This window comes from Synechococcus lacustris str. Tous (assembly GCF_003011125.1).
Classification (GTDB): Bacteria; Cyanobacteriota; Cyanobacteriia; order PCC-6307; family Cyanobiaceae; genus Synechococcus_D; species Synechococcus_D lacustris.
In genome coordinates this window covers 1-48,364 of sequence record NZ_PXVC01000009.1, presented here as the reverse complement: position 1 = coordinate 48,364, position 48,364 = coordinate 1, and the positions used below count along the sequence as shown (strand labels likewise).

Below are 48,364 nucleotides of genomic sequence, written 5' to 3'. Positions count from 1 at the left end.
AACATCGTAAGGGTGCAAATTTATTTTGCACGGTTGTTTTACCAGTTTTTGTTACTCGTCATCGCTGGGAAGCATTACTGCATAATCAATCCACCTATTTCCTGCGCAGCGCGCTTAGAGCAAAAGGAACCCGAATCATCACCACAGTTGGCTTCTATCTTTAATTAACCTGTTAACTCATTGTTATAAGCCTCTTCTCCATGGGAGCTCACATCTAAACCTTGGCGTTCCTGYTGATCWSCMACCCTTAGGGGAACGAATTGACGAATCAGGATTAACACCACATAGGTGCCAATCGCYACCCAAAGGATAGTGAACCCAGCTGCTTTTAACTGAATCMAAAGCTGGATTGGATTTCCAGCAAGTAATCCATTAGCCCCGSCAGGATTTAGTGTTTTCATCGCAAATATGCCTGTTAGCAAAATACCTAGCAAACCAGCTAATCCATGAACCGGTAAAACATCAAGGCTGTCGTCTAATTTTAAACGCGCTTTTAGCTGAAGCGCACTGTTGCATAGCCATGCGGCAAGGCCGCCAATAACCATTGCGGCAAGTGGGCTAACAAATCCAGCCGCTGGAGTGATTGCAACTAAGCCAGCCACTGCTCCGGTGGCGGCCCCCACGGCGGTGGGCTTGCCCCGCTGGACTGTGTCTATCAACATCCACACCAAAGCAGCTGTGGCACCAGCGGTGTTGGTTGTTATGCAGGCCAGGGCCGCCAGGTTTCCAGCAACAAGCCCGCTACCACCGTTGAAACCAAACCAACCAAACCAGAGCAAACCAGCACCAAGCAATATAAAAGTCACATTGTGGGGAGGTGCCACCTGCTGGGGGTAGGCCCGCCTGGCACCAACCACAACAGCTGCCACCAATGCCGCMACTCCCGAGGCCATTTCCACCACATAACCACCGGCAAAATCAAGGGCTCCCATGCCACCGCTAACGCCAAGAAAGCCCCCAGGCCCCCACACCATGTGGGCTAGCGGGATGTAAACAAAAGTGCTCCAAAGCAGCAGGAAAAGCAGCCAAGCCCTGAAATTCATCCGTTCCACCACCGCCCCAGACACCAGAGCGGGAGTGATGATTGCGAAAGTGAGCTGAAATAAGGCCACGGCCCCATGGCTTGGGCCCCCTTCAGTGATTGGCACCGACCAATTGGATAGCCCCGCCCAGGCAAAACCACCAATGAAAGGCGCTAATGGGCCCGATCCAGGCGAAAAAGCAAGGCTGTAGCCATAGAGCATCCARATAACGCTCACCACTGCCATGGCGCCGAAACTCATCATCAAGGTGTTGAGCACGTTGCGGCCGCGCACAAACCCCGCATAAAAAAGCCCCARGGCTGGGGTCATCARYAAMACAAGTGCYGCACAKATCAAGATGAARSCGTTRTTRGCYAGAGCKGMAGCAGACAAATTGTTTCCAGCGATCAATGTTCACGATGAACTTTTTCTCRGTTGGCTYATGTATCAATTAATACAAAAAGCATTTTTGGCGCACAACCTTGARCAGGAGGCGTATCCTTAAAGTTTCCATAACCAATGGTCTTTTTGTCCAGYCGCCGCAAATCTCCGCCCTGGGCAGCGATTTGCATCAGCCTGGCCACTGGCTGTGGCCTTACGGCCGGTTGGCTGGGGATAGTTGGCCAAGAGGAACACGATCTTTTCCGGCAAATCGTGAAGGTGGAGAGGCTTCAGCCCTATGAAGGGGTACCAACGAAAGCTCCTAAGCGCATTTCTAAACAAGCCTTCCTGRCAGAGCCCGAACCGGTGAGATTAATGAATGTGACCCACGAGCTCCTTAAAGATCGGGGGGTTGTTTTCAGCGGCATGAGCATCAGCCTCAAACACCGGCTATTACCTAGCGGATTAGATGCCCTAATGAGTGGTCAAGGTGCCTGCGGAGACTTCTCCTGGGTGCTAGCTGAGCTGTTGCAAKCCGCTGGTTACCGCACCCGAATCCTGCAATTTGCCTGCGGCCCCGACCGTTCYTGCCACACAGTGGTGGAAGTGCAGTTCAGAGGGAAATGGATYTTGCTCGACCCCGTTAACAACACAGTGTTCCATTCAAGAGATGGAACGCCAGCTTCATTAGCTGAAATCCGGAGCGATCTGCCCTTCTACAGAGCCCAAACAACACTGCTCTTTTACCGCAACAATGATCTGCAGCAGTTGATGTACACCAACTGGCGCAAGGATCCCCTGTTGATGCCTTCAATTCGCAACCTGCTCAACTTGTTGGGACTAGATCGCGACCAAAGCTTCTCCCTGCGGTCCCATTTCTTAAATAACAATCTCTGGGCTAGCAAGATGCTCGGCACCCTGGCGGGCATGCTTGCGCTAGCAGGAAGCTGGCGACTGGTGCGACAAATTCAGTGGGGTTTGCGGCCCATTGAAAACCATAAAAAAGGGAGGGTGCATGCCCTCCCTTATTAGATTCTTAAAAACGAACTCAAACCAATGATCTCTGATTGAGATTAGTAGTCGAAGTCGCCGCCCATGCCGCCCATRCCGCCGCCACCGCCACCGGCGGGTGCTGCGTCTTTCTTCTCAGGAAGATCAACCACGATGCACTCGGTGGTTAGCACCATGCCAGCGATAGACGCAGCATTTTGCAAACCGGAACGGGTCACCTTGGCGGGGTCGATGATGCCAGCAGCCAGCATGTCTACGTATTCGCCGGTTGCAGCGTTGTAACCCTCATTGAAGGGTTTGTGGCGGATGTTTTCAGCCACCACAGAACCATTGGCGCCTGCATTTTCTGCAATCCGCTTGAGCGGAGCATTAAGGGCAGAGGCAACGATTCGGGCACCGAGCAGTTCCTCACCGGAGAGGTTCTGTTGGGCCCATTCCTCRAGCACAGGGGCCAGGTGRGCCAATGTGGTGCCACCGCCGGGAACGATGCCTTCTTCAACGGCCGCTTTAGTGGCGTTGATGGCATCTTCTAGGCGCAGCTTTTTRTCCTTCATTTCGGTTTCGGTGGCGGCGCCAACCTTCACCACAGCCACACCGCCGGCCAGCTTGGCCAAACGCTCTTGCAGTTTTTCCTTGTCGTAGGTGGAATCGGTTTCATCCATCTGCTTACGGATCTGCTCGCAACGAGCTTTAACTGCCACCTCATTGCCCTCGGCAACGATGGTGGTGGTGTCTTTATTAATGGTGACGCGACGGGCGGTGCCGAGCATCTCGATTTTGGCGTTCTCAAGCTTGAGACCAGCGTCTTCAGTGATCAGTTGACCATTGGTGAGCACTGCCATGTCTTCAAGCATGGCCTTACGACGGTCGCCAAAACCAGGTGCCTTAACAGCAGCCACGTTCAGCACACCACGGAGGCGGTTTACAACGAGGGTKGCAAGGGCTTCCTTCTCGATGTCTTCAGCAATGATCAATAAAGGTTTGCCAGTGCGGGCGATTTGCTCGAGCACGGGCACCAGATCTTGCACCAAACCGATTTTTTTATCGGTAAGCAGGATGTAAGGCTCATCGAGCACAGCTTCCATKCGCTCGGTGTCGGTGGCGAAGTAAGGGGAGATGTAACCCTTATCAAAACGCATACCTTCGGTAACCTCCAATTCGGTGGTCATCGACTTGCCTTCCTCGAGGGAGATAACACCCTCCTTGCCAACTTTATCCATGGCATCGGCAATCATCTGACCCACTTCTTCGTCGTTGCCGGCGGAGATGGAACCAACTTGAGCGATGGCTTTGCTGTCGGTGATCGGTTTTGCCTGCTCYTCGATCTTCTTAACTAGAAAATCAGAAGCCTTTTCGATRCCACGCTTCAAGGTGATGGCATTKGAGCCAGCAGCCACGTTGCGCAAACCGGCTTTAACCATGGCATGGGCCAACACCGTGGCGGTGGTGGTGCCATCGCCTGCGGCATCATTGGTTTTGGATGCAGCCTGACGAATCARAGCTACGCCGGTGTTCTCGATGTGATCTTCGAGTTCGATCTCTTTGGCGATTGTTACACCGTCATTGATGATCTGGGGGGCGCCGAATTTCTTCTCGAGCACCACATTGCGGCCCTTGGGGCCGAGGGTTACAGCAACTGCCTCAGCAAGGATGTCGATGCCGCGTTCGAGGGCCCTACGGGCTTGCTCGTTATAAATAATGCGCTTGGCCATGGGTTAAGTACCTACGGATTGGAGTTAGTGGGAAAAAGCAAATAACTGAGGGCTGTTGCCTCAGGAAACAACTGCGAGAATGTCCTTTTCGCTRAGCAACACAAATTCGTCTCCACCGAGCTTGATGTCRGTGCCGGCGTATTTGGAATAGAGCACCTTGTCGCCAATGCTCACCTCAGGGGTTTGGCGGGTGCCGTCATCGTTGTGCTTACCGGGGCCCACCTGCACCACTTCACCCACTTGGGGCTTTTCTTGGGCGGTGTCTGGCAACAGGATGCCACCTGCGGTTTTTTCGTCGGAGGCGGAAACTTTGATAAAAATGCGGTCACCGAGGGGTTTCACGGTGGACACGCTGAGGGATACAGCAGCCATGACGTCTGGTTTTTTGTCTCAGGGCGTGGGGTTTGAGCAGAGGCGAAGGGCAATTAGCACTCGCACCGCTTGACTGCCAACTTAGTRGCGATAGCTGGTGGGACGCAATTGGGACAGCGGGACGGATCACCGAACCACTAACCGAACCACTGATCTGCGAGCCAAGCCGAGCTTGCGCCGCCCCGGTGGTAATGTTGCCCCGCCCGAAAGGCCTAGCCTTTCCGCCCTAACGCTTCAAACCATGGCCGCTGCAGCAACCGCCACAACCGGCGCCAAAGGAATCGTCCGCCAGGTAATTGGACCTGTGCTCGATGTTGAATTCCCCGCCGGCAAGTTGCCGCGCATYTTTAACGCCTTAGAAATCAAAGGCACCAATAGTGCTGGGCAAGCCATTGCCCTCACTGCAGAAGTTCAGCAATTGCTCGGCGACCATCGCGTAAGGGCAGTTGCCATGAGCACCACCGATGGCCTTGTGCGCGGCATGGAAGCCCTCGATACGGGCGCTTCGATTTCAGTGCCCGTTGGCGAAGCAACCCTGGGCAGGATTTTCAATGTTCTTGGCGAACCCGTWGACGAGCAAGGTCCTGTTGCCACAGACCTGAGATCTCCCATCCACAGGCAGGCYCCAAAACTCACCGATCTTGAAACCAAGCCCAAGGTTTTTGAAACCGGCATCAAAGTTATCGATCTGTTAGCCCCCTACCGCCAAGGCGGCAAGGTTGGCCTCTTCGGCGGTGCTGGGGTTGGTAAAACMGTGTTGATTCAGGAACTGATCAACAACATCGCKAAAGAGCACGGYGGCGTATCCGTATTTGGTGGTGTTGGCGAACGCACCCGCGAAGGMAACGACCTGTATCAAGAATTCAAAGATTCAGGCGTYATCAACGAAGAAGATCTGAGCAAATCGAAAGTAGCCCTCTGCTACGGCCAAATGAACGAGCCCCCAGGCGCTCGCATGCGGGTGGGCCTYTCAGCTCTCACCATGGCTGAACACTTCCGCGATGTGAACAARCAAGACGTGCTGCTGTTCATCGAYAATATTTTCCGTTTTGTRCAGGCCGGTTCAGAAGTGAGCGCCCTCTTGGGCCGCATGCCATCGGCCGTGGGTTACCAGCCCACCCTGGGCACCGACGTGGGCGAACTGCAGGAGCGCATTACCTCCACCCTCGAGGGTTCAATCACCTCGATTCAGGCGGTTTATGTACCAGCAGACGACCTCACCGATCCAGCCCCTGCCACCACCTTTGCCCACCTTGATGCCACCACGGTATTGAGCCGCGGCCTCGCTTCAAAGGGCATCTATCCAGCCGTGGATCCCCTGGATTCCACCAGCACCATGCTTCAACCAGCCGTGGTTGGAGATGAGCACTACCGCACGGCAAGGGCAGTGCAGTCCACCCTGCAGCGCTACAAAGAACTGCAAGACATCATYGCCATTCTTGGCCTTGATGAGCTTTCCGAGGAGGACCGTCGCACCGTTGATCGGGCCCGCAAGATTGAAAAATTCCTTTCCCAACCCTTCTTTGTGGCTGAGGTATTCACTGGTCAATCCGGTGAATACGTAAAACTTGCCGACACCATCAAGGGTTTCCAGATGATCTTGGCTGGTGAGCTAGATGATCTTCCCGAGCAAGCCTTCTACCTCGTTGGCAACATCGAGCAAGTGCGCGCTAAGGCCGAAAAGCTTCGTGCCCAATCCAAGGGTTGATCCCCGCTCCCATCCCTGAGGCTTAATTTCAATGCCCTTAACCCTGCGTGTGCTCTGCCCCGACCAGAGCGTGTTCGACGGCTCTGCCGATGAGGTAATCCTGCCCAGCACCACTGGTCAACTGGGGGTGCTGCCGGGCCATATTTCCCTGCTAACGGCCCTCGAGGTGGGAGTGCTTAGGCTACGGGAAGGTAGCCGCTGGACCTCCATTGCCTTGATGGGAGGTTTTGCCGAAGTGGAGGCAGATGAAGTAAATGTGCTGGTTAATGGAGCCGAACCAGCCAGTTCTATAAATGCAAGCACAGTTCAACAGGAACTGGAAGCWGCTCAACAGGCAGCAGCCAGCTTTGAAGGAAAAGCCAATAGCCCTGAAAAATTCAAAGCCAATCAGGCTTTCCAGATTGCAAAGGCAAGRCTACAAGCAACAAAGTAAAAAACAATAAATAGTAAACAAYAAAAAAYCCGGGCAGTTAATTTACTAACTGCCCGGGTTTTTTATCAGGCGGTACCGCAGAAAGTAACTTCAGGGAATTTCAGTTTCGCTTCATCCAAGCCCTTGCCTTTACCCTCTTCCTGCCAGTAGTTAATAACTTCAGTGGCCTTATTCAGGATTTCAACCCTTTCGTTTTCTGTTATCCAACTCTTAGATTCAATTACCCCCTTTAGGGTTTCCCATGCATCCTCCCGGGGCCAAAAGAAGTAAGCGGTGAGAGGGCTTGGGCCGCCACCAACTATTTGATCAACCGCCAAAGCAACGTTATCGGGCAACCAAAGGATTTTGAGCAAGAACCTCCCTTCATCGGCCTTTGGCGTATATCCAGAGGGCACCCCATCCGCATCAATTGTTGCCTTRGCCAGCACCGCATTGGCGCTCTTCATGCCGCTGGGCTTTTCAATAACCTCTTCAGCTRCAGCTTCAGGTGATGCCTCAGTTGTTGAAAGCTCAGTTGTTGGAAGAACGGCTGCCGGATTGGCTTCAGTGGTGTCGGGATCTGTCACGGTGATGGTTTCTAGGCTCAAAAGTTGAGGGGCAACAAACCTGACGCTGCAGGTAATCAACTATTTTACCAGCCACTCTCCTTGCTCCCATCGCCACCACCGCCCTACTGCTCTTCGACATAGATGGGGTAATCCGCGATGTTGGCGGCAGCTACCGCARGGCCTTAGCTGAAACCGTTCACCACTACAGCGGTTGGCGCCCTGAGCCCGATTGCATWGATGCCTTAAAAAGCGAAGGGGCCTGGAATAACGATTGGGATGCCAGCTTGGAATTGCTGCGTCGCAGCAACAGCCCGCTACCAACGCGACAAGAATTAATAGGCGTCTTTAGTGATTTTTACTTCGGCGGTGATCCCGATGGCCCAGCTCAACAGTGGCATGGCTTCATCGGCAGTGAGCCATTGCTGTTGGATGCTGATTTTTTTAAAGCCCTCAGCGCCGCAGGCCTGGTTTGGGGATTTGTTAGCGGAGCTGAACCCCCATCGGCCCGTTATGTGCTCGAACAACGCCTTGGCCTAATAAATCCACCACTGGTAGCCATGGGGGATGCCCCAGATAAACCCAATCCCCAGGGCTTAATCCAGCTAGCCAGCCAGCTTTTGRCTAGGCATGGCTGTAGCCCCCTAGGGCATGGGGCACCTCCGGTGGCCTACCTGGGCGACACCGTTGCCGATGTACGCACGCTGCTCAATGCCAAAAAGCTAGTTCCAAACCAGCGCTGGCTAAGTTTGGCCGTRGCACCACCCCATCTGCATTCAGCTGAAAACCAACTAGCCCGCAACAGCTATGGGCAARCACTTATGGMKGCAGGRGCTGATCGCCTACTGCTCCATCCCAGGGAAAGCCTCGAGGTGATGCTCGAGCTGAGCTAAACCATTTGARCTGAAAATYAGCCCTGTTTTTCCATATCGGCTGGTGCTTTGAGGGCAGCGGCTGTTAACACTTCACAACCGGTTGCCGTTACGGCAACGTCATCTTCTATRCGGATGCCAATACCTTTCCAGCGGCTTTCAATCTGGGGTTGTCCATCAGGCACCGGCAATCGATCGCTCACATACAAACCCGGCTCAACAGTTAGCACCATCGACTCCTCCAGCTCYACCGGATGTTCCCCCAAKCGATAGGCGCCCACATCGTGCACATCAAGGCCAAGCCAATGGCCAGTGCGGTGCATATAAAGATGGCGATAGGCACCCTGCTCGATCAAGCCATCCACATCACCTTTCAGCAAGCCAAGGCTGCGCAACCCAGYAACAAGGRCGCGCACTGCGGTTTCATGCACATGTTCAGCGCTGTTGCCAGGTTTCACCTGATCCACCGCAGCCWGTTGGGCTGATAAAACAACYTCGTAAAGGGCCCTTTGTTCAGGGCTAAAACGGCCATTGATCGGAAAGGTGCGGGTGATATCACCGTTGTAATGGTCTTGAAGGCTGCAACCGGCATCGATCAAAAGCAAATCACCAGCCTTCAAAACCGCAYTGTTGGCGGTGTAATGAAGGATGCAGGCGTTATCGCCGCCGGCCACGATCGAGGGATAGGCGCAGCCGCGACAGCCATTGGCAACAAAATGCTGCTCTATTAGGGCCCGCACCTGGGTTTCATTCATGCCAGGTTGCACCGCCAAACGTGCCAATTCATGGGCCTCGGCGCTGATGCGMGCAGCTTCCCGCAGCTGAACCAATTCCTCCGCTTCCTTACGCAGGCGCATGGAGTGCAAGATCGGGCAGGGGGCCACCAAGCGATCCGCTCCCTGSCCYCGCCTGGGGGCCCGATCAAGCTGCTGGGCCCAAGATTTCARCACCAAYGMTTCGATGGCCGCATGGCGCCCCACTCGAAAACAAAGRCCCTCTGCCCCCTCCAAATACTGGGGCAATAATTCAGCTAATTGCTCCAATGGATGGGCAAGATCAGCGCCAAAACGCCCTACCGCCCCATCAACGCCCCAACGGAAACCATCCCACACCTCAGCCAAGGGATCCTTAGCTGGCACAAACAAAACAAAAGGATTTTCAGGCCGGTGGGGCAAGAAAAGAGCCACTGCACCGGGCTCGTCAAATCCAGTGAGGTACCAAAAATCGCTGTCTTGTCGAAATGGAAATTCCACATCGGCATGGTGCCGYTGGGCCTCAGCCCCAGGGATTACCGCGGCCAGGCCGCCTAGGGCAGAAATGAACTTTTCACGCCGCTTGGCGTAGTTAATCGGCACAGTGAATCTGTCGCCCCTTGGGGCAGGCGGTTAAATGAGTGTGTCAGGTTGGCTCGCCCTTTGGGTTTCTGTGAGCGATTTCCTAGTTCTGGCTGGTTTGGTAGTGCTGGTGGTGGGTGGTTCTGCCCTTTSTTCYGSYGTGGARGCRGCACTGCTAACGGTGAACCCCCTGAGGGTTCACGACATGGTGGCCAAAGGGGTGCCTGGGGCATTGCTGCTGCAAAAGCTMAAAGGCCGACTGCCAAGAGTGCTGGCAACGGTGGTAATCGCCAATAACCTTTTCAATATTTTTGGCAGCCTCATGCTCGGYGGCTTTGCCGCTGTGGTTTTCAAAAACCAAAAGATGGGTGGAGAAGCCCTCACAATTTTTTCCTTTGCCCTCACCTTGGTGGTGATCCTGCTGGGCGAAATCCTGCCTAAGGCCCTGGGCACACGCATGGCTGTTTCCATCTCCCTAATCAGTGCCCCAGCCCTCGCCCTAATGGTGCGTCTAGGCACGCCATTAATACTTTTGYTGGAAACTTTGATGCCAGCCCTCACCGCCGAAAGTGAACTCACAACCGACGAAGAGGAAATTCGCCTACTGGCCAGGCTCGGTTCCCAAAAGGGTTTGATCGAAGCGGATGAGGCCGCGATGATCGCCAAGGTATTTCAATTAAACGACCTCACAGCAAGGGATTTAATGCTGCCAAGGGTGTCGGCCCCGAGTCTTAACGGCAATTGCCGCATCGAAGAGCTAAGGGACACCCTGTTAAGCCAGGAAGCGCCTTGGTGGGTGGTTTTAGGCGAAGAGGTGGATGAGGTTTTAGGKGTTGCAAGCCGCAATGAACTGCTTACCGCCTTGCTTCAAGGCCGCGGTAATGCCASTGCTGCAAGCCTGTCGCAACCTGTGGAATTTGTGCCKGAAATGATCCGAGCTGATCGACTGCTMACCAGTTTTCGGCGCCGCAGCGATTCTGTTCGCGTRGTGGTGGATGAATTCGGYGCCTTTGTGGGTTTGATTGGTGCCGATGCAGTGCTGGCTGTTTTAGCCGGCTGGTGGCGCCCCCGCCATGAAGCCAGCGGCAGCAGATGACGCACAAAAGATGACTCCCGAAAACCTTGCTGCCATCGCATCACCCCTCCAGCGTTGGCGTGCCCAACTGCAACTGAGTGGCCGTGAACAGGCCGTGCTTGGGCCCGAGCTGAGGAGCTTGGATAAACAATTGCAGCGSTTCAAGCAAGGCACCCTGCGGCTATCGGTGTTTGGCCGGGTTGGAGTGGGAAAAAGCAGCCTGCTCAATGCCCTACKAGGAGAAGCAAAATTTGCCACCGATGTGGCCCACGGCTGCACCCGGGAACAAAAAACAGCCCCCTGGCCCCAGCAAATCCCTGGATTGGGTTCCCTGTTACTTGTAGACACCCCAGGCATTGATGAAATTGCTGGCCCCGCCCGCCAACGGCTCGCCACCAAGGTGGCCAATGGCAGCGATTTGATTTTATTTGTGCTTGATGCCCATCTCACCAGCCCTGAATTAGAAGCGCTCCAGCTATTGCGGCGCAGTGGCAAACCGCTGTTTCTTGTGGCGAACGGGGCCGACCGTTGGAGCCCAGAGCAGCGCCACAGCCTCCAGCTTGCAATCAAACAGCGGGCGGGCAGGGAATTAGAGCTGGTTTGGGTTGCTGCTGCCCCCCGCCAGGCTGAATTGCTTGCCGATGGCAGGGTGCGCAGCAGGGAGCTTGCACCCCAGGTGGAAGCCTTRAAAATTCAGTTGCTTGATTTTCTGCAAAGTTATGGGCCATTGCTGTTAACGGTTAACAGCCTGCATCGGGCCGAGGGCTTTAGCCGTCATCTCYTRGAGCAGCGCCTTAAGCAAAGACAAAAAGCYGCCCAGAATCTGATCGGTCGTTTTGCCACCCTAAAAGCGGCTGGATTAGCGATTAATCCAATGGCAATGCTTGATCTTGCTGGCAGTGCAGCTGCTGATGGGGCCCTAGTGCTGCAGCTTTGCCAGCTCTATGAATTACCGCTCCACAGCCCTCAAACCAAAAAGCTGTTGCAACACATCGGCCAGAACAGTGCCCTAGTGGGGGGGGTGCAGTGGGGTTTACAGGGTTTATTGGGTTTGCTCAAACAGCTGCTTTTGCTGGCCGCCCCAGCCAGTGGTGGGCTCAGCCTTGCCCCTGCGGCACCTGTTGCCCTAGCCCAAGTGGCCCTAGCGGTTCATGGCACCCGTAGAACAGGGCGCGAAACCACTAAACAGTTGCTGCTGGCAGCCCACCGCGGCCGCAGTAGACCAGCMGCCCTGTTGCGGCGCCTTACGCAACTGGAACCAAAGGCAAATAGCTGGCTTATGCAGCATCCCCCCTGGTCCCCCAGTCCGCTGCCATGAGCAAAACGATTGCCCTGTTTGGCACCAGCGCCGATCCACCAACCGTTGGGCATCGAGCCGTGCTCGAAGGCCTAATCGAGCTATACCCGCTTGTTTGCACCTGGGCGAGCGAGAACCCCTTCAAGCAACACGGCGCTCCATTGGAGGTGCGCGCTGCCCTATTGGGGGCTGTAGTGCAGGAATTGTCTGCAAAACATCCGCCCAACAGTTTGCAATTGCGCCAGGATTTCAGCAGTAGCAGGGCYATTAACAGCTTGGAGATAGCCCGCGCCCAATTTCCAAGCCATGAAGCGGTAATGGTGGTGGGCAGCGATCTATTGGCTCAAATCCCCAGTTGGTATGCAGTTGAAAAATGGTTGCCCCAGTGCCAACTGGCGGTGGTTCCACGYTGCGGCTGGCCAGTGTTAGCAAGCCAATTGGCGCCACTTGAAAAACTAGGMGCGAAGCTCAGCCATCTGCCATTGCAGATTCCAGARTCCGCCAGCTCCAGTGTGCGGCGCCATCCCAACCCAGAACTGGTACCCGCCGCCCTCCTACCCCAACTGGTAGAGCAGAATCTGTATGGATTCACCGCTGCCGACCTTCCCTCCCCGTGCGGATCGCCCTGATCCAATGCAATCCCTTGATTGGGGATCTGGCCGGTAACCGCGCTGCATTGGCAACCCATTGCCTTGAGGCGATTGCYKCAGGGGCCAGCCTTGGCCTAGCGCCTGAATTAGTGCTTTGGGGGTATCCCCCCCGCGACYTGTTGCTGCGCTCGGCTTTGGTGGAGGAGCAGCAAAACCAACTCAATATTCTTGCCAGCAGMTTGCCCGCTGGGTTCAGCCTGTTAGCTGGGGTAGTTGAACCCGTTGCTGAGCATCTYTACAACGGAATGGCCCTGATTCAAAAAGATAAATGGCAGGTGGTAGCCCGCAAACAACTACTKCCCAACTACGACGTTTTTGATGAGCAGCGTTACTTTYTATGCGGTAATCAACCCTGCTGGATCAACATAAATGAACCAGAAACAAGTACTTCACTGCGTTTAGGGCTCACCCTCTGCGAAGACCTTTGGGTAGATGAAAAYCAAACCAACTGCAAACCAAATCCAATTACTGCATTAAAAAGTTTTAAGCCTCAGTTACTAATAAACCTTTCCGCTTCCCCCTACGGCCGCGGTAAACAACARCAGCGCCTAAAGCTGGCAGCAGCAGCAGCAGAGCAGCTGCAATGCCCGGTGATTTATGTGAATCAGGTGGGGGGCAACGACGAATTGATCTTTGATGGCAACAGTTTTGTGATGGCAACCTCTGGCGCCCTGGAACTGCAGCTTCCCTGCGCTCAAAGCTCAGTTCAATGCTGGGATAGCAACGCAAGTGCCACAGGTAGTTATTTAGAGATAACGCCAGCGCCAAGCACCAGTTCAGAACTTGAGGAGCTTTGGCAGGTTTTGGTGTTGGGTTTGCGCGACTACGCCCATAAATGTGGCTTTCGCRCTGCTCTTTTGGGCCTTAGCGGCGGGATTGATTCCGCCCTGGTGGCATGTTTAGCGGTGGCCGCCCTGGGGKCTGCCCAGGTGCGCAGCCTGCTGATGCCCTCCCCCTACAGCTCCGAAGGTTCAGTGAGTGATGCTGAGGCYTTRGCAAATCGCCTTGGCATAGCTCACAGCTTGGTGCCCATTGAAACCCTTATGGATGCCTACAACCAGGGCCTAACCCCTGCCCTTGGTGGCGCCCCCCAGGGCATCAGCGCTGAAAATTTGCAATCGCGCATCCGCGGCACGCTTTTGATGGCAATAGCAAATCAAGAGGGTCAATTACTGCTGGCAACAGGCAACAAATCTGAGTTGGCGGTGGGTTATTGCACCCTTTATGGCGACATGAATGGGGGCTTGGCCGTAATTGGTGATCTATTTAAAACGGATGTTTTTGCCTTGGCCGCTTGGTTAGATAGCCCCGCCAGCGCTGGGCAAAGAAAATTATCTGGCTTAACAAGTGAAGGCCCCCTGATCGGTGCAGCAATCCTGGAAAAAGCGCCAAGCGCCGAATTGCGCCCTGATCAAAAAGACAGCGATTCCTTGCCCGATTACCCCTTGCTCGACCCCTTGCTACGGGAGCTGGTGGAACACCATGCAAGCCCTGAACAGCTGATAAATTCAGGCCAAAACAAAGCTCTCGTAAACCATGTGTGGCAACTGTTGCGGCGGGCTGAGTTCAAACGCCGCCAAGCAGCACCGGTTTTAAAAGTGAGTAGCCGCTCCTTTGGCAGTGGTTGGCGCATGCCAATTGCCTCAGGTGGCTGAAATCTTTACTGGCGCATAGGCCAATAAGTAGCCAGGCTAAGGAGAGCAAAACCTCACCATGGCATCCATCAGCAGCATCGGCATTCCGCGGGAAATTAAGCGGGATGAGAAACGGGTTGCCCTTACCCCAGATGGAGTGAGGGAGTTGGTTTCTGTTGGTTTAGAAGTGCGGGTAGAACATGGCGCCGGTGCCGGCGCCGGCATCCACGACGAAGCCTTTACCCAAGCTGGTGCCCAACTGGTGGATTGTGAAACCGCCTGGGCTGCCCATCTGGTTGTGAAGGTAAAGGAACCCCAGGAACAGGAATTTCAATATTTGCGCTCTGATCTAGTGCTGTTTACCTACCTGCACCTAGCTGCCTACCCAGCGGTGGGGAAAGCCCTGCTAAACGCTGGATGCACCTCAATTGCCTATGAAACGGTGCAACTTGAAGATGGCAGCTTGCCCCTKTTAGCGCCAATGAGCGAAATTGCTGGGCGGCTAGCCACCCAGGCCGGGGCCTACCTATTGGAGAAACCCCATGGCGGCAGGGGGGTGCTTTTGGGTGGTTGCACCGGAGTAAAACCAGCGCGGGTGGTGGTTTTAGGGGCAGGCACSGTGGGTTGGAATGCGGCCCGCATAGCCGCGGCCATGGATGCAGAGGTGTTGCTTTTAGATCGCTCCCCCCAACGGCTGCGCAGCCTTGAGGCCCAGCGGCGCGGCAGGCTTGTGAGCTTGGTTAGCAGCCGCGGCCTGATTGAGCGGGTGGTACCCACCGCCGACCTCCTGATCGGCGCTGTTTTAACCCCAGGAGGCAGGGCGCCCACCTTGGTGGATGAACAGTTGGTGAAGCAAATGCGTGCGGGTTCAGTGATCGTGGATGTGGCAATYGATCAAGGCGGCTGCATTGCCACCAGCGAAGAAACCACCCACACCGAACCTGTACTTGAAAAATTTGGCGTTCAGCACTACGCCGTTGGCAATATGCCAGGGGCTGTGCCATTCACYTCAACSGAAGCATTAGTAAGCGTTACCCTCCCTTAYATTGTTACAATTGCAGGMAGAGGATTGAGCGAAGCAGTTACCGAAAGGCCTGAACTTTTGTCTGGGCTTAACACTATTGAAGGTTCTGTTTGCCATCCAGGTGTAGCTAAAGCACTTGGYTTAACTCCCAGGCACCCTATGGCTTGCTTGCGATAGGCAATGGTCTGTATAAACTTCCAGGGTTGAGGCCTTCCCTTAGTGCTACCACTAAACCKGCTGCCTCGCAATAGGTTTCCACTTGCCATAKGGGTGCTTCAAGGGCATCAAAACCCAAGGCTGCCGCAGACACATTCATCAAACTGCTGTTACTTTGCACCGCAATAACGGGAATACAACGTTTAGTTGCCTCTARAAGCGCTTCACCACCCATGGCAGCAGCAGGCACCACCACAGCGCCCACCTGATCGATCGAAAGTTCACCGCTTTGCCATGGATTAATGGCTGGTTGCAAATTGGGGGCGCGGCTCAAACCCACGAGCACACAAGGTAGAAACGTATGGCCTAATTCTTCAGCGGCGGCACGGGGATCTAATTCATTTAGTAGTGGTAGGGCGGCCAAGGCAGGGGCATGGGCGCAGGGAATACCTAGCTGGCGCACTAAAAGATGGCTAATAATTGCCTCTGCCCCTGCYAGGGCGTCTACACCAGCGCCACAGCGATAGGCCTGYAATTCGCTGCTATCGGGTTCATCGGGGAAACGGGCCACCACTGCAATGGCAGTGGCACCRGCCRCTTTTAACTTTTCTCCCGCCTGCAACAAGCGATCTGGATGCTTCAGGCTGCCCCAACTGCTGCCACTTGAACCCTGGGAAAGGCTCACCCCAAGCGGGCCATCRCTGATCAAAACCGGGCCAATATCCAAGCCAAGGGTGGCGCGGGCCGCGTCGAGCACCTGTTGATGGCGCAACAATAAATTTGCTTCGATGGCAGCATCAAACAACACACCGATGCGCTGSCGTCTGCAGGGGCTTAAGCGCCAATCACCTCTGGCAAAACCATCAAGGGCCCAGCCCTCCACGTAATGAATACGTTGATCGCTCCAATACAGGGAAGCGCCATTCAACACATTGGGATGGCTKATCAAACACCCACTGGCTGCAGCTAATAAACGGGCCACCGGCAGGGCATCCCCGGCAAATCCACCCTGCTCACAGGCGATACCGGTGGGAATTATCAACAAAGTTGGCAGGGGATTCATCAAACCAGCAACACCGCCTCCAGCTGCAGCCATTGCAAATCAGCGCGTAATTCAGCTGCGGTAATCGCCCAGCGCAGGGGTTCCCCATGGGCACTGAGCGCATGCCTACACRYACCGGCTGGATCATTTAGCCATTGCTGCCGYGGCAATTCAAAGTCAACTTGGATSGCTATCAATTTCAGCTCAACCAATTTTTTAGATTCATTTTTAGATTCATTWTTAGWTTCGTTCACTTTTGATACTTACCAAACTGAGCTTCATATAGAGCATCTTCTTGGCATGCYAATAACTGCAAATCACTGCGGGGATAGGCCACACACATCAAAGCAAAACCCTGATTTCGCAGTTCCTGTTTCACACCCATTGCATCGGGTTGATCAACGCTGCCCGCTTCAATGCGAGCTGCGCAGGTGGTGCATACCCCCGAACAGCAGGAGCTTGGCAAGGCTAAATCCGCCGCCTCTGCCGCCGAAAGCAGGGTTTGATCAGCGGMGCAATTAAAAYTGTGCAACTGATCATTGATGCGGATAGATACCGCGTATACCTGGGCCATAGCTCGACTTAGGGCATCAGATTGCCATCTTGCCGCAGGGGGTCCCACAGGCTGGGATGGGGGGGCAGATATTCAGCGCTGGTGGGCCCGGGCGGTGCGGTTAGCACAAGGTCGAAACTAATTGAGAACCGAGTGTTATCACTGCAATTCTCAAGTACTGCATGGTCTAGGCGGGCGGGGAACAGGAGCAATAATCCAGCGTGGGCGGCAACGTCATGGTGGGAAATACTGCGGGCTGCAGATGCTTCAAGGGGGCCCTGGCCACCAACTGCCATGCCAGGAATCAATTCATTAAGGGGATTTGGATTAAATAAACGCAGGGCTCCACATTTACCGCTGCCATTACCACTTAAGTAATAAACAGCACTCAAATGGGCATTGGGATGGTGATGGCGGCCAATCAATTGACCAGGCTCACTAATCACCGGCCAACTGCGTTGAATATGCACACAAACGCTGCCAGGCTTAAATCCCAAGCCAAGCAAATAATCAGCCACGTACTTTTCAAGTTGCTCAACCAACCAAGCGGCATCCTGGCAGCGATGTATTTGATGGTGGCCGTGTAAATCACCGGTCCATGCGCAACCCGGCTCTGAGTTGCCTTCGGCGCTGCCCCGCATAGCAAGGAATTGCTGCAGTAAACAGGCAGTATCTATGGGATCGGGCTTAAGTTGAACAGCGGCTAAYGCCACTGAAAACAGGTTATTTATCAGCGGTAATTGCTGTTCACCCACCTCAAGCCATTGCCGATGCTCCGCCCACAACTTCAAGAATTTCTTGGGTAATTGCAGCCTGGCGCGCCTTGTTGTAGTCGAGGGTTAGAGACTTTGCTAAAGCCTTGGCRTTATCACTTGCATTATTCATGGCAGTCATCCGGCTGGCCAATTCACTAGCAGAGGCTTCCTGCAAAGAGCGCAAGATTTGATTCTGCAAATACAATGGCARTAGAGARTCRAGCAACTCGCTGGGGCTTTGCTCAAAAACAATATCGGATTGTAATTTAGGTTGAGTATTAGCTGATGATGAGCGCTCTACCGATAACGAACCTTCCTTGGATGTAAGCCGGAAGATTTCATCATCGGGCTTTGCAATTCCTTGGGGGTCGAGGGGAAGAAGTGTTTGGTAAACAGGGTTAGTGCTCACCAAGTTAATGAACTTGGTGAAAATTAGCTCAACGCGATCGGTGCCACCGCCTATGAATTCAGCAAGTAACACCTGGGCGATTTTATTTGCCTCAGCTGCATTTGGAACCTGGTTTAGGCCAATGAAACTATTCACAATTGGATATTTCCGGTTGCGGAAATAAACATCAACCTTGCGGCCAATAGTAATTAGTGAAAGCTCRTGACCAGCCGCCTTCAATTCAGCAAAACGTTGTTCGGTGCGTTTGATTATGTTTGCGTTGTAGCCACCGCACAAACCACGGTCGCCTGTGATTGCCACCAGGGTGATGTGGCGAGGTTCACGGGTTTGCARTAGGGGGGTATCGGCCACCTCAAAACCCATGCGGGCTTGCAAACTTTCTAAAACCCGAGCCAAGCGATCAGCAAAGGGTCTAGTGCGCAAYACCTGTTCTTGAGCCCTGCGCACTTTCGCCGCAGCCACTAAGCGCATTGCTTCTGTGATCTTGCGGGTGTTTTTAACCGAACTGATGCGGTCGCGTATCTCTTTAAGGTTRGCCATGTTTTAAACCTCAGGCTGCGACCATAAGGCCAGCCACAACTTCCTTGATCGCTGTTTTGAGCGTTGCTTCAGAGGCATCACTCAGCACTTTTTCAGTTTGCACTGCCTTGATGTATTCAGGCTGRCTGCTCTTGAGATACTCGCGAAGTTCACGCACAAATTCAGCAACCTTTTCAACGGGCAGTTCATCCAGGTAACCCTTGGTGCCCGCATACACAATTGCCACCTGCTCAGCAAGAATCAGGGGGCTGAACTGGGGCTGTTTTAGCAATTCCCGCAGGCGYTTACCCCTGCCAAGTTGGGCTTGGGTAGCTGCATCCAAGTCGGAGGCAAACTGGGAGAAGGCCGCCAGTTCATCGAATTGGGCGAGCTCTAATTTCAAGGTGCCGGCAATTTTCTTAATCGCCTTGGTTTGAGCTGCACCACCCACCCGGCTCACCGAGATACCAACGTTGATGGCTGGTCGCAAACCTGAGTTGAAAAGGTCTGAACTCAGGAACACCTGGCCATCGGTAATTGAAATCACGTTTGTTGGRATGTATGCAGACACATCACCCGCCTGGGTTTCAATGATGGGAAGGGCGGTCATGCTGCCCTTGCCCATGGCATCAGACAACTTGGCAGCGCGCTCAAGCAAACGGCTGTGGCAATAGAAAACATCTCCTGGATATGCCTCCCTGCCTGGGGGACGACGCAGCAATAGCGACATTTGGCGATAGGCCTGGGCCTGTTTTGTTAGGTCGTCGTAGATAACCAAGGTTGCTTTGCCCTGATACATGAAGTGCTCAGCAATGGCAGCTCCTGTGTATGGGGCTAGGTATTGCAGTGAAGCGGGTTCAGAAGCACTAGCCGCAACAATCACGGTGTAATCAAGGGCTCCCTTTTCGCGGAGTACATCCACAAGGTTTGCAACGGAGGCAGCCTTTTGACCAATGGCTACATAAACACAAACCACATCTTCACCCTTTTGGTTGATGATGGTGTCGATGGCGATAGCACTCTTACCGGTTTGGCGGTCGCCGATTATCAATTCTCGTTGGCCCCTGCCGATGGGGATCATTGCATCGATGGCGGTAATCCCGGTTTGCATCGGTTCATGCACCGATTTGCGTTGAATGATTCCAGGGGCCATGGATTCAATCAAACGAGAGTCGCTAGTTGCTATCTCGCCCTTGCCATCAAGGGGTAAACCAAGGGGGTTAACAACCCTGCCCAACATCGCTTGGCCAACGGGCACTGAAGCGATTTTTCCCGTGGCCTTAACTGTGCCGCCCTCTTGGATACCAACACCTTCCCCCATCAACACAACRCCAACGTTGTCGTCTTCCAAGTTGAGGGCCAAGCCTTCGGTGCCATCTTCAAAAACCACCAACTCGCCGGCCATCACCTGTTCGAGGCCGTAGATGCGAGCGATGCCATCGCCAACTTGCAACACGGTGCCAACATTGCTCACCGAAATAGATTTGTCGTAGTCCTCAATTTGCTGTTTGAGGATGGCGCTGATCTCGTCGGGACGGATGGAAACCATGGCAGGAAAGCGGTGTTAGGGGAGGAGAGGGAACGGGTAATTGAAAATCAGGCGGCCCGTGCCAGGGACAGGCCAAGACGCTTCACCTGCCCAAGCAGGCTGGCATCTACTACCTGGGAGCCAAGTTGCACAACAAAACCACCAATCAAGGTGGGATCCACACTCAACTCAATATCCACTGAGTTGGTGCCGGCCATGGCCTTTACCTTCTCGGTGAGCTTGAGCTGCTGCTCCTTAGAAAGGGCMGTGGCGGAGATCACCTTGGCAAGGGTGATGCCCCGCAGCTCCCTGTAGAGCTCGAGAAAACGATTAAGCACGGCATCAAGAATGCCGATGCGCTGTCTATCAACCAACACTTTGAGCAGATTCAGCATGGAAGGGCTGATGCTGGCTCCAAACATTGCCACAAGGGCACTTTTCTTAGCATCCAGGGCCAACACGGGGGAGCGCATTGCCCCTTGCAGATCAGCGGAGCTSTGCCAAGCATCAAGCAAGGCCTTTGCTTCAACGGCCAATGCGTCGGCACCACCGGCAGCTTCACCCACTTGAAGCAGGGCGTCGGCATAGGGGGTAGCTAGGGAATTAAGTAGTGGCATGGTTCTATCCGAGTGCCTCGATGGAACGATCTATCAATTGAGCCTGCTTGGCGGCGGTGAGTTTTGCAGGTARGGCCTCAATGGCCTTTTCCATGGCAGACCTGGCGGTTTCAAGCCTCAGAGCTTCCACAACCCTTGCGGCTTCKGCGCTCAAATTAGAAACTGCATCCTGCTTGATGCGGGCCATTTCCTCAATCGTGCGCCTTTCGCTGTCTTCCCTAATGGCCATGGCCCTTTGCTTGCCATCGCTAATGATTTTCAATGCGGTGGCTTGGGCTTGAGAAAGTTCTAAACGGCCTTCTTCAAGGGCTTTAGAAGCAATCASTAGGCGCTCTTCTGCATCCTTTAGGTCGGCCAGGATCGATTCACGCCGGCGTTCCAGRATTCCTCCCAAAAAGCCCTTGAGAAACCACACCAAAACCGCGATCACAATGATCAGGTTGATGATGTTGGTRTCAAAAATATCTGTGTTTAAGCCAAACCCTTCGGTGGCAAGCAAMAGTGGGGAAATAGTTGTCATCAGGCTGCAAGCAAGCGGTCAACTATCAAMGACCCGAGCTTGGTGGCTTGGGTATCGATGCCGGCAAAAGCTTCTGCTTTTTGGGCTTCGATTTGCACTCGAGATTTTTCCCGAGTGGCATTGGCATCTGCTTGGGCCAGGGCTAGGGCATCGCGAAAAAGGCGATCCACCTCCGCTTCAGCCTCTTGAACCAAGGCTTGGGATTGCTTTCTGGCATCAACCAACTGGGCTTTTAATTCCAGTTCTAGGCGTTCTGCTTGAACAAGTTTTTCCTTTGCCTCAGCGCGGCTAGAGCTGATGTAGCCCTCCCGCTCTTCCACCGCCTTACCAACGGGTCGGAAAAACAGGGCGTTGAGAATAAAAGTGAGCAGCACCACTTGCACTGCCATCAAAGGCAGGGTGGCATCTAAATCAAACAGACCGCCCTTGGGGGCAGCTGCTTCGGCCAGCATTAGCCAGCTATGCATGGAACCGGAGGCGCTGGGACAGGGGAATGGTGCTTAGGGGGCGTTCAAACGCCCCCTGGGGCCAATGATCAGCCGGCGAATGGGTTCGCAAACAGAAGCACTAGGGAAACCACCAAGCCGTAGATGGTTAGAGCTTCCATGAAGGCCAGGGAAAGCAGCAGGGTGCCGCGGATTTTGCCTTCGGCTTCGGGCTGGCGGGCAATGCCCTCAACAGCACCACCGGCAGCGGTGCCCTGGCCAATACCAGGACCGATGGCACCAAGGCCGACAGCGAGACCAGCGGCCAATACGGACGCAGCGGAGGTGATGGAATCCATGGTGGAACAGATGGGGTGGTGCGCTAGAAGCGCGGGACTAACTGGGAAGCGATCCCTGCGACTGGGACGTTGGCCGGAGAGCTAACGGGTGCGGAAAAAACCGAACCTGCGCGCAGGAGGTCTAGCAGATCGTGGGTACGATCCTTAGTGATGCTCTTCGTGCACGGCTTCACCGATGTAATAAGCGGCGAGGGTGGCGAAGATCAARGCTTGGATGGCACTGGTAAACAAACCCAGAAACATTGCTGGTAGGGGTACCACCAATGGCACAAGGAAAGCGAGAACAGCTACTACCAATTCGTCGGCAAGAATGTTGCCAAATAAACGGAAAGATAGTGATAAAGGTTTAGTRAAATCCTCAACAATCTTGAACGGAAGCATGATTGGAGTTGGTTCCACGTAGTACTCGAAGTACCGCAAACCCTTCCTGCTTAAACCAGCGTAGAAATATGCAAGGGAAACCAACAAAGCCAAGGCGATGGTGGTGTTGATATCGGCGGTTGGAGCACCCAATTCTCCACTGGGGAGATGAACGAGTTTCCAGGGGATTAAAGCCCCTCCCCAATTGCTTACAAAAATGAATAGGAACAGGGTGCCAAYGAAAGGCAGCCAATCCCGGTAAGCCTTTTCGCCGATTTGATCTCTAGCCAAATCACGCAAGTAATCCCAGAGAAATTCCAGGAGGTTCTGCACACCGCGGGGGTCGCGCTCCATCTTGCGGGTACCCGCTACCACGAGGGCAAGCAGGGCACCAATAACAATCCAGGAACTGAGAAAAACCTGACCATGCAGGTTTAGTTGACCAACTTTCCAATAAAGGTGTTGACCAACCTCGAGTTCGGCAAGGGGGAGGTTAAAAGGCACCGGAACCTAGGCGTTTGAGGAGGGTGAAGGGGAATTAGCAGCTGGCTTAACGATCCAGAGATCAAGGGCCGTACTGATAATCACCGCCGGCTTGTAGATCAGAAAACCGATCAGGGCCGGAAGGAGCTGCAAAAGGGGCCAGCGGGTGGAGAGCAGCACCAAAGTTACGGGTACGAGCAGCTGGACTTTGCCCACCTGCTTATTGGTTCCACCCAGTTTCTGCACCGATCGTGAGAGCAGAAAMAGGTAAACCAAACCACCCATAGACCCGATGGCCACACTCAAGGCTGTGGGACCGTTGAATCGCCATCCAGCCACCAACACCGCTAGGGCAGAAAGCCCCAAAGTGAACAGCAGCAGGCGCCTTTGCAGGCTGCGATATTCAGCCATTGGATCAATTACTGGGCCGGTGACAAGCACCTCGCCAGGGGATGAAACAACGGGTGAGCTCGTAACCAAATCCTGCTCCAAAGGGGCAGGCAGAAGGGGCGATTCATCCCTACCGGAAAGCTGATGAAGAATCGAATCCCGCAGCGATCCTCCCTCGGCCGAGGCAGWTGGAGAGGATGCCGTTGACGACACGATCGTTTCAGCGTCCAAGGCCCGCGGAATCTATCACGTGCCTTCAGTTATCCAAGCCGAGCAAAAGCACTCCAGATCCCCATAGTTGGCGGGCAATTTCAGATGTTTGGCTCGCCTCCCAGCCCAAATTGAGGTTGGAAAGCCTTGTTGGCATTGCTGACGTGGCTGCTAAACACTCCATAAAAGTGAGCTGCAACGGGCTCAAATTCAAAGGACGCAGCTCTTGATCCAAAAGACTTGCTCCAGGCCAACCCCAAAGGCAAGGGTTGCGCTCCAAGGTGGCTTGCCAAAGGAGTTCGTTGTTGTTCCAGCTTTGCCTTGGCAGCTGTTTGTTAGAGAGAAAAAACTCAAAATGGCTGATATCAGGATCGAGGGCTTCCATCAACAGCCATTGCTGCTCCTGGGGCAAGGCCTGGGCCCGCTCCAGCAATTCGCCCTCAAGTAGGCGCTTGGGATCCCATTGATCGGGGTTACTGAAACCAAGGAAGGTGAGCTCAGCCCCCTCCACAAATCGCCAAAGCCCCTGCAGGTTGTAGCTGGTTTCTTGGGGGTGGAGATACATGTCAGCAAAATTTGCATCTGCGCTTGTGTCGATCAACCAACGCTGTTCGTGCCTTTGTTTAAGCCTGTTGTCAGCCGGCAAGTTCTGGAASARTTGCCTTCCCAAGCGCAAACCATCCCCATCGCTTTTTGCCCCCAATAGGGCTAGCGAACGCTGAATTCGATGGATTTCCCAGCGGCCCCCATCCGCATACAAAAACAGGTGCAGCAATCCCCCTGGTGCCAGTAGGGGCGCTAGGGCCTTCAGACCATTTAGGGGATTTTCGAGGTGATGCAGCACCCCAACACTGTTGATGTGTTCAAAGGGTCCCTCCCCCGCCAGATCCAGCAAACTGCGCTGTTCAAAGCGCACCTGAGCCAGGCCACCGGAACGCCGCAATCTTTCACGGGCCACCTCAAGGGCACCACCGCTGATGTCYACGGCAAGGATTTCTGCCCCTGGATTGAGATGGGCGAGGTAGTCGGTGCTAACGCCCGTACCGCAGCCCGCATCAAGAATGCGCAGGGATTTGCCAGCCGCTGGGGTTGTGCCGGTGCAATGGCTATGGGCAGCCCGATGGCACCAACGCCAGTTGTAGCCAGGGGGTGGRCCGTCCTGGAGGGGATCACCTGGGTAGGGGAAGCGGTCGTAGAAAGCACCCACCACAGGGGTGGCCCCATCGGTAGCTGGGGGAACGGGTATGGCCATCAAATCCACGGATCAGCGGAAGATCTGAGCCTCTCATTCACCGGGGTGGGCTGCAAACATTTGTTCATCTGAATGCCGTTGGCTCCGGCCGCAGCCGTAATCTGCACAACAGAGGAGCTCATTCATGTCTGTAACCGCMAGCAGCGGMAGCCCCAGGGTTAGCCCCCAGCTTTACGACACCCTCCCACTCGCCAATGTTCGTCAAGCGGAACAGCAGGACCGCTTTCCGGATAAGGGCGAGCTAGATAGCCTCATAACCTTTTTCCAGAGCGGCCAAAACCGGGTTGAAGCCGCTCGCCGCCTGAGCGCCAATGCCAACGCGATCGTTGCCAAGGCGGCCAATCGCATTTTTGTGGGAGGCACCCCCCTTTCCTACTTAGATAAACCATTGGTTCCCGTTGCAGTGGGCGCTGCTGGGGAGGTGGCACTTGCAGCAGACCAAGCTGCTTTTGCTAGTTCGGTTCAAACCTTTGCCCAAGGCAGTGGCGGCAGCGGGCTGCTGGGGCGGATTCGGGAGGGTTTCCAAGCAGCAGCTGATGTGCAGGTGGTTATTCCATCTGGATTTACGCCAATCAATGTTTCGCGCTACGGCAACTCCAGGATGCGCAAGTCGTTGCGGGATCTGGGTTGGTTTCTGCGCTATGTGGGCTACGCCTTGGTGGCCGGCGATCCCAGCATTCTTGCGGTGAATGCAAGGGGCCTTAGGGATCTGCTTGAGAAGGGCTGCTCCCTGCCAGCCACAAACCTGGCACTGCAGGAGATGCGGGCGGCCTCAGCTGATTTGTTTGTTGATAACCCAACGGCTCGGGAGCTGGTTATCGCTTGCTTCAATGTGCTYATTGATGAGTTGGCGGTTTCCACCCCCTCCACCCGTCAAAGGCTTGGCAGCCCTCAGCAGCAGGGATTGCAGCTTCCTGCGATCTATGCGCTGGCGGCGGAAGGGGCCCAGCGCTTTGTGATGCGTCCAGGTTTATCSGGTAGCGAAAAAGCAGAAATTATCCGCGCTGCCCAACGCCAGGTATTTGAACGGGACATCGCTAAGGCCTATTCCCAAGAACCCTGTTCTGTGGAAGCAAGCCAAGTGCGCCAGGGGCAAATCTCCATGCGGGAATTCATCCGTGCCCTTGGCAAAAGTAAGGAATATCGCACCCAATTCTTCGGCCGCTTTTCAAATAGCCGCGCCGTTGAACTGGCATTTCGCCATTTCCTTGGCAGGGGCCCTAGCTCCCTTGAAGAATTCCGCAAATACTTCGCAATCGTTAGCGCCCAAGGGCTAGGTGGCTTRGTTGATTCCCTGATCAACAGCATGGAATACGCCAKRGTATTTGGCGAAGAAACCGTTCCTTACTTGCGTGATCTTGGTGAAGAGGCCCAAGAGAGTGCTGGCTGGGGCTCAAATCGCAAACTTTTCCAATTCAGCGCACCCTTTGAGGGGGCACCCCAATACGTAACCCTTTATGCCGCCTACCGCCAACCCYTAGCTGATCAACATGTTTACGGTGGCGGCAATGATCCAATTGGCTTGCAATACGGGGCAATCTTCCCTTCCGCCACCGCTTCAGTAGCCACTAGGCCTGCCCCCCATGGCTACCGCACCAGGCGGCTTTTGGTGGGTAATGGCATGGAAAGCCCAGGCCAAATGGATAGCCCTGGATTTAGATCATCCCAACCGCGGCGGGTGGGCCCCAAAGTGGTGCGGTTGCAACAAATCGCCACCGGYGGCAGCTCAAAACCAAAGCGTGGTGGTTCAGCCAATATCCGCAACACAGAATCAAGCACCCAAGCAGTTATCAATGCTGTTTATGTGCAGATCCTTGGCAATAGCGGCTACGCCGGTGATCGAATCAGCTCAGAGGAAAATAAACTTGAAAAYGGCAACATTAGCCTGCGGGAATTCATCCGAATGGTGGCGCGCTCCAAGGCTTTCCGCCGCCGTTATTGGAGTGGTTTATATATCACTAAAGCCATTGAAGTRATGCACCGGCGCTTACTGGGGCGCCCCAGCTTTGGCCGCTGGGAAATCAATAGCTATTTCGACATCGCAGCCCGCAAAGGCTTCTATGGTGTTGTAGATGCACTAATAAATAGCAAGGAATRTATTGAAGCCTTCGGGGAAGACACGGTTCCCTACGAGCGCTTCATCACCGCCAATGATCTAAACGGCCGCAGGGTACCTGCCCTGCGTATGCCTTTAGATTTTTCTKCAATTAAGGAACCACAAAAAAGCTTCAGCCAGCAAAAACGTCCGGATATTTATTCAAGCTCGTTGATGAATACCCCGGGTAGCATCACCCCCCGTAATTTCCCTGGCCAATCAAACGCAAATGCGGGGCTCTGGCGGGCTGATGTTGGCGGGCAAATTGTTGAAGCTCAACCCCGCTGGATCCAAAGCCAAAACAACAGCATTAGGCAACTGCCAARCCCAAATCGTGGCTGGAGTGCACCCCGYTGGCAAAGCGATAGCAGCCAATCAGGCAAAGGGGTACAAGCCAAGGGGCTTAAGCAAGCTTTGGGCCTGCAATCTGAAAATGCAGCTTCCAAAGTATTTAGCCTCAGCAAGGGGGCCAGTGTCGCTGAAAAAGAGGAGTTGATCTGCGCCGTTTATCGCCARCTTTTAAATCGAATTCCCTTCGCTTCAGAGCGCTTRATTGAAGCCGAATCAAAATTTTGCAACGGCCAAATCGACGTTGCCAAATTTGTAGCCCAAGTGGCCGCTAACGATTTATTTCAACAAAGGCTCTGGTTGATGACCCCAATGGCAGCTGCAAGTGCAGCCCACATGGCCCTACTTGGTAGAGCTCCAGAGGCCGCTGAGGCAACTGCATTTCTTAGCGGCCGGGCCCAAATGGGGCAGGTAAAAGCAATTGAAGCAGTGCTCAATTCAGCTAGCTATAAAACAAGTTTTGGTGCAAACACCGTTCCCTATCTCAAGGGYCTCGGCAGCCAGCCAGGAATGGCCCTGAGCAGCCTTGTGCGCACAGCAACCCTCTACGGCGGCAACGGGGGGCTAACCCCTGCAATTAAGCCAAACTAAAAATAATACTAATCTCCCCCCAACTAGATTGGCTTATTTGTTTTCAACAATAATAGGGAAATAGTATCAATAACTTCCTTCAGAGCTCCTGCAAGCAAAGGGATCTGCTTGGCTATTTAGGCACCAAGGGCCGTGAAGAACTGTTACCGCAATCCGGGAAATCTTCAGTAACTGCCGCAGAATGCATTGGTGATCAGGCACACTGATCCAGCAACCGGCTAAGGCTGGAAGCACCCAAACCCACAGGATCCCGGCCTCCGCTTTGGTGGCCGCTTGCTTCGAGGCAGAACTGCATGAGCATCGTCTCCAACTCGATTATCAACGCGGACGCTGAGGCCCGCTATCTCAGCCCTGGCGAACTCGACCAGATCAAGGCTTTCGTGACCGGCGGMCAACGCCGTCTTCGCGTCGCCCAGGTCTTGGCCGAAGGTCGCGAGCGGATTGTGAAGCAGGCCGGCGGCGCGTTGTTCCAACGTCGTCCCGACGTCATTTCCCCAGGCGGAAACGCCTATGGCGAGGAGATGACTGCTACCTGTCTGCGCGACATGGACTACTACCTTCGCCTTGTCACCTATGGAGTGGTGGCAGGTGATGTCACACCGATTGAAGAAATCGGGGTGATTGGCGCCAAAGAAATGTACAAAGCCCTTGGCACTCCCCTTGAGGCCATGGCCCTTGCCGTGCGGGAGATGAAGAGTGCCGCCATGGGTCTGCTCAGCGGAGCTGATGCCGAAGAAGCTGGCTCTTACTTCGACTACGTAATCGGCGCCCTCTCCTGAGGCCCGAACGCTTTCACCACTTCACCCTCAGGGATCCATGCAAGACGCGATCACTAACGTCATCAACCAATCCGATGTTCAGGGCCTTTACCTGGACACCAACGCCATGGGGCGCCTTGAGCAGTACTTCACCAGTGGTGAACTGCGGGTGCGTGCTGCCACCACCATCAGCGCTAATTCCGCCGCCATCATCCGTGATGCGGTAGCAAAGGCCCTGCTTTATTCAGACATCACCCGTCCCGGCGGGAACATGTACACCACCCGTCGCTATGCAGCTTGCATCCGCGACATGGATTACTACCTCCGCTATGCCACCTACGCCATGTTGGCTGGCGACACATCAATCCTTGATGAGCGGGTTCTGAATGGCCTCAAGGAAACCTATAACTCCTTAGGTGTTCCCATTGGCGCAACGGTTCAGGCAATCCAAGCCATGAAGGAAGCCACAGCATCCTTAGTGGGCTCAGATGCTGGCCGTGAAATGGCCGTTTATCTCGATTACATCTGCTCCGGCCTCGGCAACTGAGCAGGAGCTCCCCCTCACCTAGGAGCCCCATGCGCCTCTTTAAAATCACAGCCTGCATCCCCTCTCCCGAGAAGGTGAGAACCCAAAGGGAATTGCAAAACACCTACTTCACCAAGTGGGTGCCCTACGAAAGCTGGTTTGCTGAACAGCAGCGAATCATGAAACAGGGTGGAAAAATACTCAAAGTTGAATTGGTTACCGGTAAGCGGCAAACCAATGTGGGCAACTAAAAAGCTGCTTCACCCCCTATAAAAGCCCGGTTCAGCCGGGCTTTTTTTTGTCCCTAATCCATGGCTAAAAAGCCACAGCGGCGGCTGAATGAATTATCAAGCAATTAACAGGCATGGCCAGGGTTAGCAGCCATTCATCTGCGGGGTTATTGCCTTTACAACTCAATCTTTGGCCAGCTGAAACGCGTTTGTTATTTGGCCTMATAGTGGCCTGGAGCGCTTTTGGCTTAATGGTGCTGGCATCTGCCAGTTGGTGGATTTCTGCCCGAGAGATGGGCGATGCCCTCTACACGATTAAGCGTCAATTGATTTGGTTGGTGGCTGGTTGGGGCTTGTTTTTTGTGATCATCCGTTCGCCCCTAAGGCGTTGGTTGCGTTTAGCGGCCCCTGCCCTGCTGGTGGGAGGGGCCATGATCGCCCTCACTTTGGTAATGGGAACAACCGTTAATGGTGCCAGCCGCTGGTTGGTGATCGGCCCGATTCAGTTGCAACCCACTGAACTRATCAAACCCTTTGTGGTGCTGCAAGGGGCCACTTTATTTGCCCATTGGCGCCGTTTAGGGGTKGAACAGCGGCTGCTTTGGCTTGCCGTATTTGGCGGTTTAATTCTGCTAATTCTCAAACAACCAAATCTCAGCACCGCTGCCCTCACAGGCCTTTTGCTTTGGTTAATCGCCTTGGCATCGGGTTTACCTTTGCCTTGGCTGGTGGGTAGCGCCGGTTTAGGCGGGGTGGTTGGCACCATAAGCATCCTGGCCAATGAATACCAACGYCTCCGGGTTACATCTTTTCTTGAYCCCTGGAAAGATCCCCAGGGCAATGGTTATCAGCTAGTTCAAAGCCTTTTGGCGATTGGCTCCGGTGGCGTAACAGGCACTGGCTATGGCCTTAGCACCCAGAAACTTATGTATTTGCCGATCCAAACYACAGATTTCATCTTTGCTGTGTAYGCGGAGGAATTTGGTTTTGTTGGTTCTYTAGTGCTGTTGTTATTTCTTGCAATATTTGCAGTGGTGGGTTTRCAAGTTGCCATGMGGGCTAGAAGCAACCAAACCCGTTTGGTTGCAATTGGCTGCACCGCCCTATTGGTGGGGCAGTCGCTTATGAACATCGCCGTWGCGAGTGGAGCAATGCCCACCACTGGCTTACCGCTTCCCTTGGTTAGCTACGGCGGCAACTCTCTACTGGCAAGCCTGGCAACGGCAGGTTTATTGATCCGTTGTTCGCTGGAATCAAGCGATCAACATGCCTGATGGCCCAATGGATAGGCTGAAGGGGTGGATTTATCCCTCGCCATTTCTGATCTAGCTCGCGCCAGCGAGCAGCTGTTGAAAGGTGGCTTGCAAAATCCAGGACCTGGAACTTTTGCCTTGGTTTTTGGCGCTGGCCTACTCACCAGCCTTGGCCCCTGCAGTTTGTCTTTATTGCCTGTGAGCCTTGCCTACTTGGCTGGATTTGGCACTGAAGATTCAGRAGCMGCGCCTCGCAGCCCCTGGCAACGCAGTTTTGGCTTTTGCTTTGGGGTGGTKGCAGCCTTGGTTTTGCTTGGCACYGCGAGCGCCCTACTGGGCAGTCTTTATGGCCAAACACCAGAGGGCATATCTGTTTTGGTGGCCCTGCTGGCTGTGTTAATGGGACTCAATCTGCTCGGCWTAGTGCCCTTGCGCTTACCAGCGGGCCCTGATCCGGAACGCTGGCGCAAACGGGTTCCCCCATTACTTGCGCCMGTAGCAGCGGGCCTTGCCTTTGGCTTAGCGGCCTCACCATGCACTACCCCTGTGCTGGCTGTTTTGCTCGCTTGGATTGCAGAAACTGGYAGGCCCCTGCTGGGTATGGCTTTACTAGCTTGTTTTGGCAGCGGCCAGGTGTTGCCCCTACTCCTGGCGGGTACCCTTGCTGCTTCGCTACCAAAACTATTGGCGCTGCGCTCAGTTAGCAGATGGGTTCCGCCCATCAGTGGTGCGGTGCTKGTGGCCCTAGGGGGATTGAGCCTGCTGGCACGCCTTTAATGAAWTTAGGAATGCTTGAACTGCTTAAAAAATGGGCCAACAAGTTGGCGGCAGGGCTTTCAGATCTGCGGGTGGCAATTATTTTGCTGTTGGTGATAGCTAGCAGCAGCGGCCTTGGCACCGCCATACCCCAGGGGGAGCCAAACAGTTTTTATCTGGAGCGCTACAACCCCCACCCTTGGCTTGGKTTTTTGGGTGGTGAGCAACTGCTCAATTTGGAATTAGACCATCTATATACCAGTAATTGGTTTTTATTTTTGCTGGCCTGGCTTGCCGTTGCTCTGCTGCTTTGCAGTTTGCGRCGCCAATGGCCKGCCCTAAAAGCTGGTTTGCGCTGGCTTGATTACAGCCAACCGCGGCARCTGAGCAAATTAGCTGTTGCCRCAAGCATCAACAATTCAAATGGCGATCAAGCCCTGCTTGATCTAGCTAMCCAYCTAAGGCAAAAGGGTTGGGCTGTTAAACCKGGCCCCCAGCGYTTAGCTGCCCGCCGCGGTCTYGTGGGTCGGGTGGGGCCACTGCTGGTGCATGCCGGTTTGATCGTGTTCATGGTGGGGGCCGTGGTGGGGGCCTTCGGCGGCCAAAGGTTGGAGCGCTACCTGGCKCCGGGCCGTTCTTTGGAGCTCCTCAACCGCCAGGGKGAAACCCAATTGGAATTATCGCTGAGCAAATTTGCCATCGATCGCGACCCCGCCGGACGGCCTGAACAGTTCAGCTCCAGTATTGAATTAAATGATAGCGATGCAAATAAACCCCTAGCTACAAAAGTAAGCGTTAATCATCCAATCAGGCATCGGGGTATCACTATTTACCAAGCCGATTGGTCGTTAGCTGCAATCACATTGCAACTGGGCAATAGCCCTTTACTGCAATTGCCATTGCAAACCTTCCCAGAACTGGGCGAGCAGGTTTGGGGGATAGTTCTACCAACAAAACCCGATGGAACCAATCCCGTTTTAATCGCGCTTCAAACCGAGATCGGCCCTGCCCAAGTTTTTGCTGCTGGCAGTGAATTATTGGGCTTATTGCCGGTGGGAGGTGAAGCAGTTGAAATCTATGGCATACCAATTCGYCTGGTGGATGTGTTACCCGCAAGTGGCTTGCTAATTAAACGCGACCCGGGTGTACCTCTGGTTTATACAGGTTTTGCAATTCTGTTACTMGGAGGCGGGCTYAGCCTTATTGCCACTCGCCAGCTSTGGGCCATCGCAGAGGGGGATACGCTACATATAGGTGGCTTATGCAATCGCAATCTCACTGCTTTTGCCGATGAACTACCACTAATTGCTAATGCTGCTCTACACCATGGTGCACCGTAATTACGGTATGTACGTTGCCCCTTGGGTTGAAATCAGCCACTAATTCCATCCAGATTGGTGCAGCAGCTGCCACAAAATCATCCAGGATGCGATTCACAACCTCCTCATGGGAAATAGTGCAATCGCGCCAACTATTAACATAAAGYTTAAGTGCCTTCAACTCCAGAACCCTTGGGCCAGGTTGATAGTTAAGTTGCAGTTTTGCAAAGTCTGGATAACCAGAGAATGGGCATTTACAAGTGAATTCCGGCAATGAAATTGCRATGTTATATGGCCTTTGCTGTTGGGGGTTATCAAAACAGATCAGTTCAGCGGCTGCGATATTGCGTTCGCCATAGGCAGGGCTCTGGGTGCTTGGAACAGTCACGAAATAAAAGTGGATGGGGGGAAATSAATTAACCGTAACTATCGCTACGCAAAAATGGGCAGGCGGTTCCTGAAATGGATCTGCAGCCATAATTCTGGCAAAGCACTCCCCATGGCATAGCCACCAAAACAATGAAAAAAATAGAAGCAGTGATCCGCCCCTTCAAGCTCGACGACGTGAAGATGGCCCTAGTGAATGCCGGCATCGTTGGCATGACCGTTACGGAAGTGCGTGGTTTTGGCCGCCAGAAAGGCCAGGTGGAGCGCTACCGCGGCTCAGAATTCACCGTTGAATTTCTGCAGAAACTAAAACTGGAAATCGTTGTAGACGACGGCCAGGTGGATACGGTTGTGAGCGCTGTGCAGGAAGCAGCCCGCACAGGTGAGATCGGTGATGGCAAGATTTTTGTAACGCCAGTGGAATCGGTAATTCGCATCCGCACTGGCGACCGCGACACCAGCGCCATCTAGCTCAAGGCCCATTGGCCCTATCCACCACCTGGGCCACTAAATCCGCCCATTTATCTGGCTCAAAGTGGGGCTTTGGCCCCAACCAAAGCAGATATTCATGGTTGCCMGCGGGGCCGGTGATGGGGGATGCAACCAATCCCTGGGGCACCCAGCCCAGGSCAGYTGCCGCCACGGCCACWGCCAACACRGCATCCCCTTGCGCCTTGAGATCCCGCACCACCCCGCCTTTTCCCACCCTCTGGCGCCCCACTTCAAATTGGGGTTTCACCAGCAAAATCGCTTCTGCAGCAGCAGCGCCCGCCAGCAATCCCTGCAAAGCTGGCAGCACCAAGCCAAGGGAAATAAAGGAAAGATCCGCCACCGCAAGGGTGGGCAATGGATCATCGGGTTTGTAGAGATCTTCGGCTTTTAGATGCCTCACATTGGTGCGTTCCTTGAGCACAATTCGGGGGTTGGTGCGCAGGCTCCAGGCAATTTGTCCGTAGCCAACRTCGATGCCATAAATTCGCGCCGCACCGTGTTGAAGCAAACAATCGCTAAAACCACCTGTTGAAATTCCGGCATCAAGGCAACAGCGGCCATCCACTTGAATTGGTAACTGGCTTAGGGCTGCCTCTAACTTTTCACCGCCCCTAGAAACAAATCGAGGTGGCAGCTCCACTTGAGGTAAGGCATCAAGATCGATCTCACGGCCTGGTTTATCGAGAATTTCCGCACCTAAACGCACCCGCCCGGCTCGAATCAATTGTTGGGCCTGTTGCCGGCTTGCCACTAAGCCAAGTTCCAGCAAGCGCAGGTCTAGGCGTTGGCGATTGGCCATGGCGCTGGCAATTGCTGTATTGAACTACGTAACAGAAAAGCATCCCAAWTCCGAGGAAATCCGAACGCAGCTCGCGTTTAAGCAAAAACCTGCCTGAGAATCAATAAAAGTTTTTTGGAGGAAAATGGCTCAGGCCATCAGCCAACCTGAGCTCAGGCCCTGCGAGAGCCCTARGGCAAAAGTGTTGATGTTTCCACAACGCTTGCAACCTGGCAGTTTTGTGAAATTGCTCCACCATCCCCACGACCTACCTGCCTTTGAGCTRATCCATTGCAATGGCCGCCGCTGTTGGGTGAGGCAACAGGCTTGGGGGTCTGCCGTTTTTTGGGAAGTGTCGCGGCTAAGTATCACAGCCGACGCTAGTTAGATTGATAGTTGACTGAATAATCGCCTTGATCGAGCGTTATACCYTGCCCGARATGGGCGGGATCTGGACAGAACAGGCCAAGTTCCAAAGCTGGCTGGAWGTGGAAATTGCCGCCTGCGARGCYCAGGCCCAGTTAGGCAAGGTGCCTGCTGAGGCGCTAGCGGAGATCAAAAGCAAAGCCAGCTTTAGCCCCGAGCGCATCCTTGAAATAGAAGCTGAGGTGCGCCACGACGTAATCGCCTTCCTCACCAACGTTAATGAACASGTGGGGGATGCTGGCCGTTATATCCATGTGGGGATGACCAGCTCCGATGTGCTCGACACCGGCCTAGCCCTGCAGCTCAAGGCCTCGGTGGCACTGCTGCGCCAGGAACTAAATAATCTTGCYGCAGCAATCCGCCAGCAGGCYAGGGCCCACAAGCACACGGTGATGATTGGCCGCTCCCATGCCATCCATGGKGAGCCGATCACCTTTGGTTTCAAATTGGCCGGCTGGCTGGCGGAAACCGAACGCAACCAGGAGCGGCTCGAAAGGCTTGAGCAGGTGGTGGCCGTAGGCCAGATCAGTGGCGCCATGGGCACCTACGCCAACACCAATCCTGAGGTGGAGGCAATTGCCTGCGCCCATTTAGGCCTCACCCCAGACATCGCCAGCACCCAGGTGATCGGCCGCGACCGCCACGCCGAATACGTGCAAACCCTGGCCCTGGTGGGCACCTCCCTGGAACGGTTCTCCACGGAAATCCGCAACCTGCAGCGCAGTGATGTGCTGGAGGTGGAGGAGGAATTTGCCAAGGGTCAAAAGGGCAGTTCCGCCATGCCCCATAAGCGCAATCCAATCCGCAGTGAACGGATCAGCGGCCTAGCCCGGGTGCTGCGCAGCTACACGGTGGCGGCCCTTGAAAATGTGGCCCTTTGGCATGAGCGCGACATCAGCCATAGTTCCGTGGARCGAATGATGCTGCCGGATGTGAGCGTTACGCTCCATTTCATCCTGCGGGAGATGACCAAAGTTATTGCTGGCCTGCAGGTTTATCCAGCCAACATGGGCCGCAACCTCAACATCTATGGCGGCGTAGTTTTTAGCCAACGGGTGCTGCTGGCCCTGGTTGATAGCGGCCTAGCTCGCGAGGAGGCCTACCGGCTGGTGCAGGGCCATGCCCACAGCGCTTGGAACGTGGAAGGGGGCGATTTCCGCGCCAAGCTCGAGGCCGATCCGGCCATCACCAGCCACCTAAATGCCGCCCAKCTGGCTGAATGTTTCAGCACTGAATTGCACCAGGCCCAGCTGGATACRATTTATAAAAGACTCGATATCTAGGCGTTACGCATCCAGAAGTGATGCCCTAAGTGTGGCTGGATTAAGGGAATCGTCGATAACCCCAGGCAGCTCTTCTTTAACCGGGAAACGGTTGATCATCTGCAGGGCGCGGCGGCCATTGCGGCGCAGCTCTTCACTTACGGCCGGGCAATAGGGCAATTGGGCGAGGAGATCCACCGTGCGGCGCATCAGGCGCACCACATCGCCTTCATCCAAGGAGGTGTTGGCAATCAGATCACTCCAGCTTTCGCCCTCGGCCCAGGCCTTCACCAAACCCATCAGATCCGGTTCCCACCAGAGCGGGAACAACACCCCATGGCGTTCCTGCAGKCGCGCCAATTCCCGCCGCAGGCCGCGCAGGTCGTGGAGTGCCTCCTCTGCTTTKGGGGGAGGTGGGTAAGCGCACCAAAGATCGGGACGGCTCACCTCCGTAGATATTGCCTCAAGGGCAGCAGCTARATCAGCTGGTGGTAATTCATCAAAATGACCACTCATTAAAGATAAACCAAGCCAGAGCTCGTTATCACCCCTAAGGGCCGCCACTGTTAAACCAACTTCCGTGGGTTCAAGTTCATCAAGGCAGCCAAAGTGTTGGAGTATTTCAATTAAATCAAGAAATGTTTCCCAATGGCGATTAGCGCGGTGATGCAATAAACGCTGACGTTCAGCAATCTCTTCTTCTAATTCCTCCATGCGCCGCCGCTGCTTCTTTAATTGCTTGCGATCACCCCAACGGTGGGCTGGGTGTAATTCCAAATCGTGTTCTAAATTATTTACTAATTCCGCTTGATCGCGCACCTCACCAGCCAGGTCGTAYTGGGGGGTGTGCATGTCGTGGCGGCGGGCCATAGCAACCACAGCAAGRGCTAAACCACCACTGTGCTGATCGCCATGGCGCAATTCCCCAACCCGATCTAATTCCGGTACGGGAATATTTTGCACCTGTAAACAACTCAATTCAGCATGGATACAAACCACGGCATGGCATGGCACCACAATCCAAATGTTTTCATCCGTAAGGCAAAGCAACAGGGGAAATTGAGCGGCCCCTTGTAATTTCTCCACAATAACTGCTGGCGACACACCACCACGCAATTGAGGTGCCTTAATACTCACCAATGTGCCGGGGCTTGCAAATTGCAAAGCAAGGGTTAGTTCGTGGGCTAATGTTTCCTCTGCCTGCTGCTGAAGAATGCGCAGCAATCTTCTTTCYTCCCTCAAGCGACTACGTTGCTTTTCGTAGTCTTCGAAATCTTCCCATGGCACATCGGTGGAGGTTTCTCCWAGTTGTTCCAACTGCTGCCGCAGGGAAGTTATRCGCGCTTGATCATCAGCTAAATCCAAAGTAGCCAAGTAGCGACCAAAACTGCGTTCCACCAATTCCTTAGCTTTTGGTAATGCATAACGCTGCAATAGGTTGAGCACCATGCCRTAGCTAGGGGTGAATTGACTCACCAATGGATCAGCTGGGCTTGTGGCAAGTTGGCCAGCTTCCTTAACACCTTCAAACCTACTTTGCATTGCCACCACATATCCCTGCACATCCAGGCCGCGRCGGCCAGCCCTACCAGACATCTGTAGAAATTCACTGGCCATTAAAGGCCTGTGGCCATTTTCAGTGCGCTTTGAAAGGGATGAAATAACAGTGGTGCGGGCAGGCATATTGATACCAGCAGCTAAGGTTTCTGTGGCAAAAACCACTTTCACCAAACCCTGCTGGAATAATTCTTCTATCAATTCCTTCCAGGCCGGTAAAACACCAGCATGGTGAGATGCCACACCACGAAGWAGGGCCTCTGCGTGATAACCATCGCGCACAGCCTCAGGACACTTCAAAGCAAAGGCTTCTAATTGCCGTTGTATGGAARCAGCCTCTTCTTTATTTAGCAAAGATGCCTTAACAAGATCGCGCACTGCTTTATCACAACCCCTACGGCTAAACACAAAAATAATTGCGGGCAACATTTCCCGTTCTGCCAATTGTGCAACCACAAAACCCATGCTGGGCGCCTCCGGTTGGGGTGGCTTAGCCGATTTCCCCTTGCGTTGATGGCCCTTAGGAGCGCGCCAAACCTTGCAGTTGGGATGAAGGCCGGTGCCGGCCTCGTTTAGCAATGGATGCAAACCTTTTGCACTACAAAAATTGAATTGCAGTGGCACTGGCCTGAAATCGCTAAGGATTAAATCGGTGGGGCCGTGCACCTGCTCAATCCAATCCGTTAATTGACCTGCATTGGCAACCGTTGCAGATAAAGCAACCAACTGAATTGCAGAAGGGCAGTGGATGATTGATTCTTCCCAAACGGTGCCCCGCTGGGAATCATTCATGTAGTGGCATTCATCGAGCACCACCGCCTCAACGCCATCTAGGGGGTCTTCGCTGTTATCGATCTCCGCATAGAGCATGTTGCGAAAAATCTCAGTGGTCATCACCACAATTGGGGCCTCCCTGTTTGCGGTGAGGTCACCGGTCATCAAGCCAACATTGTTGGCGCCAAACTGCTCCCTAAAATCACGCAATTTCTGATTGGAGAGAGCCTTGAGCGGGGTGGTGTAGAACACTCTCTGGCCATGGGCCAAAGCGCGATGGATGGCGTATTCACCAATCAACGTTTTACCGGAACCTGTGGGGGCACTCACCACCACCGAATGGCCCTGGTTCAAAGCGCCGATGGCTTCCAACTGGAATTCATCCAGGGGGAACGGGAAAAGTTGCCCTGGATCCAGGGGGGCARCACCGTTGGCAGGGGAGCTAGCGGTGGCATTCATCGTTGAATCTTATGGCTGAATTGAAACCAGAAAGGCGCCGGCAGCTGCGCACTTTCATTAGTAAAGCTGCTGGACACCTAGAAACCCCTAGTGGTAACAGTCTGCTAGACCTCGCCAGTAATGACACCCTTGGCTTGGGTAGAAATCCCAAAATCAGCAGAGCTGCCATTGCAAGCATTGAAAAGGGAGGTGTTGGAGCTGGTGCTTCAAGGYTGGTGAGCGGCAGCCGCCCTGAACATGAACAGCTGGAAATAGCATTAGCCAAATGGTTAAAGCGGGGACGGGTATTGCTTTTCCCCAGTGGCTTTCAGGCAAATATTGCAGCTGTTGCAGCCCTTGCTGGTAGGCATAGCCTGGTGCTAGCCGATCAACTAATCCACCAYTCATTACTGGTGGGCATCAAAGCAACRGGAGCAAAACTGMAAAGGTTTAAACACAACAACCTTGAAGATCTACAGCAAAAATTAGAGSAGATCCGAGCTGATGATGTTGAAAGAGAATTGCTGGTAATTAGTGAAAGCCTATTCAGTATGGAAGGCTCTAGCCCAGATGTAAAAGCGCTAGCAATGCTATGTACAAAATACAATGCAARCCTATTACTTGATGAAGCCCATGCCCTTGGAATCATGGGCATGGGRGGCAAAGGGCTAGGYCATGGCATTGATGGAATAACTTTGATCAGTGGCACCTTTGGCAAGGCCTTTGCCAGCGGTGGCGCCTTCTTGGCAGCGRATGGGGRAGTAGCAGAGAAATTGCTTCAAACCAGTGGCGCCTTTCGCTACAGCACCGCCTTAGCACCACCATTGGCAGCAGCGGCGCTRGAGGCCCTGGAATTKATAGGTTCAGCGGATGCGGAGSAAATGAGGCAACAGTTAAGTGCAARCGCAAATGAATGGCGCAACACGCTCGAGCAACATGGCTGGCCTCGCCCCCCMGGCAATGGTCCGATCCTTGCCATAAAGCTGGGGGGTGATAAARAGGCGCTTGAAATGCAGAAACAACTTGAACAGGCGGGGCTGCTGGTGATAGCAATCAGGCCGCCAACGGTGCCAGAGGGCCAGGCGCAACTAAGGGTGAGCTTGCGGCCAAACCTGCCAAAAGAAWGCCTTAAAAAATTCATGGCCATCCTTGGAAAAGGAGGCAGCAAAGAATGAAAAGGACATGGCAATTAATAGCCGTTCATGGCTGGGGYAGTGATCAACGCTGCTGGCAATCATGGCGCGAACCATGCAAGAAAAGAGGCTGGCWTCTTGAGTGCTTTGAGAGAGGTTATGGCGAATTCAAAGAAAACTCACCYGAATGGCAAMACAGCTACAAGCATGCATTAATTGTTAACTCCTTRGGGCTACATCTCACACCAAGCAAAATTCTAGMAAATTCAGATGCSGTGATTCTGTTAGCTAGTTTTGGCAAATTTGTGCCAGAAGGAAGYGATGGCAGGAACATGCAAATTGCCCTCAAAGCAATGGCGCAAAAAATAGAAATAGGCAAAATAAGGGAATTATTTGAAGAGTTCAGGGAAAAAGTAGCGGCACCGCAGCCGGTGGAKTATCTACCTGCAGGRGTGGAAGATCAGGAGATATCAGAAAAAGGTAAAAAAAAATTASTAGATGATTTAGTTTTACTTTCTAGCTGCAAGGGGATACCAGAAGCCTTCCCACAGAAAGCAGCAGTTTTGATAGTGGAAGCTGGCGATGATCAAATTGTGAGCGAGGCCAGCAAAACAAAACTGCGTTTAGAGCTAAAAAATGCAGAAACCATCAAACTTGATGGGATAGGCCATGGATTATTGCTGCCAACATTGGCTGAAACAATGCTCACCTGGCTGGCGAAACAATAAGCCATGGAAATAAAACCTTGCCAAGCTTTTAAAAAAGCAGCAAAAAATTATGCAAAAAAAGCCAAACTGCAACAAGCGGTGGCTTGGAGATTAGCAAAACATTGCCAAAACCTAGAGGTGCCCGATGGAACAATCTGGGATTTTGGCGCAGGAAGTGGACATCTAGCYAGRGCTTTGGAAAATCAAAAAAAGAARTTTTGCGCMCTATTAGTAGATGAATGCAAAGAACTACTAGCAGAATCAAAATTCACAARCATGAGGAAAATGGAATGGGATTTAAATCAAGGAGTGCCAGCTRTGGCAAAGGGTGCTGCATTAATAGCAAGCAGTTTTGCATTGCATTGGTTAGATAATCCAGTAGAAAAAATAAAAGAATGGGGAGATGCAATAGCCCCAGGAGGCTGGCTAGCAATAACAGTGCCCGTAGAGGGAAGTTTTACAAGTTGGCAGATCGCAGCCGAAAAAGCTGGAGTGAAATGCACAGCTATCAAGCTACCAAATTGGCATGAATTAACAAAAAGCCTCAGCGAAGTAGCAGAAATAAAGAAGCACAAAATAATTAGATATAGCAAACAATATAGTTCAGGCATRGAATTCCTAAAAGAAATKAAATCAATGGGAGCRAATGGAGGTGCTATTCACACACTAAATCAGAAAGAATTRAAAAAACTAAACAATTGCTGGCCACAAGAAATAAACAAAGAAATGCAACAAAAAAGGCAGAGCCGTGGGGAAGACAAGATAACRATAAACTGGAATATTATGCTAGTAATAGCACAAAAGCCAATGGCAAAGAATTAAGCAAATGGACACACATAGCCGCATAATTGTTGCAGGAACAGACACAAATGTAGGTAAAACAATAGTAAGCAGCTTGCTTGTAAATAAATTAAATGCCCACTACTGGAAACCGGTGCAATGCGGCGATCTAGATACAGGTGGCGATAGCGCAACTGTAAAAAAACTAAGCGGTATAAAAGCAAACCKGATTATCCCAGAAGCCTATAGATTAAAAATGCCAGCATCGCCAAACCAAGCGGCAGCTGCGGAAGGAATAACAATAGATAAAGAAAATTTAAAGCTACCTAACCATGAAGGTGCCTTAGTGGTTGAACTRGCGGGAGGTTTAATGGTACCGCTAAGAGATGACTGGCTTCAAATTGATCAAGTTAAAATGTGGAATTTACCAGTAGTGCTTGTTGCGCGATCTGGGCTTGGCACCTTAAACCACACACTATTATCAATAGAGGCGCTCGAAAATAGAAATATAAAAGTGGCAACACTAATACTTAATGGGGAGAAGCACAAAGAGAACTACAACACATTACGAAGGATATTAGAATCRARAATARTGGTAGAAGAACTAAGTGAGAGAATAAAAGYTAAAAACAACTAAATAACAACTTAGAGACCGGGACTTGATTGCATAATTCCACCGTCAGCAAAAATAGATGTGGCAGTTATGTAGCTTGCGGCATCACTGGCCAAGAAAGCAACAACTGCAGCGATTTCACTGGGCTCAGCCATCCGACCCATAGGTATGGCAGAATTTAATTTAGCTAAAAGCTCGGGATTATTAATTGTTGGAGCATTGATAGGTGTATTAACGGCGCCAGGGCCCACATTAACAACCGTAACGCCATGGGGCGCTAGCTCAACACCTGCGGTGCGGGCGAGCATCCGAACACCACCCTTAGCCAAACAATAGGCTGTGTTATTTGGCATGGGCCAATCTTCATGAACAGAAGAAATATTTATCACCCTGCCACCACCTCCCTGGGMAATCATCTGCTTGGCAGCAAATTGTGTACCAAAGAAGGCGCTTTTCAARTTAACATCTAAAACCTTGTCGTAGTCTTCAGGGGTAGTATCTAGAATAGAGGTGCGCGTTTCAAGACCTGCATTATTAACCATAACATCAAGGCGGCCGTARGTTGCAACAGCGAGATCCACAACTCCCTGAAGCGAATCTAGRTKAGTAACATCAGCCTGAGCGCCRATAGCAATTCCACCTGAGGCAGMAATCTCAGACARAATGACTTCAGTAAGTTCAGGGTGAGATCTATAATTAATAACWACACTAGCCCCACGAGCAGCAAGTTCKATTGCAACCGATTTACCAATACCACTGTTAGCACCRGTAAYAATTGCAACTTTKCCCTTCAAAAATTGTTCAGMCATGGGGTAAACAYRCTAATTGCARAATTTACTATWTAATAYTAGCACAACTAGYCAAGAATAATTTAAAAAAATTTGTCTGTCAGCAAATGRGCATACATCACAAGAAAAACCAAGAAATGCAGCAATCAGGGTATTRTAWATAGAAATTTTTTCTGATGACACMGCATGCCAAACAAGATAGYAAGCATCGCGCAAACAACAAAAAACYTAGATGACCAAGTTAAATGGTACTGCGAAAATCTTGGTTTTMAGGCTGGCAAACGAGAAATACTRRAAGGCAATTGGTTTGACGAACTTTTGGGTATGCAGAACGCAGTTGTTGATAAAGCCAAATTGCACCTTGGGGAGGAAGAACTTGAACTTTGGGAATTCCAAAATATAGAGAGTTTAAAACAAAATAATTATCAAGGTGAAATGATACCAGCAGACTCAAAGAGTAATGATCTCTGGTTTCAACACATTTGCATAGTTGTAAGTGATATTGAAGAAGCATTTACCAAAGGAGCAAATAAAGCAGTCCAAATTTCAAGCAGACCACAAACACTACCAGAATGGAATACTGGTGCGGCAAATATTAAAGCCGTAAAATTTAAAGGTATTCATGGACATCCGTTGGAACTTCTGAATTTCCCAAAAGACAAAGGAGATGATAGATGGCATAATRATAACGGTGATTTATATTTGGGTATAGACCACACCGCCATTGGCGTATCAGATACAAAGAGAAGTTTGCAATTTTACAACGGAATCCTTGGACTTGATATTCTTGGGCAAGGCACTAACTATGGAACAGAACAGGATGAAATGGATGGCTTAAAGAATACAAAGGTTTTAATAAGTACTCTTAGGCCAAACCCTCATGGGATSGGGATTGAACTRCTTGACTATCAATTACCAAACCAAGAACGAAGACCCAGAAWTAACCCGAAACCAACTGATTTAAATGAGTGGAGGATAATATTATCAGTAAATAACCTAAGCGAACTATATGGGAAAATAGCAACAAGCAATTTGCCACAATCATTTGGCTCTATARTATCAATACCTGMTAGTAYTTGGGGAGCAAGAAAAGCTTGCAGACTAAGAGATCCAGACGGACATGCATTGATACTAATTGAAGAATAAAGAAAACCTTCAATCTCCGTATGCCGGATCWGAACCAGTTAAACGAATRATACGTGTTCCATTATTGCCAACAGGTCCAGCATAGGAACCAAGTATTTGAGGATTTATGGGAGATCCYAAACTAGGCGCTACAGGTACATTAGGMCGCCAAAATAACTCTAATGCACCTCCTGAGCCTGATAAATTATCATAACTCGTAGATAACGAAAGTTTTAAACGAGGATTAAAGTGATAATTTAGTTGCAATTGACCGCCGGGGGCAGAAGCACCATCGTAATCAKATATATAATAAAACCTAGGCAAAAAAACCAAGGMATTGATACCCGTAGGCACTGAAACTTGWATGTTAAAAGGTGATAGAATAGATTTTCCAGGGGAAGGGTAAGCTCGATTGCCAATTGGGGCCGCAAAAGTACTAACTAATTGGAAATTAGGTGACGTAACCTCGAATCCAACACCAAGTTGTTGGTARTAAAGCCCAGCCTGCAGAGCATTATCATAACCAAAATTGACTCCCCAAAAACTATCAGCTCCAGTTAATAGCTTCCGATAGCCTATTCGCACGCTATCACCGATAGAATCAATATATGAACTATTGATATTGTCAGTTTCGATTGGGCGCTGCTTAACRTAARTTGTATTGTCAATAAATAYTTGAGAATTTGTATTAATYAACAAAGGAAGATAATGATTATATTCGATCCGATTGGAAGACTGTAAAGGCGCCAAAAGGAATTTAAAAGTATCATTAGGAATAACAAGCGAGGAGATTTCTACAACATCTTGTTTGGAGTCATGCTGAGGTTGAGCTAATGCTCCARGCGAAAAGAAAGCGGATAGRGGTAATGAGAGRAAAARGGTAAGTAGKAAAMAGTGATTATTCATAAATRTAAAAGAATTTTAATTAACAWGCARATTAAAATYAAGGGAGATTAATWGTTYTTAAACTCCATGAGCTCAAAATAATTACCAAAYGGATCKGGAATGAAGAAACGATTACGGTCTGGCAATAAAACCTGATCTTCAACAATATGACCACTGGTTTCCAACTTACTCCTCAAAGCAAGAACATCTTCAACCTCTAAACAAATATGCCTACCAACAGGCGAAGCAACAAAATCATTRGTAAAACTCAAATGTATCATCATATCTAARAATCTGAACCACATCAAATCGAAATCCTTGAGAAGCTCGGGTGGAAGAACAACCTCTTGCATCTCAAGGATATCAACATAAAAYGCCCTAGCTAGATCGTGACCACCAGGCTTAGCCATCAAAGCGATGTGGTTRAGGCGGKTTATACGCCTGTGCATTCTTAAGGCTTCAGACATGGAAAWAGTTAAAAGCATTTTATTTTAGCAGTTCTCAAAAAATAGGCCATAACTSGWGATGGCCTTGCCTARGGGTTGGCWTTTGTGCTGCCTCTGATAGAGTAAGAAAAAAMTTTTATGGCACCAACTCAATTTAGAACCAAATTTCTGGCTGACCTCATAGACAARGATAAATACAAATGGTATGCGCTGCTAGTTGTTCAGATGAGTATCCTGCTAGTTGGGGTTGATTCAACAATATCAAACCTAGCTCTCCCAAATATAACTAAGGATTTAATTACAACTGCAAGCACATCGGCATGGGTAATATCTGCATTCTTCATATCTGTAGCWGTTTCCTTACCAGCTGCAGGACGACTCTCAGATTTATATGGAATGAGAACTATATTTATAACAGGATTCTTTATCTACACCTTAGCCACTGCATTCTGCGGCCTGGCGCCATCAATAGAAATTTTGATACTAATGCGCATTTTTCAAGGAATGGGKGGGGCTGCACTATTGGCGAACAGTAATGTAATATCATTAACRGTATTTCCACTAAAACAACATGGGCTTGCACTGGGAATAAATGGAACGGTATTTTCTATTGGCTATGCCCTTGGTTTCACATTAGGTGGTCAATTAATCGGTAGTTTTGGATGGAGATCTATTTATTATGTAAACGTGCCTATTGGTATAATAGCAATCCTAATAGGACTATTTATACTTAAGGATCAATATCTTCAAAATGTTATTGCAGACAAATCAGACAAGAGCTTTGATTTTGCTGGTTTTGCSCTATCTGCATTTGGGATAGGGGCTACAATGCTATCAGTTGTAAAAATATCATCYGGGAAAACGATTACACAGCAAAGTATAATATTGTTTATTCTTGGAATAATATCAATTGTTATGTTTGTTAAAACTGAACTACGCATGAAAAAACCACTTCTKGACATACATTTATTTTCGATCGGAGAATTTGCCAGAGGAACATTCACCCGTCTATTAAATAACTCAATAGTAGCTGCATGCACATTTGCCATACCTTTTTTCACGCAACAAGTTTTAAAATTTAGCCCTTTGCAGAGYGGCCTTGTTATGATGCCTTATGCTTTTGGCTTGGCAATCGTTGGCCCAATTGCAGGAAAATTAAGTGATAAGTACGGAGCCAGATGGCTAACAACATCAGGTTTTGTATGCGGTGGTATTGCGTTAATAGGACTTGAGAGCATTAGTGAAGCTCCTAGTAATGCTACAGGAATAGAAGAAATAGTTGTTAAGCTAAGTATTGCTATGTTCTTGGTTGGAAGCGCAGCAGGRTTGTTTGTATCTCCCAACAATAGTTCAGCACTGGATTCAGTTCCTTTAAAAAGTACTGGCTCAGCCTCTGGRGTGATATGGGCTGTGAGCTTCATAGGCTCAGCTTTTGGTACTGCATATGCAGCATCAATGCTCCGTGAGGTTCTGAAGGTTGGTACAGCATCAATCGCTTATTTAAAYGCTCAATCATTGCTCTTCAAYACTTTAACTGTATTTAGTTTTGTTGGCGGMTATCTATGCTTTACGCGAAGAARAACAAAAATAGTACATCACGAGTRATTCAACTAAATTACTAAAAAAATTTACACACAGCYTAAGCAATTGGGTCAACCAATTTCTCTATGAGTTGCTGAATTTCAATAGAAGACAAACATACATCAGATGGAAACCGCTTTACTAAAGAGCCCTGCCKATCAATTAAAAACTTCTCGAAATTCCAAGTCACTGGTGYGGAATCATYGGTGAGCACCTTGAAAAGGGGATGAATATTAGGTGCAACACAACTAATCTTTGAAAAGAGCGGAATATTCAATCTAAATGTAGAAGCAAGAAATAGCATAACTTCATCAACACTCTTGGGCTCCTGAGCACCAAAATCATTACAAGGAAATGCAAGAATYTTTARCCCCCTRGGYCCATAGAGCATATCAAGTAAACGCAATGATTCATACTGAMCAGTGTAACGACACTCACTTGCAACATTAATTATRAGAAGAGGTGAGCCCAAAAAACTGCTCATTGGAAGCAATGAACCATCAACAGCAGRAACAGAAACGGATGAGATGTTCATGRTAGAAACACTAGAATRAAGTGAATGGRMATAAATAATAGAYAGTTAATCACCACTAAATCCCCAGCGATGYAATAGCATTCTCCTTACCATAGCYGTCCATCCGGTTTGATGGCTAGCACCAACACCGGTRCCATCATCACCRTTRAAATATTCATGGAAGTTGTATAAATTCTCGGCATTRGTTAAAATATCTAGGTATGAATTTGGCTTAATGAAAGGAGCTTTTTTATCTTCATTAGATTGAAAYARCGAGATCAATCTAGCCTCCAAATCATTCGCWATATGGCCAAGATGTAGATTACAGCCAGAAAAAGTGGGGTATTCAATAAGAAAGTCGTCACCTAAAACTCGATGATATTCCCTTAGTGCTTCAATTAATAAGTAGTTGATGGGCATCCAAACAGGGCCRCGCCAATTTGAATTGCCTCCAAACATRGCAACAGGGCTATCAGCAGGTGAATACTTAAGTGATGCRGTAATCCCCGAAACAKTCATTGAGAAAGGATTTGATTCATGAAACTTAGAAAGGCTACGTATGCCATAATCAGATAGAAATTCAGATTCATCAAACAACCATCTGCACACTCTTCTCAGCCGATAGGGGGAAACCATCGCAAAAAGGTATCTACCAGTTGAGTAGCAACCAAGATGGGCAATAGATAGGCTGTAATCATCAATACCATGAACTTGCACATAGGACAAGATTGCATTATCCATATTTAAATTCTTATCAACATCCAGATCACTACTGCTAAAAGATTGCACAGCTAGTAGGGGAATAATTCCAGTTAGTGACCTAACTCTTATATATTCAGCCGTTCCATCAGGCCTTCTTAAAAGATCATAGTAAAAACCATCTTGGCAATCCCAGTTCAAATAGCCACGCTCCTCCTTACTATTRAGSGAGGATACAGAATGCATAAAGCTAATAACAAACCGCYGAACCAATTCACCACTATAATCAACACTACTGTTATGTTGCACATTTATAGCCCGTTGTTTYAARGCAACTACTATCTTCAACATATAAAKCGTAAGCAACCCCATCCAAGCTGTACCATCAGCCTGCTCAATACGGCTGCCATCACTAAGTGGATATCTACGGTCGAAAGGGGAGATATTATCTAAAC

At 51.5% G+C, this 48,364-nt stretch carries 49 protein-coding genes; 25 read left to right on the top strand and 24 right to left on the bottom strand.

Translation table 11 applies throughout. The annotated features are described in order from the left end of the window. Positions 1 to 164: 164 nt before the first annotated feature. Positions 165 to 1,415 carry an ammonium transporter gene (locus tag C7K08_RS03850; RefSeq protein WP_272867421.1) on the bottom strand — a complete coding sequence of 417 codons (1,251 nt, stop codon included), beginning with the start codon at positions 1,413 to 1,415 and terminating at the stop codon, positions 165 to 167. A gap of 126 nt (positions 1,416 to 1,541) precedes the next feature. On the opposite strand from C7K08_RS03850, the gene C7K08_RS03845 reads away from it, so the two are divergent. Further along, entirely contained in the window at positions 1,542 to 2,435 is an 894-nt protein-coding gene (locus C7K08_RS03845) for a transglutaminase-like domain-containing protein (RefSeq protein WP_106499327.1), read from the top strand. Positions 2,436 to 2,476: 41 nt separating this feature from the next. Here the strand turns inward: C7K08_RS03845 and groL are convergent, their stop codons facing one another. Both groL and groES read right to left on the bottom strand, forming a co-directional pair. Next, a complete protein-coding gene (gene groL / locus C7K08_RS03840) occupies positions 2,477 to 4,126 on the bottom strand; it encodes a chaperonin GroEL (RefSeq protein WP_106499326.1) in 1,650 nt (549 codons plus the stop codon). A gap of 60 nt (positions 4,127 to 4,186) precedes the next feature. Further along, a complete protein-coding gene (groES, locus tag C7K08_RS03835) occupies positions 4,187 to 4,498 on the bottom strand; it encodes a co-chaperone GroES (protein WP_106499325.1) in 312 nt (103 codons plus the stop codon). 241 nt (positions 4,499 to 4,739) lie between these two features. On the opposite strand from groES, the gene atpD reads away from it, so the two are divergent. Together atpD and atpC are read left to right on the top strand one after the other, a co-directional pair. Beyond that, the gene (gene atpD, locus C7K08_RS03830; RefSeq protein ID WP_106499337.1) at positions 4,740 to 6,206 is read left to right on the top strand and encodes a F0F1 ATP synthase subunit beta; all 1,467 of its coding nucleotides are present in this window, start codon (positions 4,740 to 4,742) and stop codon (positions 6,204 to 6,206) included. Between the two features lie 31 nt (positions 6,207 to 6,237). Continuing rightward, positions 6,238 to 6,639 carry an ATP synthase F1 subunit epsilon gene (gene atpC, locus C7K08_RS03825; protein WP_106499324.1) on the top strand — a complete coding sequence of 134 codons (402 nt, stop codon included), beginning with the start codon at positions 6,238 to 6,240 and terminating at the stop codon, positions 6,637 to 6,639. 65 nt (positions 6,640 to 6,704) lie between these two features. Here the strand turns inward: atpC and C7K08_RS03820 are convergent, their stop codons facing one another. Next, positions 6,705 to 7,103, bottom strand: coding sequence for a 30S ribosomal protein PSRP-3 (locus tag C7K08_RS03820; RefSeq protein ID WP_241537018.1), 399 nt, complete (start codon positions 7,101 to 7,103; stop codon positions 6,705 to 6,707). Positions 7,104 to 7,267: 164 nt separating this feature from the next. Between C7K08_RS03820 and C7K08_RS03815 the strand changes: the two genes are divergently transcribed. Next, positions 7,268 to 8,077 carry a TIGR01548 family HAD-type hydrolase gene (locus C7K08_RS03815; protein ID WP_341272131.1) on the top strand — a complete coding sequence of 270 codons (810 nt, stop codon included), beginning with the start codon at positions 7,268 to 7,270 and terminating at the stop codon, positions 8,075 to 8,077. A gap of 17 nt (positions 8,078 to 8,094) precedes the next feature. On the opposite strand, the gene C7K08_RS03810 is transcribed toward C7K08_RS03815, so the two are convergent. Beyond that, a complete protein-coding gene (locus C7K08_RS03810; RefSeq protein ID WP_106499322.1) occupies positions 8,095 to 9,411 on the bottom strand; it encodes an aminopeptidase P N-terminal domain-containing protein in 1,317 nt (438 codons plus the stop codon). A gap of 34 nt (positions 9,412 to 9,445) precedes the next feature. Between C7K08_RS03810 and C7K08_RS03805 the strand changes: the two genes are divergently transcribed. Genes C7K08_RS03805 through ald form a run of 5 tightly spaced genes read left to right on the top strand, consistent with a single transcriptional unit; the run spans position 9,446 to position 15,247 of the window. Further along, positions 9,446 to 10,486, top strand: a complete 1,041-nt coding sequence (locus C7K08_RS03805; RefSeq protein WP_106499321.1) for a CNNM domain-containing protein — start codon at positions 9,446 to 9,448, stop codon at positions 10,484 to 10,486. After that, positions 10,464 to 11,783, top strand: coding sequence for a GTP-binding protein (locus tag C7K08_RS03800; protein WP_241537017.1), 1,320 nt, complete (start codon positions 10,464 to 10,466; stop codon positions 11,781 to 11,783). Before C7K08_RS03805 ends, C7K08_RS03800 begins: the two co-directional genes overlap by 23 nt. After that, positions 11,780 to 12,391 (top strand): nicotinate-nucleotide adenylyltransferase, encoded by a 612-nt coding sequence (locus C7K08_RS03795; protein ID WP_106499320.1) that lies wholly within the window; start codon positions 11,780 to 11,782, stop codon positions 12,389 to 12,391. Before C7K08_RS03800 ends, C7K08_RS03795 begins: the two co-directional genes overlap by 4 nt. Next, positions 12,376 to 14,067, top strand: coding sequence for an NAD+ synthase (locus C7K08_RS03790; RefSeq protein ID WP_106499319.1), 1,692 nt, complete (start codon positions 12,376 to 12,378; stop codon positions 14,065 to 14,067). Before C7K08_RS03795 ends, C7K08_RS03790 begins: the two co-directional genes overlap by 16 nt. Positions 14,068 to 14,125: 58 nt before the next feature. Continuing rightward, positions 14,126 to 15,247: an alanine dehydrogenase gene (gene ald, locus C7K08_RS03785; protein ID WP_106499318.1), complete on the top strand. Its 1,122-nt coding sequence runs from the start codon at positions 14,126 to 14,128 to the stop codon at positions 15,245 to 15,247. Here the strand turns inward: ald and C7K08_RS03780 are convergent. The 13 genes from C7K08_RS03780 to C7K08_RS03720 all read right to left on the bottom strand — a co-directional run bounded on the left by C7K08_RS03780 (position 15,228) and on the right by C7K08_RS03720 (position 24,648). After that, complete coding sequence (locus C7K08_RS03780; protein WP_241537016.1) at positions 15,228 to 16,322, bottom strand: DUF3326 domain-containing protein; 1,095 nt, start codon at positions 16,320 to 16,322, stop codon at positions 15,228 to 15,230. The two genes, ald and C7K08_RS03780, sit on opposite strands and share 20 nt — an antisense overlap. Continuing rightward, entirely contained in the window at positions 16,289 to 16,465 is a 177-nt protein-coding gene (locus C7K08_RS15415) for a hypothetical protein (RefSeq protein ID WP_161955810.1), read from the bottom strand. The genes C7K08_RS03780 and C7K08_RS15415 overlap by 34 nt, the downstream gene beginning before the upstream one ends. A 53-nt stretch (positions 16,466 to 16,518) precedes the next feature. Next, positions 16,519 to 16,842 (bottom strand): 2Fe-2S iron-sulfur cluster-binding protein, encoded by a 324-nt coding sequence (locus C7K08_RS03770; protein WP_106499316.1) that lies wholly within the window; start codon positions 16,840 to 16,842, stop codon positions 16,519 to 16,521. An 8-nt stretch (positions 16,843 to 16,850) separates the two neighbouring features. Then, a complete protein-coding gene (locus tag C7K08_RS03765; protein WP_241537015.1) occupies positions 16,851 to 17,612 on the bottom strand; it encodes a TIGR02466 family protein in 762 nt (253 codons plus the stop codon). Beyond that, on the bottom strand, positions 17,578 to 18,525 hold the full coding sequence (locus C7K08_RS03760) for a F0F1 ATP synthase subunit gamma (protein WP_106499315.1): 948 nt from the start codon (positions 18,523 to 18,525) through the stop codon (positions 17,578 to 17,580). Before C7K08_RS03760 ends, C7K08_RS03765 begins: the two co-directional genes overlap by 35 nt. A gap of 10 nt (positions 18,526 to 18,535) precedes the next feature. Beyond that, complete coding sequence (gene atpA, locus C7K08_RS03755) at positions 18,536 to 20,053, bottom strand: F0F1 ATP synthase subunit alpha (RefSeq protein WP_106499314.1); 1,518 nt, start codon at positions 20,051 to 20,053, stop codon at positions 18,536 to 18,538. A 47-nt stretch (positions 20,054 to 20,100) separates the two neighbouring features. Then, on the bottom strand, positions 20,101 to 20,649 hold the full coding sequence (gene atpH / locus C7K08_RS03750) for an ATP synthase F1 subunit delta (protein ID WP_106499313.1): 549 nt from the start codon (positions 20,647 to 20,649) through the stop codon (positions 20,101 to 20,103). A gap of 4 nt (positions 20,650 to 20,653) precedes the next feature. After that, positions 20,654 to 21,169, bottom strand: a complete 516-nt coding sequence (locus tag C7K08_RS03745; RefSeq protein WP_106499312.1) for a F0F1 ATP synthase subunit B — start codon at positions 21,167 to 21,169, stop codon at positions 20,654 to 20,656. Then, positions 21,169 to 21,636, bottom strand: coding sequence for a F0F1 ATP synthase subunit B' (locus tag C7K08_RS03740; protein ID WP_106499311.1), 468 nt, complete (start codon positions 21,634 to 21,636; stop codon positions 21,169 to 21,171). The genes C7K08_RS03745 and C7K08_RS03740 overlap by 1 nt, the downstream gene beginning before the upstream one ends. A 68-nt stretch (positions 21,637 to 21,704) precedes the next feature. Next, entirely contained in the window at positions 21,705 to 21,953 is a 249-nt protein-coding gene (atpE, locus tag C7K08_RS03735; protein WP_106499310.1) for an ATP synthase F0 subunit C, read from the bottom strand. A gap of 144 nt (positions 21,954 to 22,097) precedes the next feature. Then, a complete protein-coding gene (gene atpB, locus C7K08_RS03730) occupies positions 22,098 to 22,817 on the bottom strand; it encodes a F0F1 ATP synthase subunit A (RefSeq protein WP_106499309.1) in 720 nt (239 codons plus the stop codon). Positions 22,818 to 22,823: 6 nt separating this feature from the next. Continuing rightward, complete coding sequence (locus tag C7K08_RS16310) at positions 22,824 to 23,417, bottom strand: ATP synthase subunit I (protein ID WP_241537014.1); 594 nt, start codon at positions 23,415 to 23,417, stop codon at positions 22,824 to 22,826. Between the two features lie 25 nt (positions 23,418 to 23,442). After that, a complete protein-coding gene (locus C7K08_RS03720) occupies positions 23,443 to 24,648 on the bottom strand; it encodes a class I SAM-dependent methyltransferase (protein ID WP_193464806.1) in 1,206 nt (401 codons plus the stop codon). A gap of 124 nt (positions 24,649 to 24,772) precedes the next feature. Between C7K08_RS03720 and C7K08_RS03715 the strand changes: the two genes are divergently transcribed. The 7 genes from C7K08_RS03715 to C7K08_RS03685 all read left to right on the top strand — a co-directional run bounded on the left by C7K08_RS03715 (position 24,773) and on the right by C7K08_RS03685 (position 32,545). Beyond that, positions 24,773 to 27,682, top strand: coding sequence for a phycobilisome rod-core linker polypeptide (locus tag C7K08_RS03715; protein ID WP_106499308.1), 2,910 nt, complete (start codon positions 24,773 to 24,775; stop codon positions 27,680 to 27,682). 293 nt (positions 27,683 to 27,975) lie between these two features. Further along, a complete protein-coding gene (locus tag C7K08_RS03710) occupies positions 27,976 to 28,461 on the top strand; it encodes a globin family protein (protein WP_106499307.1) in 486 nt (161 codons plus the stop codon). Positions 28,462 to 28,498: 37 nt separating this feature from the next. Next, a complete protein-coding gene (gene apcB, locus C7K08_RS03705) occupies positions 28,499 to 28,987 on the top strand; it encodes an allophycocyanin subunit beta (RefSeq protein ID WP_106499306.1) in 489 nt (162 codons plus the stop codon). A 29-nt stretch (positions 28,988 to 29,016) separates the two neighbouring features. Further along, positions 29,017 to 29,217, top strand: a complete 201-nt coding sequence (locus C7K08_RS03700; RefSeq protein ID WP_106499305.1) for a phycobilisome linker polypeptide — start codon at positions 29,017 to 29,019, stop codon at positions 29,215 to 29,217. Positions 29,218 to 29,330: 113 nt separating this feature from the next. Next, positions 29,331 to 30,470, top strand: a complete 1,140-nt coding sequence (locus C7K08_RS03695; protein ID WP_106499304.1) for an FtsW/RodA/SpoVE family cell cycle protein — start codon at positions 29,331 to 29,333, stop codon at positions 30,468 to 30,470. 24 nt (positions 30,471 to 30,494) lie between these two features. Beyond that, complete coding sequence (locus C7K08_RS03690; RefSeq protein ID WP_106499303.1) at positions 30,495 to 31,226, top strand: cytochrome c biogenesis protein CcdA; 732 nt, start codon at positions 30,495 to 30,497, stop codon at positions 31,224 to 31,226. Positions 31,227 to 31,237: 11 nt separating this feature from the next. Next, a complete protein-coding gene (locus C7K08_RS03685) occupies positions 31,238 to 32,545 on the top strand; it encodes a cytochrome c biogenesis ResB family protein (RefSeq protein WP_106499330.1) in 1,308 nt (435 codons plus the stop codon). Here the strand turns inward: C7K08_RS03685 and queF are convergent. After that, positions 32,514 to 32,912 carry a preQ(1) synthase gene (gene queF / locus C7K08_RS03680; RefSeq protein ID WP_241537013.1) on the bottom strand — a complete coding sequence of 133 codons (399 nt, stop codon included), beginning with the start codon at positions 32,910 to 32,912 and terminating at the stop codon, positions 32,514 to 32,516. The genes C7K08_RS03685 and queF overlap by 32 nt on opposite strands. 131 nt (positions 32,913 to 33,043) lie before the next feature. On the opposite strand from queF, the gene C7K08_RS03675 reads away from it, so the two are divergent. Further along, positions 33,044 to 33,382: a P-II family nitrogen regulator gene (locus C7K08_RS03675; RefSeq protein WP_106499301.1), complete on the top strand. Its 339-nt coding sequence runs from the start codon at positions 33,044 to 33,046 to the stop codon at positions 33,380 to 33,382. A 1-nt stretch (position 33,383) separates the two neighbouring features. Here C7K08_RS03675 and C7K08_RS03670 read toward each other — a convergent pair whose 3' ends face one another. Then, positions 33,384 to 34,202 carry a TlyA family RNA methyltransferase gene (locus C7K08_RS03670; RefSeq protein WP_106499300.1) on the bottom strand — a complete coding sequence of 273 codons (819 nt, stop codon included), beginning with the start codon at positions 34,200 to 34,202 and terminating at the stop codon, positions 33,384 to 33,386. Positions 34,203 to 34,326: 124 nt separating this feature from the next. On the opposite strand from C7K08_RS03670, the gene C7K08_RS03665 reads away from it, so the two are divergent. Together C7K08_RS03665 and purB are read left to right on the top strand one after the other, a co-directional pair. Continuing rightward, on the top strand, positions 34,327 to 34,569 hold the full coding sequence (locus tag C7K08_RS03665; RefSeq protein WP_341272130.1) for a hypothetical protein: 243 nt from the start codon (positions 34,327 to 34,329) through the stop codon (positions 34,567 to 34,569). A 25-nt stretch (positions 34,570 to 34,594) separates the two neighbouring features. Continuing rightward, complete coding sequence (gene purB / locus C7K08_RS03660) at positions 34,595 to 35,890, top strand: adenylosuccinate lyase (RefSeq protein ID WP_106499299.1); 1,296 nt, start codon at positions 34,595 to 34,597, stop codon at positions 35,888 to 35,890. 3 nt (positions 35,891 to 35,893) lie between these two features. On the opposite strand, the gene C7K08_RS03655 is transcribed toward purB, so the two are convergent. After that, the gene (locus tag C7K08_RS03655; RefSeq protein WP_106499298.1) at positions 35,894 to 38,659 is read right to left on the bottom strand and encodes a DEAD/DEAH box helicase; all 2,766 of its coding nucleotides are present in this window, start codon (positions 38,657 to 38,659) and stop codon (positions 35,894 to 35,896) included. Positions 38,660 to 38,670: 11 nt separating this feature from the next. Between C7K08_RS03655 and C7K08_RS03650 the strand changes: the two genes are divergently transcribed. The 4 genes from C7K08_RS03650 (at position 38,671) to bioD (ending at position 41,895) form a co-directional block, all read left to right on the top strand. Next, positions 38,671 to 39,813, top strand: a complete 1,143-nt coding sequence (locus C7K08_RS03650) for an aminotransferase class I/II-fold pyridoxal phosphate-dependent enzyme (RefSeq protein WP_106499297.1) — start codon at positions 38,671 to 38,673, stop codon at positions 39,811 to 39,813. A gap of 290 nt (positions 39,814 to 40,103) precedes the next feature. After that, the gene (locus tag C7K08_RS15165; protein WP_161955809.1) at positions 40,104 to 40,499 is read left to right on the top strand and encodes a hypothetical protein; all 396 of its coding nucleotides are present in this window, start codon (positions 40,104 to 40,106) and stop codon (positions 40,497 to 40,499) included. Positions 40,500 to 40,502: 3 nt separating this feature from the next. Then, positions 40,503 to 41,300: a methyltransferase domain-containing protein gene (locus tag C7K08_RS03640; RefSeq protein ID WP_106499295.1), complete on the top strand. Its 798-nt coding sequence runs from the start codon at positions 40,503 to 40,505 to the stop codon at positions 41,298 to 41,300. Between the two features lie 4 nt (positions 41,301 to 41,304). Further along, positions 41,305 to 41,895, top strand: a complete 591-nt coding sequence (bioD, locus tag C7K08_RS03635) for a dethiobiotin synthase (protein ID WP_106499294.1) — start codon at positions 41,305 to 41,307, stop codon at positions 41,893 to 41,895. A gap of 8 nt (positions 41,896 to 41,903) precedes the next feature. On the opposite strand, the gene C7K08_RS03630 is transcribed toward bioD, so the two are convergent. Beyond that, on the bottom strand, positions 41,904 to 42,680 hold the full coding sequence (locus tag C7K08_RS03630) for a glucose 1-dehydrogenase (protein WP_106499293.1): 777 nt from the start codon (positions 42,678 to 42,680) through the stop codon (positions 41,904 to 41,906). A gap of 165 nt (positions 42,681 to 42,845) precedes the next feature. On the opposite strand from C7K08_RS03630, the gene C7K08_RS03625 reads away from it, so the two are divergent. Continuing rightward, positions 42,846 to 43,805 carry a VOC family protein gene (locus C7K08_RS03625; protein WP_106499292.1) on the top strand — a complete coding sequence of 320 codons (960 nt, stop codon included), beginning with the start codon at positions 42,846 to 42,848 and terminating at the stop codon, positions 43,803 to 43,805. Positions 43,806 to 45,253: 1,448 nt separating this feature from the next. Continuing rightward, positions 45,254 to 46,720, top strand: a complete 1,467-nt coding sequence (locus C7K08_RS16795; RefSeq protein ID WP_106499289.1) for an MFS transporter — start codon at positions 45,254 to 45,256, stop codon at positions 46,718 to 46,720. A 34-nt stretch (positions 46,721 to 46,754) separates the two neighbouring features. Here C7K08_RS16795 and C7K08_RS16790 read toward each other — a convergent pair whose 3' ends face one another. After that, positions 46,755 to 47,231 (bottom strand): glutathione peroxidase, encoded by a 477-nt coding sequence (locus C7K08_RS16790; protein ID WP_106499288.1) that lies wholly within the window; start codon positions 47,229 to 47,231, stop codon positions 46,755 to 46,757. Between the two features lie 45 nt (positions 47,232 to 47,276). Beyond that, positions 47,277 to 48,364: MGH1-like glycoside hydrolase domain-containing protein (locus tag C7K08_RS16130; protein ID WP_423218679.1), on the bottom strand; the 1,088-nt coding region annotated here is incomplete at its 5' end.

What these genes read in the sequence shown, in the direction of transcription:
- atpE (WP_106499310.1), bottom strand. Translation starts at nt 21,953, where the DNA reads ATGGATTCCATCACCTCCGCTGCGTCCGTATTGGCCGCTGGTCTCGCT.
- C7K08_RS03675 (WP_106499301.1), top strand. Translation starts at nt 33,044, where the DNA reads ATGAAAAAAATAGAAGCAGTGATCCGCCCCTTCAAGCTCGACGACGTG.
- apcB (WP_106499306.1), top strand. Translation starts at nt 28,499, where the DNA reads ATGCAAGACGCGATCACTAACGTCATCAACCAATCCGATGTTCAGGGC.
- C7K08_RS03700 (WP_106499305.1), top strand. Translation starts at nt 29,017, where the DNA reads ATGCGCCTCTTTAAAATCACAGCCTGCATCCCCTCTCCCGAGAAGGTG.